The sequence below is a fragment of the Verrucomicrobium sp. BvORR106 genome (genome assembly GCF_000739655.1).
Classification (GTDB): Bacteria; Verrucomicrobiota; Verrucomicrobiia; order Verrucomicrobiales; family Verrucomicrobiaceae; genus Verrucomicrobium.
In genome coordinates this window covers 1-56,814 of sequence record NZ_BATR01000033.1, presented here as the reverse complement: position 1 = coordinate 56,814, position 56,814 = coordinate 1, and the positions used below count along the sequence as shown (strand labels likewise).

General features: G+C 61.9%; 36 protein-coding genes. 16 read left to right on the top strand and 20 right to left on the bottom strand.

Annotated elements, in window-relative coordinates:
• Nucleotides 1-385 precede the first annotated feature (385 nt).
• Nucleotides 386-1,555 (top strand): metallophosphoesterase, encoded by a 1,170-nt coding sequence (locus BV106_RS05825; RefSeq protein ID WP_265595375.1) that lies wholly within the window; start codon nt 386-388, stop codon nt 1,553-1,555.
• 1 nt (nt 1,556) lies between these two features.
• On the opposite strand, the gene BV106_RS05820 is transcribed toward BV106_RS05825, so the two are convergent.
• Nucleotides 1,557-2,432, bottom strand: coding sequence for a helix-turn-helix domain-containing protein (locus BV106_RS05820; protein ID WP_038161866.1), 876 nt, complete (start codon nt 2,430-2,432; stop codon nt 1,557-1,559).
• Nucleotides 2,433-2,534: 102 nt separating this feature from the next.
• Here BV106_RS05820 and BV106_RS05815 point away from each other — a divergent pair, with 102 nt between their 5' ends.
• The gene (locus BV106_RS05815) at nt 2,535-3,776 is read left to right on the top strand and encodes a Gfo/Idh/MocA family oxidoreductase (protein ID WP_038161863.1); all 1,242 of its coding nucleotides are present in this window, start codon (nt 2,535-2,537) and stop codon (nt 3,774-3,776) included.
• Between the two features lie 87 nt (nt 3,777-3,863).
• Here the strand turns inward: BV106_RS05815 and BV106_RS05810 are convergent, their stop codons facing one another.
• From BV106_RS05810 to BV106_RS05800, 3 genes are read right to left on the bottom strand one after another with little or no spacing between them, the layout of a single operon-like run.
• Complete coding sequence (locus tag BV106_RS05810; RefSeq protein WP_038161861.1) at nt 3,864-5,321, bottom strand: Gfo/Idh/MocA family oxidoreductase; 1,458 nt, start codon at nt 5,319-5,321, stop codon at nt 3,864-3,866.
• Nucleotides 5,322-5,378: 57 nt separating this feature from the next.
• Nucleotides 5,379-6,494 carry an alanine dehydrogenase gene (gene ald, locus BV106_RS05805; RefSeq protein WP_038161858.1) on the bottom strand — a complete coding sequence of 372 codons (1,116 nt, stop codon included), beginning with the start codon at nt 6,492-6,494 and terminating at the stop codon, nt 5,379-5,381.
• Between the two features lie 4 nt (nt 6,495-6,498).
• On the bottom strand, nt 6,499-7,503 hold the full coding sequence (locus tag BV106_RS05800; protein WP_051945197.1) for a 2-hydroxyacid dehydrogenase: 1,005 nt from the start codon (nt 7,501-7,503) through the stop codon (nt 6,499-6,501).
• 148 nt (nt 7,504-7,651) lie between these two features.
• Here BV106_RS05800 and fdhD point away from each other — a divergent pair, with 148 nt between their 5' ends.
• The 3 genes from fdhD to ggt are packed head-to-tail and all read left to right on the top strand — an operon-like array spanning nt 7,652 to nt 11,394.
• On the top strand, nt 7,652-8,467 hold the full coding sequence (gene fdhD, locus BV106_RS05795; protein ID WP_038161891.1) for a formate dehydrogenase accessory sulfurtransferase FdhD: 816 nt from the start codon (nt 7,652-7,654) through the stop codon (nt 8,465-8,467).
• 18 nt (nt 8,468-8,485) lie between these two features.
• Complete coding sequence (locus tag BV106_RS05790; protein ID WP_081891537.1) at nt 8,486-9,610, top strand: cysteine desulfurase family protein; 1,125 nt, start codon at nt 8,486-8,488, stop codon at nt 9,608-9,610.
• A 56-nt stretch (nt 9,611-9,666) separates the two neighbouring features.
• Entirely contained in the window at nt 9,667-11,394 is a 1,728-nt protein-coding gene (gene ggt / locus BV106_RS05785) for a gamma-glutamyltransferase (protein ID WP_038161888.1), read from the top strand.
• 520 nt (nt 11,395-11,914) lie between these two features.
• Here the strand turns inward: ggt and BV106_RS05780 are convergent.
• From BV106_RS05780 to tgt, 4 genes are all read right to left on the bottom strand, one after another.
• Complete coding sequence (locus BV106_RS05780) at nt 11,915-13,042, bottom strand: serine/threonine-protein kinase (RefSeq protein WP_038161853.1); 1,128 nt, start codon at nt 13,040-13,042, stop codon at nt 11,915-11,917.
• Nucleotides 13,043-13,237: 195 nt separating this feature from the next.
• Entirely contained in the window at nt 13,238-15,574 is a 2,337-nt protein-coding gene (locus BV106_RS05775) for a protein translocase subunit SecDF (RefSeq protein ID WP_051945194.1), read from the bottom strand.
• Nucleotides 15,575-15,667: 93 nt separating this feature from the next.
• A complete protein-coding gene (gene yajC, locus BV106_RS05765; protein ID WP_038161846.1) occupies nt 15,668-16,012 on the bottom strand; it encodes a preprotein translocase subunit YajC in 345 nt (114 codons plus the stop codon).
• Entirely contained in the window at nt 16,009-17,139 is a 1,131-nt protein-coding gene (tgt, locus tag BV106_RS05760; RefSeq protein ID WP_038161844.1) for a tRNA guanosine(34) transglycosylase Tgt, read from the bottom strand. The genes yajC and tgt overlap by 4 nt, the downstream gene beginning before the upstream one ends.
• Nucleotides 17,140-17,314: 175 nt before the next feature.
• Between tgt and BV106_RS05755 the strand changes: the two genes are divergently transcribed.
• Both BV106_RS05755 and BV106_RS05745 read left to right on the top strand, forming a co-directional pair.
• The gene (locus BV106_RS05755) at nt 17,315-18,847 is read left to right on the top strand and encodes a sulfatase (protein ID WP_081891540.1); all 1,533 of its coding nucleotides are present in this window, start codon (nt 17,315-17,317) and stop codon (nt 18,845-18,847) included.
• 672 nt (nt 18,848-19,519) lie between these two features.
• Entirely contained in the window at nt 19,520-20,311 is a 792-nt protein-coding gene (locus tag BV106_RS05745) for a hypothetical protein (protein ID WP_038161840.1), read from the top strand.
• A 23-nt stretch (nt 20,312-20,334) separates the two neighbouring features.
• Here BV106_RS05745 and BV106_RS05740 read toward each other — a convergent pair whose 3' ends face one another.
• Together BV106_RS05740 and BV106_RS05735 are read right to left on the bottom strand one after the other, a co-directional pair.
• Complete coding sequence (locus tag BV106_RS05740) at nt 20,335-21,642, bottom strand: DUF1501 domain-containing protein (RefSeq protein ID WP_038161832.1); 1,308 nt, start codon at nt 21,640-21,642, stop codon at nt 20,335-20,337.
• 12 nt (nt 21,643-21,654) lie between these two features.
• The gene (locus BV106_RS05735; RefSeq protein WP_265595374.1) at nt 21,655-24,048 is read right to left on the bottom strand and encodes a DUF1592 domain-containing protein; all 2,394 of its coding nucleotides are present in this window, start codon (nt 24,046-24,048) and stop codon (nt 21,655-21,657) included.
• Nucleotides 24,049-24,421: 373 nt separating this feature from the next.
• Here BV106_RS05735 and BV106_RS35090 point away from each other — a divergent pair, with 373 nt between their 5' ends.
• The 5 genes from BV106_RS35090 to BV106_RS05710 all read left to right on the top strand — a co-directional run bounded on the left by BV106_RS35090 (nt 24,422) and on the right by BV106_RS05710 (nt 36,734).
• Nucleotides 24,422-26,839 (top strand): alpha/beta fold hydrolase, encoded by a 2,418-nt coding sequence (locus tag BV106_RS35090; protein WP_265595373.1) that lies wholly within the window; start codon nt 24,422-24,424, stop codon nt 26,837-26,839.
• A gap of 194 nt (nt 26,840-27,033) precedes the next feature.
• Nucleotides 27,034-28,389, top strand: coding sequence for a DUF3142 domain-containing protein (locus tag BV106_RS05725; RefSeq protein WP_265595372.1), 1,356 nt, complete (start codon nt 27,034-27,036; stop codon nt 28,387-28,389).
• Nucleotides 28,362-31,952: a hypothetical protein gene (locus tag BV106_RS05720; RefSeq protein WP_038161826.1), complete on the top strand. Its 3,591-nt coding sequence runs from the start codon at nt 28,362-28,364 to the stop codon at nt 31,950-31,952. Before BV106_RS05725 ends, BV106_RS05720 begins: the two co-directional genes overlap by 28 nt.
• Nucleotides 31,953-33,078: 1,126 nt before the next feature.
• Nucleotides 33,079-34,791 (top strand): hypothetical protein, encoded by a 1,713-nt coding sequence (locus tag BV106_RS05715; protein ID WP_265595371.1) that lies wholly within the window; start codon nt 33,079-33,081, stop codon nt 34,789-34,791.
• Between the two features lie 38 nt (nt 34,792-34,829).
• Nucleotides 34,830-36,734 (top strand): hypothetical protein, encoded by a 1,905-nt coding sequence (locus BV106_RS05710; RefSeq protein ID WP_265595370.1) that lies wholly within the window; start codon nt 34,830-34,832, stop codon nt 36,732-36,734.
• 424 nt (nt 36,735-37,158) lie between these two features.
• Here BV106_RS05710 and BV106_RS05705 read toward each other — a convergent pair whose 3' ends face one another.
• Together BV106_RS05705 and BV106_RS05700 are read right to left on the bottom strand one after the other, a co-directional pair.
• A complete protein-coding gene (locus tag BV106_RS05705) occupies nt 37,159-39,522 on the bottom strand; it encodes a hypothetical protein (protein ID WP_038161819.1) in 2,364 nt (787 codons plus the stop codon).
• A gap of 54 nt (nt 39,523-39,576) precedes the next feature.
• Complete coding sequence (locus tag BV106_RS05700; RefSeq protein ID WP_051945185.1) at nt 39,577-40,863, bottom strand: adenylate/guanylate cyclase domain-containing protein; 1,287 nt, start codon at nt 40,861-40,863, stop codon at nt 39,577-39,579.
• A 112-nt stretch (nt 40,864-40,975) separates the two neighbouring features.
• Here BV106_RS05700 and BV106_RS05695 point away from each other — a divergent pair, with 112 nt between their 5' ends.
• Nucleotides 40,976-41,659: a DNA-3-methyladenine glycosylase gene (locus BV106_RS05695; protein ID WP_051945182.1), complete on the top strand. Its 684-nt coding sequence runs from the start codon at nt 40,976-40,978 to the stop codon at nt 41,657-41,659.
• A 29-nt stretch (nt 41,660-41,688) separates the two neighbouring features.
• Here BV106_RS05695 and BV106_RS05690 read toward each other — a convergent pair whose 3' ends face one another.
• Nucleotides 41,689-41,898, bottom strand: coding sequence for a hypothetical protein (locus BV106_RS05690; protein WP_038161816.1), 210 nt, complete (start codon nt 41,896-41,898; stop codon nt 41,689-41,691).
• A gap of 224 nt (nt 41,899-42,122) precedes the next feature.
• Nucleotides 42,123-42,245: a hypothetical protein gene (locus BV106_RS05685; protein WP_265595369.1), complete on the bottom strand. Its 123-nt coding sequence runs from the start codon at nt 42,243-42,245 to the stop codon at nt 42,123-42,125.
• 257 nt (nt 42,246-42,502) lie between these two features.
• On the opposite strand from BV106_RS05685, the gene BV106_RS05680 reads away from it, so the two are divergent.
• Nucleotides 42,503-44,734, top strand: coding sequence for an excinuclease ABC subunit UvrB (locus BV106_RS05680; protein WP_265595368.1), 2,232 nt, complete (start codon nt 42,503-42,505; stop codon nt 44,732-44,734).
• A gap of 262 nt (nt 44,735-44,996) precedes the next feature.
• On the opposite strand, the gene BV106_RS05675 is transcribed toward BV106_RS05680, so the two are convergent.
• The 5 genes from BV106_RS05675 to BV106_RS05655 all read right to left on the bottom strand — a co-directional run bounded on the left by BV106_RS05675 (nt 44,997) and on the right by BV106_RS05655 (nt 53,829).
• Nucleotides 44,997-45,983, bottom strand: a complete 987-nt coding sequence (locus tag BV106_RS05675) for a hypothetical protein (protein WP_038161809.1) — start codon at nt 45,981-45,983, stop codon at nt 44,997-44,999.
• A gap of 159 nt (nt 45,984-46,142) precedes the next feature.
• Nucleotides 46,143-48,122, bottom strand: coding sequence for a transketolase (gene tkt / locus BV106_RS05670; RefSeq protein ID WP_038161806.1), 1,980 nt, complete (start codon nt 48,120-48,122; stop codon nt 46,143-46,145).
• A 118-nt stretch (nt 48,123-48,240) separates the two neighbouring features.
• Nucleotides 48,241-50,349, bottom strand: coding sequence for an HAD-IIB family hydrolase (locus tag BV106_RS05665; RefSeq protein WP_051945179.1), 2,109 nt, complete (start codon nt 50,347-50,349; stop codon nt 48,241-48,243).
• 15 nt (nt 50,350-50,364) lie between these two features.
• Nucleotides 50,365-51,735, bottom strand: a complete 1,371-nt coding sequence (locus BV106_RS05660) for a glycosyltransferase (RefSeq protein WP_051945203.1) — start codon at nt 51,733-51,735, stop codon at nt 50,365-50,367.
• A 573-nt stretch (nt 51,736-52,308) separates the two neighbouring features.
• Nucleotides 52,309-53,829 (bottom strand): FAD-dependent oxidoreductase, encoded by a 1,521-nt coding sequence (locus BV106_RS05655; protein ID WP_265595367.1) that lies wholly within the window; start codon nt 53,827-53,829, stop codon nt 52,309-52,311.
• A 149-nt stretch (nt 53,830-53,978) separates the two neighbouring features.
• Here BV106_RS05655 and BV106_RS05650 point away from each other — a divergent pair, with 149 nt between their 5' ends.
• Nucleotides 53,979-54,380, top strand: a complete 402-nt coding sequence (locus BV106_RS05650) for a BlaI/MecI/CopY family transcriptional regulator (RefSeq protein ID WP_038161800.1) — start codon at nt 53,979-53,981, stop codon at nt 54,378-54,380.
• Nucleotides 54,381-54,424: 44 nt separating this feature from the next.
• Nucleotides 54,425-55,777, top strand: a complete 1,353-nt coding sequence (locus BV106_RS05645; protein ID WP_038161798.1) for a M56 family metallopeptidase — start codon at nt 54,425-54,427, stop codon at nt 55,775-55,777.
• A gap of 19 nt (nt 55,778-55,796) precedes the next feature.
• Here BV106_RS05645 and BV106_RS05640 read toward each other — a convergent pair.
• The coding region (locus BV106_RS05640; RefSeq protein ID WP_051945176.1) for a hypothetical protein at nt 55,797-56,814 on the bottom strand (1,018 nt) is incomplete at its 5' end.

Sequence of the window (56,814 nt, the reverse complement as noted above, 5' to 3'; positions counted from 1 at the left end):
TTCTTTTTGGTTTCGCCACGGAATCCCCATTGCTTTAACAATGGCATGGAGACGAAGAATTGAGGCGCGCTCAACCAGCCCTAGTGCCATGCGGAAGAGGCTGGTGATTTTATTAAGGCTGATGAAGCATTAGCGAATTCAGAGGCCAAAAAAGAAGAGCCGCAAATCTCCAAAAAACTCTTAGGGAGATGCGCAACAGCCTCAAAAGGAAGTCCTTCAGGGGTATTTGAAAGGGCGAAACGCGGTCAGAAAGTGGCAAAACGATGTCCGGCGCGTCGCTCCGCTCCCCAAAAAACCCACCAAGACTCACCATCGCCCCAAAAATGAGTTCGAATCCGGGCTAAACCACCCTCTTCAAAGTCGTAACGGTCGGATGGTACACCGCTTGTTTCGCATTCTTTCCGGGTTCCTCCCCTTTGCCACCCTTCTAGCCGCCGTGTTCACGGGAAGCGCCCACGCTCAGGTGGAGAGGATCTGGCTGACTCACCAGTCTCACACTCCAAATGCGCTGGTCGTGAACTGGGAGACCGCGTCACCTGCGGAATCGGTGGTTCGCTTTCGGGCAGCAGACGGTGCTCCCCAGGAGGAAGTGCGTCTTCCAGGGACACGCACACTGCATCACGTGGAGATCCCCGTTACAAACGCCAACACACTCTACTCCTACACCGTGGGAACGGGGACCCACACCAGCCCCGAGGCATGGTTCCACAGCCTCCCGGACCAGGGTGAGCTCCGCGTGGCCATCGTGGGAGACTGGGGCTATGCGCCGGGGCGGGATCTGTCCGCACTAAAGAACGACAAGGTGCACCTCCTACTGACCGCTGGGGACAATGTCCCGAGCCTGCACGAGGCCGCCACACCCGGACTGAAGGCCTTCAGCGCGCTCATTGACCAGCAACCTGAGCTGTTCCGCAGCACGCCCTTCCTTCCCATCCTGGGCAACCATGATCGTGAAGTCCGACCCCGCGGTCCGAAGCCGCCCGCCGAGCCCGTCTATGACGTGGAAGCCACGGCCTACCGCGAATTCTTCGCCCTGCCAGGGGAGGAATGGCGCTGGCATTTCGACATCCCGGCCTTCGATGTGCGCTTTGTCGCCCTGGACCTGAACCACATCTCCGACTTCGGCACCACCTGGCAGACCTGCCATGCCTGGGATGAAAGCTCTGACCAGTTCCAATGGTACAAGAAGCTCATGGCCGAGACCACCAACGGCTTCGTCTTCACCCTCAACAACGAGCGCCAGTCTTCGCTCGCAGGCAAGACCAAGGGCCTGTGGCATGAACAGTTCCGCAAAGGCAGCGCGCTGGTCACGGGTTTTGGTTATTTCGCCGAACGCGCCGAGCTGGAAGGGGGCCTGCCATATTTCAATACCTGCCTCAAGGGCGACGGCTCACCGTACAAGGATGCCAAGTCCGCCTTCTTCGCCAGCCAGGACAACTACCTGCTGCTGACTTTCACCGCTGGCTCGGACAAGATGAAGGTGCAGTTCAAGAATCTGAAGGGCGAGGTGCTGGACACCCGAGAGATCGCGAAGCGGGGGACGGTGAAGCAATGAGCTACAACGCAGACTGCAATCGCTGATGCGGTTGCCGCCGCACATCGGACGGCGGACAGCCGTAGCGGCGTCGGAAGACACGGGAGAAATAGAACGGGCACACAAAGCCGCAATCCTGGGCGATCTCAGCCACCGCACGGGGTGAGTGCATGAGCTGCTGCACGGCAAGTTGCAGCCGGCGTTCGTTGAGCCACTCCATGGGGCGGCGCCCGGTCTCACGTTTGAAGAGACGGCCAAAGTACACGGCCCCCATGCCGGCAGCAGCCGCCCAGTCGGCCAGAGTAATTTCCTCTGCCAGATGCTCTGTGGCCCACCGTTGCGCATGGAGGATGGCATCCAGCCCGCGCCGGCCTCCGGGAGTGACCGCGCCCTTTTGAAGCGGGGCGTGCAGATGGCGCATCAGATACGCCACCCACTGGAGTACCGCGCCATGCAGGGCAAATCCCTGCCCCACGGTAGTGCCGCCCAGCACCGCCAGCACTTTTTCAAACTCCGAGACGAACTCCGTATGCGAATGCCAGGAGCAGCGCCGCGGGAAGGCCCGCTGCAGGAGGACGTTGGGTTCACCTCCCTGGGAGATGGCGAGACTTGCGCTGAGGCTCACATGCGGAGCCCGAGGATCGTGGCCGAACTCAAACTCATCGCCCCCCTTGATGATGACGAAGTCACCCGTAGCCAGTTCCAGTCGCGTCCCATTGATCTCTGCCCAGCACGAGGAACTCTCCACAAAGAAAAAACTCATCATCTGCGGGGCGAGGCGGCTGCGCTCCACCGCCCACTCGGGGTACCCGGCATAGCGGCCAAACCAGTGCATTTGCAGTCCAAAGTGCCCGTCGGCCAGCAGAGGCCAGTCGTGGTGATAGGGCAGAACGTTCATGGTTGAAAAAATGCAGGAAATCACCAGGGGCCGTCCATTCCCAAAAGGGCGACGTCACGCTCACATAACGGCAGCAAAACCACTCTTGATTCCATCCCAAGCATGAAATCCTCCACCTCCACCGACCGCCCCAGTCGCCGCCAGTTCCTCGCCACCATCGCCGCAGGGGCTGCCGCGGGCATCGTCCCCATAGGCAACGCCGCTGCCACCCCCGGTAAGAAGGTCCGCCTTGGCATCGCAGGCGGGCGTTTCGGCGCGACCTTCCACTGGCATGAACATCCCCAATGCGAAGTCGCCGCCGTTACGGACCTGATTCCCGAGCGCCGTGCCCATCTGGTCAAAACCTACCGCTGCGACAAGAGCTACGCCTCCCTGGAGGAGATGGTGAAGGATCCCAATCTGGATGCCATCGCCGTCTTCACCGACGGCCCCAAGCACTACGAGCATGCCGTGCTCGCACTGAAGCACGGCAAGCACGTGATCTCCGCCGTGCCAGCCGTGATGGCCGCCACCGTGGCCGAGGCTCTGGATCAGGCACACAGCCTGGAGGAAACCGCCCGGAAGAGCGGCCTGACCTACATGATGGCCGAAACGAGCTACTACCAGGACTTCACCATCAGTGCCCGTAAGTTCTACGAGGACGGCACCCTGGGCAGCATGGTTTCTTGTGAGTCCGAGTACCTGCACCCAGGACTGCGGGTCCTCTATGGCTCCGCCGATAAGCCCACCTGGCGCTATGGCGTGCCGCCGATGTTCTACCCCACCCACTGTACCGCCCACCTGGTGAGCGTCACGAAGGAGCGGCTGGTGGAGGTGACGTGCTCAGGGTGGGGGAACGATCACCCTGTGTGCAAGAAGAACGCCTTCGGCAACAACCCGTACTGGAACGAGACCGCCCACTTCCGCAGCGACCGGGGCACGCCCTTCCCGGTGCGCATCTGGTGGGAAGGACCCGTATGGGGCCGGGAGAGCGCCAACTGGTACGGCAGCAAGATGAGCTTCGCAGCCAATCCGGGGCAGGGCCATGCCATCTGGCAGCCAGGCAAGGAGCAGGGCCACGATGACGCCGGCTTCCCGCTGGTCGCTGCCAAGCTGACTCCCTATGAGCAGCCAGACTGGTGGAAGACCGACCTGCTCCCAGAACCGCTGCGCCACAACAGCGGACACCACGGCTCCCACACCTTCCTGACGCACGAGTTCATTGATGCGCTGGCGAACACAAGACGGCCCACCGTGGACCTCTACGAAGCGCTCGCCTACACCGTGCCCGGCATCATCGCCCACCAATCGGCGTTGAAGGGCGGGGAATCGCTGAAGATCCCGCAATTCACCCGGCCAGCGTAAACGACGTCCATCAAAGAGCAGGCCTGCGCTCCCCAAGTTCCGGGGAAGCGCAGGCCCAAGTCTTTTCTTCCGACTATTCCAACTGCCTTACGCGGGATAAGCCTTCACCACGTAGGGTGCGCGGTACTCACGCGTGAGCAGCTTGCTGGCGGCTTCGTTGCCCGTCGCGGTTTCGGCAGCGGGATCGAACTTCAGCACCGGCCCCAGCGTGAGCGGGGTGGCATTGAGATCCACGGCGTTCGCCTGGAGGTGCTGGAGCATGCGATCAAGCGTCTCCGTCGCGCCCGGGATCGGGGCAAGGGTCTGCTTGATTTCCTCGACACCCTTCTTCTCACCAAGCTGGTAGGAGATGTTGCCCGTGTGGCAGATCGCGGCGCTCAGATGACCGTCCAGCAGTGGAGCGTTCAACTCTGTGGGCTTCCGGCTGCGCACGGCCTTGATGAAGTTTTCGTAGTGGTTGTCCGCACCTTCCCACTTTTTCACTTCCTTGCCCTCTTTGTCATAGGCAATGGCGCTGTAGTAGTCAGGCACCAGCACATGGCCGTTTTCGCAGTGGATGATGACGCCTACGCCAGCCCCCATGAACTTGTCCATGCCTTCGCCCGCGTCCTTGGCGGTGGGCAGCCCCCGTACTTCAAAGATCAGCGGGGCCTTCTCATAACCCTGGTACACGATCTGCGTGTTGGGGGTCTGGCCGTCATCTTCATAGCCAAGACGCCCCCCGACACTCCAAGCGGTGGGGGCAATGGCCGTCTCACCCAGGAACCAGCGAGCAATGTCCATCTGGTGCACGCCCTGATTGCCCAGATCGCCGTTTCCATAGGGCCACTGCCAGTGCCAGTCATAGTCCAGGCGCGGACGACGGATGTCTGCAATGGGGGCCGGCCCGAACCACAGGTCACGGTCCACCTCCGCCGGCACGGGCAGAGGCGTCTTGCGCACCTTCATGGCGGGGCGGCTCTTGTAGCAGAGACCCCGGGCGAGGGTGATCTTGCCCAGATTGCCCGCCTGCACCCAGGCGACAGCCTCACGGATGGCAAAGCTGCTCCGGCTCTGGGTGCCCCCCTGGACAATGCGATTGAGCTTCTTCTCCGCATTCACGATCTGGCGGCCTTCCCACACGTTGTGAGACACGGGCTTCTCCACAAAGACATCCTTGCCTGCCTCCATGGCCCACTGCGCCCCCAGGGCATGCCAGTGGTTCGGCGTGGCCAGGCTCACGGCATCAATGTCTTTGTCAGCCAGCAGTTTCCGGTAGTCCTGATAGGTCTTCACCGTCAGACCTTCCTTTTTCAGGCGCTCGGCTTCATCGGCCAGGTACTTGGAATTCACATCACAGATCGCGGCGAGGCGCACGCCCGGGATTTTCTTGTAGCTCGCCAGATGATCTCCACCACGGCCCTTGAGACCCACCACGGCCACATTGATGGCGTCATTGGCCTTGCCGCCGCAGGAGGTGAGGCGGCTGCTGATGAAAAAGGCCCCGCCGGCAAAAGTAGCTTGGGACAGGAACCGGCGGCGGGATGAGGAAGGCGAGGGAGGCATGTGAAAGAGAGGAGGGGAACGAACCTAGATAAAACAGTTAAATGTCGAAAGAGTGGACTATCGTGACGCAAAGATCGTGTCCGCATCCAGATGCGGCAGCCCGTGGGCGTCGGCGACAGCGGCATGGGTGACATGTCCATTATAGACGTTAAGGCCATCAAGAAGATTGGCATCCCGTTGGAATGCGCCGGGCACCCCATGGTCTGCCAGCAGTTCAATGTAGCGGTAGGTCACGTTGGTCAGGGCCTGGGTCGCCGTGCGAGCATAGGCCGCAGGCATGTTGGCCACGCAATAGTGGGTGACCTCCTCCTCCACATAGGTGGGCTGGTCATGCGTGGTGGCGCGGGAGGTCTCGCAGCAGCCCCCCTGGTCGATGGCGATGTCCACCAACACACTGCCGGGCTTCATGACCTGGAGCATCTGGCGGGTGATGAGCTTGGGGGCCTTGGCTCCAGGCACCAGCACCGCTCCGATGAGCAAGTCCACGCTGGGCAGCATTTCCAGAATATGGGCGTGGTTGGAGTAGAGGGTGTGGGCGGTGTGGAGGGTGATGTCGAGGAAGCGCATGCGTTCCACATCCACCTCCAGGATGGTCACATCTGCGCCCAGGCCCGTGGCCATGCGGGCGGCATTGACCCCGGCCGTGCCCCCCCCAATGACGACCACCTTGCCCGGAAGGACGCCGGGGACGCCGCCGAGCAGCACGCCTTTGCCCCCGTGATGTTTGGCCAGAAAGTAGGCACCCACCACCACGCTCATGCGCCCGGCGATCTCGCTCATGGGCTCCAGCAGGGGGAGGCGGCGGTTCACCTCCACCGTTTCATACGCGATGCCAGTGCATTGGGAGGCCAGGAGCGCCTCCGTGAGCGGCTTGCTGGCGGCCAGATGCAGGTAGGTGAAAAGGATCTGCCCGGGCCGCAGCAGAGGGTACTCCTGAGGCAGGGGCTCCTTCACCTTCACGATCATGTCCGCCTGGGCAAAGACGGCCTCGTGGGTGCTCAGGATCTCCGCCCCGGCGTTGGCATATTCTTCATCCGGGAAGCCGGATCCCGCACCTGCCTGGGTCTCCACCACCACCCGGTGCCCCCGCTTGACCAGTTGGTAGGCAGCGGAGGGCAGCAGCGCCACACGATTCTCCTGAGCCTTGATCTCTTTGGGAACGCCGATGATCATGCAGCTACTTTGCGGCGACTGCGGGCGGAGGCGAGGAAAAAAGCGTGACGGATTCCAACCGGCGTTGCGTGGTGGTCCGCAGATCGGGGATGACGTTCAGGAGCGGCTGCCCCTGGAAATGGGCAATGAGATTGTCGTGGACTATCCTCGCCATCTCCTCACGATTCTCCTCCGTCCGGCTGCCGACATGGGGAAGCAACACCACCTGGGGCAGGCGAGTCAGTTCATCTGGGACCAGCGGCTCCCGCTCATACACGTCCAGGCCCGCGGCCCGGATGGTGCCTGTCTCCAGGGCATGGACCAAGGCGGACTCCTCTACCACCGAACCCCGTGTGATGTTGATGAGCGTCCCGTCCGGCCCCAACATCTCCAGCACGGAGCCATCCACCAGATGCCGGGTGGCGGAACCGCCAGGGCAGGCGATGATAAGGAAGTCGCTCCAGAAAGCCAGATCGTGCAGCGTCCTGAAGAACGGGTAGCTCACCGTAAGATTGGGCCGCCGTCCCGCATAGCCCACCCGCATGCCGAGCGCCTCCAGGCGACGGGCGATAGCCTGACCGACCCGGCCCAGCCCAAAGATGCCGGCACGTTTGCCGCCTGGCTTGAAGCCCAGAGGAAACGCCATGGCCGGCCAGCCGCCGTCATGCAGAAAGCGATTGGCCTCCAGCAGGCGGCGGGAAGTCATCAGCACCAACGCCAGGGCCACATCGGCCATGTCCTCTGTCAGCACATCCGGTGTGTGCGTGACGCGGATCCCGCGGGCCCGGCAGTAATCCACCGGCACGCCCTCGTAGCCGGTGCCAAAGACGGAGATGATTTCCAGATTCGGCAGGATGTCCAAAAGGCCTTCCCGGTACAGGGCATTACCCGACCCCACCAGGCCACGGATGGAGGTTTCCTCGCCATCGTTGAGACTGGTGTGGCAGACAAACCGCTCCGCCAGGGCATGCGACAGCCTGCCCGGGAGAGGAGCCAGGCAGAGAAGATGAGGACCCTTCGGCGCAGGCATGATCGCAAATTGAGGAAGGGAAACCCGGAAAGCAAGAAGGGTTGCAAGATTGCGATTTACTTTCGTATGGAGGCAATCCGAGGGGAAGGAATCCCCGTTGCATTTGAAGACGTTCCGTTTTGGTTGGTGGTTACCCTTGAAGCCCTCCATGAACCTGCCCGCCTCACTCTCTGTCCCCGTGACCCGCCTTTTTCGCGGGCAGCCGGATGAGCTGTTGCAGGACGAAGTGGCCGCAGAAGAACCGCTAGAACTGAGGGTGGAAGGGAAAAGCATCGCGGTCGTCATGCGGACCCCGGGCCACGATGAAGAGCTGGCAGCAGGATTCCTCCTCACCGAGGGAGTCATCACCAGCCCGAAGGACCTGTTTGAGATCTCCGTCTGCCCCAGCCGCTCGGAAGGCTACGGCGGGGTGGTGGATGTCCTGCTGGCCAAGGGGGAGGTGGACTGGTCCAAGCTCACGCGGCACGTGTTTGCGAGCAGCAGCTGCGGCGTTTGTGGCAAGGCCACTATTGAGTCCGTGTTTCAGTCCTTCGCCCCCCGGGAGTGGAAATGGACGGTGCCGCGCGAATTGCTCTGGAGCCTTCCCGATCAACTGAGGGCCGCGCAGCTCACCTTTGAAAAAACGGGAGGGCTGCATGCCAGCGCCATCTTCGACCTCGAGGGTCAGCTCGTGGTGGCACGGGAGGACGTGGGTCGCCATTCCGCCCTGGACAAAGCGCTCGGGTTTGCCCTCCGGCAGGACCGGCTGCCTCTGGACCGCCACGTGTTGCTAGTTAGCGGCCGGGTTTCCTTTGAGCTCATGCAGAAGGCACTCGCCGGGGGCATCGGGATGGTGGCCGCCGTGTCCGCCCCCAGCAGCCTGGCGGTGGACTTTGCCCGGGAGTCCGGCCAGACGCTGGTCGGCTTCCTGCGTGGTGGGCGGATGAATGTCTATGCCGGGGCAGAACGCCTGGGCGGGGATTGAGGAAATCAGTATTATTTCATGATGCGCGGCTACTTTGACCACAATGCAACCACGCCCCTGCATCCTGCAGCGCGGGCGGCCTGGCTGGAGGCCACTGACCGCTGCTGGCAGAACCCTTCGTCCCTCTATCGCGAAGCGGCCGCGGTGAAACACCACCTGGAAGGGGCGCGGGAACGGCTCGCGGATCTGCTGGGCTGCGACCCGGGCCGCGTCATTTTCACTTCCGGCGCGACGGAATCCAACAACGCCCTGGTGCGGTGGCTGGCCCAGAAGTCAGGGCCGGAGGCGAAGGTAGTTTCATCGAGCACGGAACACCCCAGCCTGGCCGAGCCGCTGGAGCATGAGTTCCGCGGCCGCCTCCTCAAGGTGCCGGCGCATGCCGACACCTCCCTGAACCTGGAGGCAGCCGACCGGCTGATCCAGCCGGAAAACACCGCCCTGGTGACCGTGATGGCGGCCAACAATGAGAGTGGCACCTTGAATCCGTGGCGGAATCTCACCGCCCTCTGCCGGGCAAGACAGGTGCCCTACCACTGCGATGCCAGCCAGTGGATCGGCAAGTTGCCTCTGACGGGCCTCGGCGAATGCGATTACCTCACCGGTAGCGCCCACAAGTTCGGTGGCCCCAAGGGAATCGGCTTCCTGCTGGTTCGAGATGAAAACGAACTCCTCCATCTTGCCCGGGGCGGCCCCCAGGAGGAGGGTCGCCGGGCCGGGACGGAAAACTATCCGGCCATCGAAGCCATGGTGACCGCGCTGGAGGCGGTGGAAGAGACACTGGCTTCCGTCGTGCCCCAGCAGAGTGCCTGGCGCGATGCCTTTGAAACAACCCTGTGCTCGCTGATTCCGGGGACGCGGATTGTGGGACAGGAGGTGTCCCGCCTCTGGAACACCAGCCTGTTTGTTCTGCCCGCTCATGATCACCGGAAATGGCTCGGCCGCCTGAGTCAGGCCGGGTTCGCGGTGTCAACTGGGTCCGCCTGCAGCGCCGGGGACAAGGGCGCCTCATCCGTCATGCAGGCCATTCACGCCCCAGTAGAGGAGTGGCGTCGGGTGCTGAGGATCAGCGGCGGCTGGGAGACGACCGCGGAGGAATGGCAGGCCCTGGCGGAGGCGCTCGGCAAGGTAGGCGCCGGGCTCTGAGTTAAGACGGAAAATCTAGATGCGCCGCACCCGCTCAAACTGGTACGATGCGGGCCATGCAACGGCGTCGTCCTTTCTTGTGCTCCATCACGGCAGCGGGCGCGCTGCTGTCGTCGGTTTTCCTCTGTGAACCATCTCACGCCGCCGAGTGGAAGCAGGCAGCCGTAGCATCGGTGCACCCTCTGGCCACGGCGGCAGGCGTGAAAGCCCTTGAACAAGGCGGCAACGCCGTGGATGCGGCGATCGCCACCGCCCTCACACTCGGCGTGGTGGATGGGCACAACTCCGGGCTGGGCGGAGGTTGTTTCATCTTGATCCGTGCCGCAGACGGAAGCGTGACCGCCATCGATGCCCGCGAGACAGCACCCGCGCTGGCCAGCCGGGACATGTACCTCAAGCCGGGCACCACTGAGCCCCGTGAAGTGGATGCAGAGGCCAGCAAGACCGGGCCGCTGGCCGTAGCCACCCCGGGAGCCCTGGCGGGATATGCCCTGGCGCTGGAACGGTTTGGCAAGCTCAAACTGGCCGACATCGCGCTGCCCGCTGCCAAGCTCGCTGAAGAAGGATTTGCCCTCGATGCCGTGTACGCCCGCAAGCTAGCCGCCACGAAGAAGGAGCTGGCCTTGTTTCCTGCGACCAAAGCCCTCTTCTTCAAAGACGACGGCAGCGTACTGAAGGAAGGGGACATCCTCAAGCAGCCCGATCTGGCCGCCACCCTGCGCGCCATCGCTGCCGGAGGGAGCCGGGCCTTCTATGAAGGCGACTTCGCCAACCGGGTGGGGGACTGGATGGCAGCCAACGGTGGCGTCCTACGGAAAGGCGATCTTTGCGCCTACACGCCCAAGCTCCGCGAACCGCTCCGCACCACGTATCGCGGCCATGAGATCATCGGCTTCCCACCGCCCAGCAGCGGCGGCGTGCATGTGGCCCAGATTCTGAATGTGCTCGAGTCCTTCGACCTCCCTGCCCTGTCTCCAACTGACCGCGTCCACACCACGGCCGAGGCCATGAAGGCGGCGTTTGCTGACCGCGCCTACTGGCTGGGAGATCCTGATTTTGTTCCGGTGCCGCGAGGTCTGTTGGACAAAGCATACGCCAAGACTCTGGCCAACCGCATCCAACCCGGTGGCCCAGCCGTGGCGGTGCCAGGACATGGGACACCACCCCGCGCTGACACGGACGTGTTTGGCGACCTGCTCAAGCACACCACCCACCTGTCCACCGCGGACGCCGCGGGCAACTGGGTGGCGCTGACGCAGACAGTGAACACCACCTTTGGCAGCAAGGTCATTGTGCCGGGCACGGGCGTGATCTTGAACAACGAGATGGACGACTTCGCCGCAGCCCCCGGTGCGCCCAATGCCTTCAAGCTCGTGGGTTCAGATGCCAACGCCGTAGCGCCCCGCAAACGACCGCTCAGCAGCATGAGCCCCACCATCGTGGTGAAGGACGGCAAGCCCTTCCTCAGCGTGGGGGCCGCCGGCGGGCCCACCATCATCAGCCAGACTCTGCAGAATCTGGTGAATGTGCTGGATCTCAAGCTGACCCTGCAAAACGCCATCGCCGCTCCACGGATTCACCACCAATGGTCACCCGACGAGCTGCGCATGGAACCCGCCTTCGGCCCCGAGATCCTGGAAGCCATGAAACAACGCGGCCACACCGTCAAAGAAGCCGGCAGCGTCGGCATCGGCGTCAGTCAAGGGGTACGATGGGATGAAGCAAAGGGCGAGTTCGAGCCCGTGCATGATCCGCGGGTGCCCGGAGCGGTGGGAGGGAGGTGAGGGTGCTGCTCTTGAGACACAAGATTCAAAGACTTAAGACCTGAGGTGCGGGGTGGGCCGCGGGCGGGTACAGAAAGCGGGGGTTCCCAGCCCCGCTCAGTCGCGCTTCTGGTGACATGACCTGCCTGCCAATGGGTGGAGCGGCCGTTGCTGCGACCCCTCCGGGGTCGGGGAATTCTTTGACAATACCGGAGGTATCAGTCGCTCCGCTCCTTCAACCATCCGGCTAATAGCTGGGTTGCCTCCGGCATCCGAACCCCGGCGGTGACAGTCAGAATCAAGTGTTGCCTGTAGATCCTATCCCGTCGCCCGATGCTACAGAGGGGAGCCTCCAGGTTCAAAACATGGGTAACACATCAGGTTCAGCACATGGCGCGACAACGGTGGCGATCCAAATCCTTCCTGCGGTATTCCCCAACCAGCGCAGCGTCTCAACCAACCGCGAAGCGGTGTCTCAACAGCCCGCTTGCGGGCATCTCAACCAGCGTAGCGTCTCAACGGGCCGCTTGCGGCCCGCGCCCTACCGCCACATCGCCTTCCAGAACTTGGCGAGTTCCGTCGGCCATTCTGCGCCCCATTTGCTCTCAGCCCACCAGACAAAGGCGACGGCGGCACCGGCGAGGATACAGACGAAAAAGAACACACCCGCCAGTCGGTCTGGTGAGAAGAACCGCGGGGAACCACCTGTCGCGAGGTGGGTGGTGGGCGTGGCAATGAGCCGGGCCGTGGGGGCATTCGCATCCACAGGCGGGCCGGGCGCAGGGCCAGCCGGCTTCGGGGGCACGAGCCGCGGTGCCACGGGGCGGGGTGCCGACGCCTGAGCACGTCGGTTGAGCACCTCGGTAGCCTGAGACACCCAGCCGGGCCGATCCCGGGCGTCGAGTTTCAAGAGCCAACCCAACCACTGGGCAAAGGCAGGATCCACATCGGCGCGGAACGAGGTGATGGAGGCCGCATCAAACTGCTGCCAGGAGGCCAGCAGGGCCTCGCGCGTCTTGCCCTCCACCGGTTGTTTCCCCGTGAGGAGATACCAGATCGTCGCTCCTAGAGAGAAGAGATCACCAGAAACCGTCGCTGGGCCGCCCATAAGCCGCTCGGGAGCCATGAACTGCAGGGTCTCCACGGGTGGATTCGCCCGGCACTCGGAAAGGCCCCAGTCCAGCACCAACAAACTCAGCCCTGCCGTACCCTGGTCAGTGATGATCAGATTGCTGGGCTTCAAATCGCCATGGGGCATGCCCGACTTTTCCCCGACCATGATGGCGTCACAGAGCTGGCGGGCCACCTCGCGAGCTTCATCGGCATCGGCTAAAAGTCGCTGGGACGGGAAGGCATTGCCCGCCCAACCGGCCTGATAGGCGTACACGAGCACACAGCCTTCAGGATCATCGTAAGCATCCAGCAGGGTGGCGATGTGCGGATGCCGGATCTGCTTCAACACCGGAGCGCGCTCCAGCACCCAGGCTGGGTCCATGGGGTTCGACGTTTCTCCCGACAGCAGCTTGAAAAGCACCTGCTGCCCTGTGGCCGTCTCAATGGCGCGATACACAATCCCCGCGGTGCCAATCGCCACGCGTTCCTGCACGACGTAGGCTTCCGTCGTGGGCTGCTCGGGCAGGGCATTCTGAGCCAGGGATTCGGGCATCATGCCGGCTTGGGAGGGGATTGATGGACCAATCGGACGCTAACCCGCTTCACGGGAGACGCAAGGGGCGGGAGCTTCTCACTTTCAAGTTTTCCTGATGTCGTTTTTAGCCTGCGTTTCATGATACCGCCAAAGAAAAAACCGCATCCACCCGGAGGCAGATGCGGTTTTGAAGCGGTATCTTACGAAAACCTCGCGTTACGCTGCGGCACCAGGAGCCTTCACGGAGGAATCCGAGGCATGGCGCTGCAGACCACGACCGGTGACCCGGCCGTACCAGAGCACCAGGGAGGAGGCGATGTAGATGGAGGAGTAGGTACCCACCACGACGCCGATGATGATCGGCAGAGCGAACTCCTTCATGGACGGGCCGCCGAAGAAGTACAACACGATCATGGACATGAGTACCGTCAAGCTGGTGAGCAAGGTACGGCTCAAGGTGGCGGAGATGGCCTCATTCATGATGTCGCGGATGCTGCCACGATGGGTGCGGAGCATTTCCCGGATACGGTCGAACACGATGATGGTGTCGTTGATCGAGTAACCCGCCACCGTGAGGATGGCACCGATGTGAATGACCGAGAGCTGCTGGCCAAAGAGCACCGAGAGACCGATGGCGATGACGCAGTCATGGAAGAGGGCCACGATGGCCGCCACAGCGAAGGCGAACTCATAGAAGACCACCAGGTAGATGAAGATGGCCAGCATGGCCAGGCCGTAGGCGATGGAGGAACGGATGGCCAGTTCCTTGCCGACGATGGAACCCACACGATCCGTCTGCCCGCCGGAGAGCTCACCCTTGTACTTGGACTCCAAAAGTTCTTTCACCTTGGTCCCGTCGTCATACTCGCTGCGAACCGTGATGAGGTTGGCCGTGGCGTTGGAGCTGGCCTGGACGAAGGCACCCTGGATGCTGGATTCCTTGAGGAATTTCTCGACGCCTTCGGTTGCCACTGTTTTGCCAGCAGTCACTTCAAAGCGGGTGATCGCACCACCACGGAAGTCGATGCCGATGGCGTCCTTGCCCTTGATCGGGAAGACCAGGAGGGACACGGCTGCGAGGCCGAAGGAACCAATCACAAACGGCTTGGACCACTTCAACATGTCGAACGTGCGGTTCGGGATGATGTGGGTGACGGTGATCTTCTTCAGAAGGTTTGCGTCAATGAACCAGTTGAAGCACACGCGGGTGACGATGAGGGCACCCAGCATGGTGCCGACGATGCCGACCGTGAGCGTGACCGCGAAACCCTTCACCAAACCGGTGGCGAGGTAGAAGAGAATGACGGCGGAGAACAAGGTGGTGATGTTGGCGTCGAAAATAGCGGAGAAGGCTTTTTCAAACGCGGCCTCAAGGGCGGCAGTGAGCGTCTTCCCGGCCGCCATTTCTTCACGCAGACGTTCGTAGATCAGCACGTTCGCATCCACCGCCATACCGATGGTGAGCACGATACCGGCAATACCCGGCATGGTGAGGGTGAAGTTGAACAAGGCCATGGAGCCGAACACCAGGAGCATGCAGACCACCAAACCGATCAGGGCGATGAGGCCCGCGAAGCGGTAGTAGATGAGCATGAACAGCGCGACGAGGATGGTGGAGACCCAGCCGGTCTGGATACCTTGCTGGATGGTCTGCTCACCGAAGGCGGCGGAGACGTTGCTCTCCTCAATGATCGTCATGGGGTTCTTGAGGGGGTTCTCAAGACCGGAGGCCAGTTCCTGGGCTTCTTCCTGCGTGAACTTGCCGGAGATCTCCGCATTGCCGCCGGTGATCGCCGAACGAAGTGTGGGAGCGGAGAGCACTTCACCGTCCACGATGATGGCGAGGTTCTCCCCGATGTGGGCGCTGGTCAGGTCAGCAAAGATCTTGCTTCCAGCGGAGTCCAGCTTGAGGTGGATGACCCAGCCTTCCGGGTTAAGCGCGGGCCAAGCCTGCACGACGTGCTCGCCTTCCAGGTCAGCGCGGCTCTTCACCAGGTAGCTGGCGACTTCACGCTTACCTTCCTTGTCTTTTTTACCGGGAAGCTCGGTGTAGCCGATGACCGGCTGGCCGGTGGCCTTCATCTGGGCCAGGGCGGAGTCGCCTTGGGGATGGACGAGGCGGAACTCCAGGTGAGCCACCTTCTGGATGGTCTCACGAATGTTGTCCACTTCATCAGGATGCACGCCGGGCATCTGAATGAGGATGCGGTCCGTGCCCTGGGGGGCGGTCAGAAGATCCTTGCCGCCATCCGGGTTGAGACGCTTTTCCAAGATGCCGATGGCCTGCTGGACAGCTGCCGGGGACAGGGGGACTGGCTGGCCTTTGTCATCGATGGACGGCTGGAGCTGCACCGTGAAGGAGCTGCCGCCGCCAAGGTCGATGCCTTTTTTGATTCCCAGTCCCGCGAACGCCCAGATGCAGAAGGCACTGACCCCGATGGTCAGCACCGTACCGATGATCTTTTTGGTCCGGTGAATGGTCGTGCCCAGATAGTAAAACAGCAGGAAGAGCAGGACGGCGCCCCAGATGAAGGTGATTTGCGGTGTATTCATGGCACTGACTTTGAGGATGCGGGATGAAAAACAAAAGGCGCCGCCCGGCGGGCCATAGGGCCTGAAGGCGGCGTCATGAGACGGTGCAAAAACTTATTTCTTATCGTCAACCACCGTGGCTTCTTCGGCCTTGGCTTTTTTGTAGGCGATGGCGGTGCGGTCAAATTCGACTTTTCCTTCGGCGAACTTCACCACCACGGTCTTCTCCTTGACGGTAGCGACCACGCCGTGGGCCCCGCCGATGGTGACCACTTCGTCCCCGGCTGAGAGGGCCTTCTGAAGGGTCTCCTGCTCCTTCTGCTTTTTGCGCTGGGGGCGGATGAGGATGAAGTACATCATCACCATCATGAGCACCATCATGATGATCGTGCTCTGTCCCCCACCTGTTTGACCTGCGGGAGCTGCTTGGGCGATGACGATGATGCTTGAAAAACTCATGATTCCTTGTGGGGTTGGTATTTGGCGGTAAACTCTTTCCGAAACTCGTTGAAGTAACCCTCCTCGATGGCGGTTCGGGCACGCGACATGAGGGACAGGTAGAAATGCAGATTGTGGAGGGAAATCAACCGCAATCCCAGGATTTCCCCGGCCTTGATCAGGTGACGGATGTAGGCGCGGGTAAATCCGCGGCAAAGTGGGTGGGTGTCCTCGCTGATGGGACGGAAATCCCGGGCAAAAGTGTTGTTTTTGAGGTTGAGAGTCCCCTCGTCCGTAAAAGCCGTGCTGTGGCGGGCGAGCCGGGTGGGCAGCACGCAGTCGAACATGTCGATCCCACGAGCGACCATCTCAATCATCTGGGGCGGGGTACCCAGCCCCATGGCGTAGCGGGGCTTGTCCATGGGCAGGTGGGGGATGCTGTGCTCCACGGCCGCCATCATTTCAGGCTCGGGCTCGCCCACACTGACCCCGCCGACGGCGTAGCCATCGAAGCCGATGCCGACCAGTTCCCGGGCGGACTTGGCCCGCAGTTCGGGGTAGCTGGAACCCTGGACGATGCCGAAGTGCAGCTGGGGCTTCCCATTGGTCATGGGCTGGTTCTTGTCCACCCACTCACGGCACCGCTTGGCCCAACGCAGGGTGAGGTCCAGACTCTTGGCCGCGTACGCCGCATCACAGGGGTGAGGCGGGCATTCGTCAAAAAGCATGGCGATGTCTGAGCCAAGGATGGACTGGATCTCCATCGCGCTTTCCGGGCCAAGCATCATCGGCGAACCATCCACATGGTTCTGAAAGTGAACGCCTTCCTCCTTGATCTTGCGCAGCTTCCCCAGAGAGAAAACCTGGAAACCGCCGGAGTCCGTGAGGATGGGCTTGTTCCAGTTGGCAAAGGCGTGCAAGCCTCCCGCCTCGCGCATGACTTCCATGCCGGGTCGCACGGCAAGGTGGTAGGTATTGCCCAGAATGATCTGGGCTCCAATGGCTTCCAACTCCACGGGATGGACCGTCTTCACCGAACCCTGGGTGCCCACGGGCATGAAGATGGGCGTTTCGATCACCCCATGAGGAGTGACCAGCCGACCGCGACGGGCGAGGCTGTGGGGATCGGTACCAAGGAGGGTAAACATCGGCTGGAATAAAGAAGCAGAAGCGGGCGCACAGGCTGGCAAGGTCCGGCCTCGGCGCAACCGGGAAAAACGACACCCAAAGTTGGATGTCGGCCATGGGTAGGGGGCCACCGGACGATTCGTGATGAAAAAGGCGGCCGAAGCCAGCGTTCCCACTGCCCGCAACCTCGTCATCATGATCCGTTTCCCTTTCCTCCTGGTCACCCTGGGCCTGCTCTCGGCTGGGAGCCTCCTCGACGGTGCAGCCCCCGCCGTATCCGCCAAGCCCAACATCGTGTTCTTCCTAGTAGATGATCTGGGGCAGCGTGATCTGGCCTGCTACGGCAGCACTTTCTACGAGACGCCGAACCTGGACCGACTGGCCAAGGAGGGGGCGCTCTTCACCGACGCCTATTCCACCTGCCCGGTGTGCTCGCCCAGCCGGGCCAGCATCCTGACGGGCAAGTACCCCCAGCGCACCGGCATCACGGACTACATCGGCGCGCCCATGAAGCCGGAGCAATGGAAGCGCAACACCAAGCTGTTGCCTGCCCCCTACGGCGACCGGCTGGCGCTGGAAGAAGTGACGATGGCGGAGGCCCTGAAGACCGCAGGCTACGCGACCTTCTTCGCCGGGAAGTGGCACTTGGGCCCCGAGGGCTGGTTCCCGGAGGACCAGGGATTTGACGTCAACCAGGGCGGGATCGGCCGTGGCGGCCCCTACGGCGGGAACAAGTACTTCTCGCCCTATGGCAACCCCCGTCTGGCGGACGGCCCTCCCGGGGAACATCTCCCGGACCGGCTCGCCACGGAGACCGTGAAGTTCATCGAGCAGCACAAAGAGAAGCCCTTCTTTGCCTACTTCTCCTTTTATGATGTGCACACTCCGCTGATGGCGCGTCCGGATCTGGAATCGAAGTACAAGGCCAAAAAGGCTAAGCTGGGGCTGAAAGCCGAGTGGGGGCAGGAGGACACCCGTCAAGTGCGGCAGGTGCAGGAACACGCCGTCTATGCGGCCATGGTGGAAGCCATGGACCAGGCGGTGGGCAAGGTGCTGGCCAGGCTGGACGAACTGGGCCTGAAGGAAAAGACGATCGTGGTCTTCACCTCCGACAACGGCGGCCTCTCCACGAGCGAGGGGTCTCCGACATCCAACCTTCCATGGCGCGGTGGGAAAGGCTGGATGTACGAGGGCGGCATCCGCGAGGCGTTGCTGGTGCGCTGGCCCGGGGTGGTTCAGCCGGGCAGCGTGATTCATGAACCCGTGATCGGGACCGACTTCTACCCCACCCTGTTGGCGGCAGGCGGAGCATCCCTTCCCCAGGGGTATCCCGGCGATGGCGTGGATCTCAAGCCTGTGTTGAAACAGGAACCCAAGACCGCGGAGGGCAAACCGCGCACCCTGTACTGGCACTATCCGCACTATGGCAACCAGGGCGGCGCTCCCGGCACCGCCGTGCGCCAGGGGGATTGGAAGCTGATCCACTGGTTCGAGGAAGATTCGTATGAACTGTACAACCTGAAGACCGATCCCGAAGAGAAGACCAATGTGGCAGCGGCGCAGCCCGAGGTGGTGAAGACACTGAAAGCGGAGATGGAGCGTCTGGTGAAAGATACGGGATCCCTGCTGCCGACAGCCAACCCGGCGTATGACGCGGCGAAGCCAAGTGGTCGTGCGGCCGGGGGCGGGGGTGGTGGGAAGAAGAAGGAGAAGGCCAAGGAGGAGTGAGGGGCCCGGTTCATAGTGGCTTCCCAAGGAGCGGCGGTTTGTGCTTGCACAACCGCCGGAGGAAAAGCACCCTCAATCCAGCAGTCAGCGATGAGAGCGCATGAAGCGGCCTGCCATGGAACCTGGGATGCGAAAGGCCGTCAGACCGCTACAACTCCTTCGGAGTAGAATTTCCAAAATCTTGTACCCGACGTAGGCTCGCTTGAAGCTCGCCAACATCGGGCTTGTAGCCTTATCCTCTTCGAGGAAAAACTTCGACTGAGTGCCTGGAAGGCGTCGGTTCCTTGGCGGCCACTTGGACGTGCCCGTCTCAGTTCGAAGTTGATCCCAGAATGGGATCTCTAACACAGCCCAACGTTGGACGAGCCCTAAGCGAGTCAACGTTGGGTACCTCCGCAGAGGACGATCAGGTGGGAAGGCCGACAGCATCCGCTTTCTCCCCACCGCCATCAACACCTCCACCTCAGGCGGATGCGATTTCATGTGCCGCCTGACGTTCGCGGCAAGATGCCGCGAACAGCACGCAGGGATGCGTGCGCTCCCCGAGCTTCCCAGGCACAGGCACCGGAACGGTTCTTCTACGCTGTCCTCTTCGCCAGGCGCACTTCGAAACAAAAAGTTGTGTTGCTCACCGACCCGACCTCCAGCTACGATCCCCGAATCTTATCGGCCATGATCACTCCTTTTCCTGATCGTCCGCTCCGGGTCCGGAGCTCCTTTGCCACCAAGAAAATCCTGGGAGGCATCGGTCTGATTTTGCTGGGGCTGGGATTCCTGGTGCTCTTTGTCTTTGTCGAAAAAGAGTCCATCACGGATGTTCTGGAGGATCACAAGATCTGGAAGACGGGCATTCCGGCCACCTTCACCGAAGTGCATGGCAGCGAGCGGACCAAGAACTTTGTGTTCCACGAATATTCCCTGGTGGTTCGGTATGGTGACAAGGAGATGCAACCCCATAGTGCCGATGTGAAGTTCGACACATTCCTGACCAGCGTGGACCAGGAACAGCGGCAGGAGGCGCGGTATCTGGAGAGCGATCCCAAGAAGGTGGCGCTTTCATGGGCGATCGAGGCCAGCACCGGTCGCTGGTTGGCCATCGGGTTCCTGGGTGTGATGGGGATTGTTATCGGAGGATTCTCGACCTGGGGTGGCATCGGCATGCTCCGCCAGCTGACGCTGGCCAAGCGCTGCGGCGAGCGGTCCGAAGTAGTGACGCTGGAGATCACGAATGTGACGCCCAACGTCGCGAATGGGAAACAGGTGGGACTCATCTACAACTACCGGGGCACGGATAGCGATGGTAAACTCCACGAAGGCAAGGCGGTCTTCACCATGAAGGAGGAGCCGCTCTTTGCGGACGAGGAGCGCAAGCATCTCGTGGGTCTGCACAGCCCGGCCGTGCCAGGGAAGATCCTGGTGCCGCGGAGCGACCTCCATCCCTTCGTCTCGCCCGTGCGCCTCTGATACAAGTCAGCAGCGGACCAGCCTCACCCCCAGAGGCCCTGGAGCCGCTCTGTGGCGGGCACGGTATAAGGAAACTGCGCGCTCAGGCGGTGGTCGGTGATGCCGGCCAGTTCCCGCAGTGCCCCATGGATGTGCTCGGGGCGGAGGCGGACGCCCTTTTCGGCATTCGTGGCCAGGGTGGCGGGATCCACCGGCACGCAAAACTGCTTCTCGTCCGTGGCGCCGATCACGCGGTTCCCCTGGATGCCCTTGCCCATGAACATGACGGAGCCGATGGACCAGTGGTCCTTGCCGTTGCCCTTGTTGTACTGGGGTGTGCGCCCCATCTCACTCTGGATCACCACCACCAGCCGGTCCCGGATCTTGAGCGCCTCCGCCCGGCGCATGAGGTGGGCGATGCCGGCCAGGAACTCCGGGATGAGTTTCATCTGGTCCTTGTCGTTGTTTGCGTGGCTGTCGAACTGGCCGATGGTCAAGTTCGCGGAAACGCACACGCCCGCCTTGAAGGAGGCGAGGGCGATCTCCACCTGCTGGGCGAGACGGGCCTTGGGGATCTCCGCCGGGATGTATGGAGTCACCCGCTGAAGGGCCTTGGAATTGATCTGGGCGGCGTAGAGCATGCTCTCGGCCCGCTCCACCCGCGGCAGCACCTGACGGGAGAGCCGGGCATCGGTCTGCGCCTTGAGCGTGCGCTCGATGCGGTCCAGCACAAAGTCATCGTGATAGGGCGACCGCTGCTGGCCCTCCACGCTGTCCGCATTCGCCACCCGCTGGAGGGAGGGCAGGTAGGGGATGCGCGACATGGGCACGAGGTTCCCGGTGTTGGAGTAGTTGCCAAACGTGAGGTAGGCGAGGGGACACTGCGGTCCCCGACAGGCGGCGACCAGCGCGGCGAAGGTGGGGTAGGCCAGACTGTCGAGATGCCCGGTGGCCATGTAGCGGGCACAAGGGGAGTGGTTGTTCACCGAATAGTCCAGGCCGTTCACCACCAGGAGCTCGCTGCCGAACTCGGCAAAGAAGTCCTCATTGCTCATGCCCGCCCCGGCCTCCATGTGGGCGGCGTTGGGAGCAAACTTCAACTGGCCGCGGGTCTGGATGTCGCCGTTCCCATAGAGACGGTTGATGCCGTCGGTGCCTTTGGGATCCATGAGATAGGTCGTGTCCCAGCCGCCGGAGGCGTTGAAGACCACGTAGTACGGCCCTTCAAAGGCATCCGGGTTGGCGGAGGCACTGCGGGCTTCCTCTGCGGCGAATCCCAACCCGGGAATCGCCACGGGTGCCGCCACGCCCAAACCGGCCAGACCACACAGTTTTAGGAAATCACGTCTCATGATGCTGGGTGGCTATTCGTAGAGGAAGTCCCGCTCCCGGAGCAGGCAGGTGACGACGGCGCGCCAGGCGCGCATGATGTAGCGGGGGTCCTTGATGCGGCCCTCGCCCTCCACGCGGCAGGCGTAGATGTCCAGCGGCTCAAACCCCTGGCGCTCCTGGGCATCGCTGATGACTCCGGCAAAGAGATCATAGATCCGGCCCACCTCCGGGGAGTCCGGAGCATCATTCCGTCCGAGGATGAGGTGGTGCAGATGCGCAATGGCCTCCCGGATCCGGAGGTCGGCCTCCGGGGAGGAGCCGGGTGCGACATCTGGATCGATCTTAGGAAACAACCTCCGCTCCGCCGGCGGCCTGGAAAAGTCCTTCGGCACGTTCCGGCAGGCCACATCATTCGCCATGGCCCGCTGGATGGCCCCCATGGCCCCGCTGGGATCCGTAGCGCGCTCCGTGACCTCCTTGGAATCGATGCCGCCGTAGAGAAGGGCGAATTGAGGATCCTGAAGGCGCCCCCAGCCGCGGCCGAAGATGGCGGTGACCTTGCGCTCCAGCTGCTCCGGAGTCAGCAGACGCACCAGCCCCACATCCCCAAGCTCCTCTGCCCGCTCCGGGTTCGTCGCCAGATCCTGGGCCGCCAGCCCGTCGGCACGGTAGAAAGGGGACACCGCCCAGCCCTGGAGGATGGCCTTGAAGTTGTAGCCCGACTGCACAAACGCCGCAGCAATGCGGGCCACCTCACGATGCTGGGCCTGCTGCGCGTGCAGCTTCGCCCGGTAGTGCGGCTCGGCGGGATCTTTGGGTGGCAGCAGCGTCTTGCGCCCTGTCAACACATAGAACCCATGCTCCACCATGGTGCTGGCAAAGCGCGGATCGCGGGCGGTGTGCTCCCCCAGCCACTGGAGGGCCCGCCAGCGTTGATCAGCGGGCAGGTCCTCCCCTTCAAACCCGGGACCAAAAACGTCCTTGAACCAGCCCTCCTTCCGCGGACCAAACACGCCTTCGAGGCTGTAGTAATCCTGAAACACCCCCGCCACCGGATCCAGGGTGCGATGGCACACCACGCACTCCGAGGCCTGCATGACGGGCACCTCAAACTTGGCCGTGACTGCAGCGGCGTCTTTCACCCGTGCCGCCAGCTCCATCACATCCACCCCCAGGAAGTGCTGGTAGTACATGCGGGCTCGCAGACAGTTGCGGTTCGTCTCCGTGGTGGGGTAGCGCCGCAGGTACTGGAAGAGGCTCATCATCCCGGCATGCGGATAGAAGCCGGTGGGAGACTCCTGATGGTCCCTCCCCGTGCGGTTCTTCAGGGACGGCAGGCGAACGGGCACATACTCAAAGGGATCCTCCGTATTCTTAAACCGGCCCTTCAGCTCCTCAAAGAGTCCGTAGCCCCGCGCAGTGTAGGGCGAGATCATGATGTAGTCCGCCGTCACGAGCTCCGTGAAGGGCCGGTTCTCCCGCACGATGTGCTTCACGAGCTCCATCGGTTCACGGAGCAACGCCTCCCGGTAGTCATCGGCCAGCTTGTACCGCGCTTTCTGGCGGGCCTTCTCGTCGGTGATGCTGCTGAGGTCGTGCTTCTGCGTCCAGTGACGGGTGGTGCTGAAGTGCTCGTAGGAGAGGGCGCTTTCTGCACCTTCTCCATAACCCCGGGTGAGGAAGATGTCGTTGAACGCCTCTGCCAACCGGTCGTAGAAGGCCTCCTCCTTCATCACAGTCTCCAGCACCGGAGCGAGAGCCTTGAGCCCGCCCTGACCGATCTGGCTTTCCTCATCCCTCGTGGGCAGCCGGCCGGCCAGAGAAAGGGTGAGCCTCCGCAAGAGATTCCCATCCTCCATCATCGCCACGCCTTCAAAGAAATCTCCCTGTGGCTCGATGGCCATGGCAGGCCCCGGGGTGGTGGCTGGCAAAGTTCCAGATGCCACCTGCTGGACAAACTGTTCCAGGGTACGGAAGCCCGGTGAGCCAGGCTTGAGCACATCCTCACCTCCATGATCCAGGCCTCCCGCGGCCTTCACCAGCATGAGAAAGCCTTCCTTCTCCCGCACGCCCGCCATCTTCTGGAAGGCCGTCTGGTTGTGCTGCCGGGACTCGTCTTGGTGCGGGCTGGAATCCTTGGCTGGATCGCGCAGGACAAACTTGCTGTCCTCGGCATCGCCACCCGGCTTGTGACACTTGAGGCAGGAGCGCGCGCCCACTTGCAGCCAGACTTCTTCAAAGGGATCAACCGGACGTGCCGCAACGGCGCAAGGCTGGCCCTGCGATGCCTCCTTGATCAACGGTGGTGCGACCTCCGCCGCCGCGATGCGACTGCCAGAAGGACCACAGACGAGAGAAAGAAAGCCCAGCCCAGCCAGCAGGATCGACCTGGGCAGAGGGGGTGAGAACGGCAGCGGGAAGTCCATATGACAAGGACAAGTCCAGGCAAAAAGCGGCAAAGCTGGACATACGTTGCAAGTTCAGCCGTCATTGCATCCCGACACCGCCTTCAGGGGAGTATCCCGGTTTTGCCCACAGATTGCAGCTTGAGGTTTCCCGGATTTTTGCTTTGTGAGCAGTGTTCACTCACCCCCTGAGAGAATCCTTTTTCCCGTGTGGATGAATGGAGGTGCCCGGCACCCCTCACCCGCGCCAAAACCCGCCCCCCTAGATGAACTACCTCGTCCACAAGCACGGACAGCAGCTTGGCCCCTTCTCCGAAGCCACCCCCTTCCTCGTCCGGCGGAGATCCCTTTGCGCCAGCCGGTGGCCTCGCCCGCACCCGCGCCTTTTCGCGCCTTGCCAGACGGAGCCAGCAAGCCTGCGTTGAAGCGCCAGCGCCCGCTGTGGCCCTGGTTGCTGGGGGCCGGGATCCTCGGCGGATTTGGTCTCCTCTTCACAGTGGGCTTCATGGTGCTACAGAGGGTGAACAAGAATGTCACCGCTTCCCACCGTGCGGAAAAACCGCTCTTCGAGGACCGGGCGGGACATCGTACGATCTGGAAGAAGTCATCGTATGAGGCATCCGGACCCGCCGAAGAGCCGCCCAAGGGAGTGTTCGAGAAAGTCCACTACCCTTCCGAGGTGGGCTCACTGGTGGCGTATGTGACCCCGGATCCCAAGGATGGGAAGAAGCACCCGGCCATCGTGTGGGCGCATGGAGGCTTCGGCGGCATCGGCAGCTACTTCTGGGAGGAGGCCTCCAAGTACGATGACCAGTCAGCCCGCGCCTTCCGCGAGGCGGGCATCGTGCTCATGACGCCGTCCTGGCGGGGTGAGAACGATAATCCCGGAAGGTTCGAGCTGTTCTACGGCGAGGTGAACGACCTCCTGGCAGCAGTGAAACATGTGAAGACCCTGCCCTATGTGGACCCCAACCGGGTGTACATCGGCGGGCATAGCACGGGCGGCACGCTCACGCTCCTGGCCAGCACCGCCTCAGACCAGTTCCGCGCCGCCTTTTCATTTGGTGGCATGTCGGATGGACGGGAGGTGCTGTATGCTGGCGAAGGGTTCGGCAACACACCTTATAACTCGCTGAAGGAACGCGAAAGCCTGCTGCGCAGCCCCATCCGGTACACCCGGTTTATCAAGCGCCCCACGTTCTACTTCGAGGGGGAAGACAACCCCACCTTCATAGAAAGCGCCAAAAAAATGGCGGACCGCGCCGTCACCACGGAGGTGCCGTTTCAAGCCTACACCCTGCCTGGCACCCACTTTGACCTTCTGCGACCGGTCACGGGTCTGCTCGCCAGGAAGATCCTGGCTGACACAGGCGAAACCTGCAACCTGACCTTCACCGATGCCGAGCTGCGCAAGACGTACGACGAAGTATTCCCCCACACTCTGGGCAGGGTGCTGACGGCCTGGCTCACCGATGGCGGTGACCTCACCAAAGCGCTGGAAGGCCTGGACGAGGAGGATGCGGAGCCTCGCACCACGAGCGATGTCAACCTGCTGAAGCGGACCGTGGACAAACTGCGCGACGCAGCGCCGGGTCCCGCCATCACGGCGCAGATGACGGCCCTCACTGAGGTCTGTGACAGCGTGACGGACTCCGAAACTTATGATTTGATCGTCGAGGATGTGCTGCCTGCCGTGCAGAAATGGGCCAAAAAAAGGATCGCAGAACCTGCCTCCTTCACCGTCGCTGCCAGCGATCAACCGGGTGAGGACGCCCAGTTCCTTCAAGTGCTGCAGTACCTGATGGAGAATGGCGAGACTGACGACACCCGGCCGCTCCTCGTCCTGGCCGCCCGCCAGGGGGTGGGTCCGGAGGACTACGCCTGGGCTTCGCTGTTCCGCACATTCTCCACGGAGCCAAAGCAGATGACCCTGCTGGTGAAGGAACTCAAAGGGGCCCTGCCCCCAGGATTCGCTGGCGTGTCGCTGCTTGACTCCGCGAACCAGGCCCGGCTGAAGGAAAAGTGGAAAGACCGCCACCCGTATGACTCCGAGGCAGGCGTGGCCCGGCTCCAGGCCTGGTTTGAAAGTCGTGACCCCGAAACCTCCAGCTATGCCCACAGCGCCGCCGTCGGCCTGGCCTTTCTCTCGCCGCCTTTCCGCGCGCGGCTGCTGCCCGTAGCGCTGGCTCACCCGAGCGAGGAAGTGCGCATGGAAGCTGCCTGGTCGGATCTGAAGCACGAGGGCGCCACAGGACTGGAAGTGCTAAAGAAGGCCTGCCTGGACGTCAACCGATCCAGCACAGCCCGGCGCTATCTTGAAGAGCTTCATCATGCTGCCGACGTCCCGGCTGCCGCCAAGGAACCTGACTTCGCCGCAAAGGCCACGATGTCCGAATGGCTGCAGCACCCCAATGAACTCGGGGCACCACCACTCAGCCTGGACATCCATGACAAGGCAGAACTCTTCTGGCCCCCCCTGAAGAAAAAGGTGCCCCTGTGGCTGATCAAATACACGCATCGCGCCGAGAGCGATGAAGAAGGTGCGGCCAAGGAAATCGAGACCAACTATGGCATGGTGGGGTCGATGACGTGGTCTTTCTTTGCCGAAGAAAACGCGAGCCCCACAGCGGGCTACCTCTACGTCAGACACTGCGCCCTGGAGCTGCAACGTCAGGCCGATGATGAAGAGGAAGATGACGATGAGGACGGCGCTGCGGCAAAAACCCAGAAAAAGAAACTGAGCCGCGAGGAGTGGGCGGTCGAGGCCAGGAAGCAATTGGAGCAGGGCAACCCCGGCCGTAGTTTCGAGTGAAGTGATGCCCTTGAACCACCCCGAACGGCGGCCGCCTTCGCGGTGGAAAATATTTTTCCAAACCCATTCAACATTCTTCGCGGCGGATGTTCAATGAACTCCACTGACTCATTGGTCTTGCCCGCGTCATGGGGAGCATCCGGTCCATTTTTTCCGGGACGATTGTCGTCTGGTTAACCCTCGCTAGTGCCCTCGTGTGCACCGGTGCCGGGCCGGTGGATGCTGGGCAGACGCCCCCGCCTCCTGCCTGGTGGGTCTGGAATCGCCCTATACCGCTAAACGCGGAAGAGGCTGCGGGGCTGCGGAAGCACGGGGTACGGGAGCTGCAATGGAACCTGGGCACTCTGGCACGCAAGGGCACCCAATGGACGGGGGCAGACAAGCTGTACCTCCCGTCGCCGGTGGAAGGGCTGACGATCACGCCGGTGGTCCGACTCCATCATGCCGCCACCACGATGTCAGAACCCACGGCCGATGAAGCGCTGGCCGAGCTGCTGGCCAGGCTCTGCGGGCGTCTCCGCTGTGAGACCTTGCAGCTGGACTATGACTGCCCGGACCGCCTGCTGCCTCGCTACGCGGAGGCCTTGAAAAAAGTACGCCAGCACATCGCCCCGGTGCGGCTCAGCGTCACGGCCCTGGCAGGCTGGCCCCGGGTGGCAGGGTTCAAGGAATGGTGCGCCCAGGCCGATGAAGTCCTGCCCATGTTCTACGATCTGGAGTCTGACGCGAACGCAGAACGGCGGGCACCGCTGCTCTCAGAGGCCACGGTGCGGGATCAGATCCCCCTCTGGGCGGGCTGCCCCACACCCTGGCGGGCCGGGTTGCCCAACTTCACCCGGGTGACGGTGCTGGACGCGCAGGACAAAGCCCTGGGCCATGTGGACACCTGGCGCTGGGAGACGTTGATCTATGATCCCGCATGGGAAGTGCGACAGCCTACCTCACAAGGCATGACGGAACTGCGCGCCCGATCAGCCACCACCGTGGGGAGAACTCCAGTTGTCGAGGGAGGAGGACTGCTGGTGCGATGGCCGGATGCAGAGTTGCTGCGAGCCGCCAGCCAGGCGGCGTGCGCCGCAGGTGCGGAGGGTGTGATCCTTTTCAAACTGCCTCAGGCGGATTCCCCCAGCGGATGGAGTGTCCCCACCGTGCTGGGGGCGCTGAGTCTCGATCAGGAGGAGGAGAAAGACCTGCTTCCCAAGATCGAAGACTTTCGTCTGCTGCAAAAGGATTCCCGGTTCGTGCTGATTCATGAAGGAGGCATTGATCTACCACCCCGCTTCGCCTCACCTTCCAGTACGGATGCCGGGTGGACACTCGAGTTGGATCTGGCACCGGCAGCGTTCGTTGAATTGGCAGCCGGGGAATTTTCCGGGCGCGACACCGCCAATGAGAAGCAGACAGGGCAAGTGACACTCCGGCTTCCCCACCTGCGCAGCGGCAGCAGCCTCAGTTCTGGTTATTTTCAGTATCTCAAACCGTCGGCGGTCTTGCGCTGGCGCATCCCTCAGCTCTCCTCTGTATGGCAACCCGCCGCTCCCTCTCTGTAGCCCTGCTTGCCGCAGGCACGTGTCTGACCACCCCGAGTGAGGTCAACTCCTGTGGGCCGATGTATTATGCCGCCGCTCCGATGCTCTCGGCGTTTCCTGAACGACATCCAGTGAAAACCATGCTGGATCTCTTTGCCGATTCACAGAAGGCTAGCGTGGTACCTGAGAAGGAGCCGGTAGGGTGGCTCGTGGGACGCTTGCTCTCTGCAAAGCGTGAGGATCGAATCCAGATTATAGATAGCGCCATCGCGGCCAATCGCATGACGGGAGTCTATGAGTCCCGCATGGCCAACCTGCTATGGGACCTGCGGGATTTACGATCTGCCTGGGAAGGTGACTTCAACGCGGAAGCGAAGGCCTACGTGGACTGGAGAGTGTATCAATACGAAAAGGAAAAACGCGGTCTCCCACCCAGCATCGCCGCAGAACATCGCAAGGTGGAGGACGGCTGGTGGATGTCGCCCAAGGAAAAGGCAGACGAAGTAGCCAGGCTGGCGCAGGAACAAGCCGCCATCAAAGCAGGGATTGAAGAAGGGGAACGCGCCATCGCCCAGGCATCGCCTGCGCTGGCTCCCCACTGGATGGTGGCGCGAGGAGGAGCCGCCTTCCGTCGCGGTGCTCTGGAGGAAGCGGCGGGATGGTTCGACAAGGTAGTGCAGAATCACGCTGGACATCCCCGCCGGGAGACTGCGCTCTATATGGTGGCCCGTATCAAGATTGAGGAGGCCCGGCGTATCTCCAGGAAACAACTCGAGGCGGAGAAGGATCGCCCTGAGGAGAGTCAGGACCTGTTCCAGGCACTCGAATCGGCAGAGCATGCTCTGGATGAATACTCCAAGGAATATGCTGCGGGCCGCTATCTCGCCGAGGTAGCGGGGTGGCGGGGGGCCATCCACTCTCTCGCTGGTCGGCATTGGGAAGCACTGGGTGCCTATGTGACGCAGCTTGATCACGCAGATCAACCGGAAGTAAGAAGCTCCGCCGGAAGGGAGATCGAACGCTGCCTCAAAGAGCTGCTCGCTACCGACCGGACCAAGGACAACTCCAACAACATGCAGGACGTCTTGAATCTGCTCGCTGTCCGTCCAGAGGCAACCCTTCGGGTGATGGGCTTTTTCCTGGATGGCCCGGCTGACTTTGGATACGAAGCAAGATATTGGGATGAAGATTACCTGAACCAGGAAAAGCTGGACCGGATTAAGACCATGCTAGGTCGGTCGCGCCACGCTGCGATGCTGCAACGACTGGCGGCCACGGCCCTTGATCACGAGGGCGCATTCAAGGCGGCATCATGGCACCCCAGGTTCGTCGCCCTCATGGCATGGGCCGCCACGGAGGGGGGCCAGCATGCCCAGGCCCTGCGGATCTGTGAGCGTCAGCCTGAAGCACTGGTCAGCAGTGACGATCTGCAATACTGCCGTGCAGTCACCCTACAGCGCCTCGGAGATGATGCGAGGGCCGCTGAAGCGTTCCAGGCAATGAGGGAACGCTTCCCCAAGAGCCGGCTGACCGACGGTTTGGCTCTGCGACAGGCCCAAAGCCTGCATCGTCTCGGCAAGGACGGAGAAGCGATAGTTATCTTAAACTCGGCCATCGCCGCCGTTGAGATTGTGCAGCGGGAGCCCCGCCCTGTGGGCGCAGCAAGTCCCTCGCCCCTGAACTCCCATCAGGAGTTAAGCCAGTATCTAGGAGTGCTGGAGCAGTTCTGTCCTTTGCCCCAGTTGGAGGTCGCGCTGCGGTCACTCCAATTGCCCGCGGCGACGAGTCCCCGGTTGCATCAGTTGGTCGTAGCCCGACTGCTGGCAGTGGAGGACTGGCGCTCACTGCGCCGGGTGCTGGGCACCCCTCCGGCAGGCCCAGACCCTGACGAGGAAGCGGAGCGAAACCATCTGGAGGACGCCCTGAGCTATTGGGAATGGGGTCAGCCTTCGCTCATGCATTTTTACGCCCGCAAAGACCTGCATGCAGGACTGGCGCGCGCGTTAATGTTATTACATGAACCTAGCAAGACTGCTCTGACACCCGCTCAGAAAGCCCTGTGGCACTGGAGCATCGCCTCCGTCTGGCAGGCCGTCCGGGGGCAGCTCACCCTGTCAGCCGTCTATTCAAGTCCTGGCGATTATATGGCAAGCGATCATCGCCAGATGGAACTGCGCCTTCGGACCAACGCTCTCGCTCTCGGCTATCGGTTGGAGACAGTGGACCGAGCGTTGGAAGCTCGCGATGAGCTGCGCCATACCTTTCAACATTGCCTGAAAGCTGCCGATCTGGCCCCTGGCTCTGCCCTGGCCGCCCGGGCCTTGCACAAGGCACTGGAGTGTCTGCGTCGCATGGCGGAAGTATCGCCCTACGCGCAAGCACGGGCTTTTGAAGGCGACTGGGGAGGACTTTCCCGTCAACTGTATGACCGCCTACTCAAGGAATGCCCCGACTCCCCTGAGGCTGGCCAGCTCGCCGCCTGGTGGAACTTTGCTGCCCCACCAGAATTGCACGGATGGATGCCGGGCAACGGCTATCCCGCCGGCGAGGACTACGAGATCCGGGAAATCCTGGTACCCGATGCCACGACGAAGCCGCGGCGAGAATGGAACCAGCAACTCTGGCAACGGGAGTCCGAACGCCGACGCCAGTTCGATGTCTTGCGTGGACGCCTCCAGAAGCTCGGCAGCGTGTTCGACAGCCAGGGGCTTGAGGCCGCGAGAACCGAATCCAAGGCGATCCGTCAGGCGTTGATTCCTCTTGCCGATGCTCTGGACTGGACCACGTCGATCAACGCCCTTGATGCCGCCGATTTGGTATTGAACCAGCCCGCACCGGAAGCAGAGGCAGTGAAACGTCATTTCCTTCATTCCAGTGTTGCACGGGCATCGGAGCAAACTCCCGCCCCTGCATCCGGGTCACCTGCCGTCGCCCATGACACAGACGGATTGGATGACCTAAGCGCGTATCGTGCCGCCGCTGCCGCGATGGAGGAAGATCGGGGGATGCCAGATCAGTGGAGTTTACAGGAGACTCGGTGGCAGAGCTACCTGCATGCCTATCCCCAATCCCTGAAACGCGAAGCGGCTCAATTCCAACTGGCGCGCGCCATCACGCGGCAGCACCGGGGCTGGACCCATGTTAGCAACCGTACCTGGCCTGAGGCCCCATTTGTAGGCACCTATGTCCGGCTGGTGGTGCAGAGAGAGAAACCCTTCGATGCGAGGCGAGCCAATGCCGCTCTCGATGCCTACACCAAGGCCTATCCAGAGGGCCGTTATCTGGCAGACGTGAGTCTGTTTAGAGCCGGGGTGGCGGTGGATGCTGGAGACTATCCCGAGGCCCTGCGCCTGCTCTGCGCCGCCTTGGGGGATGAGAACCACAAGGAACTGCACCTCGATGCTGCGCTGGCTCTCGCGCAGTGCTTTGAAAAGTTGCACGATCCAGAAAAACGCCGCCCTCTGGCCCAGGCCATCGCAGCGGATCCTCTTGCCTGGGATCGATTCACGGTCTTCACACGCAGCGCCAGCTGCGGTCAGCGGTTGCGGGTGTATGAGGACTGGGTGGCGAGTTTGAAGAAGTGAGAATGGGATGATGACCGGGAACCACCAGAGCCTTTGAAGATCATCCATTTTTTGATCCACTTTCCACTTGGCACTCCCAGACTCACGCCAGTGTCTTGGAGCGCCAGCGGCTCGACGATGCTTTCGCCGGCTGGTGGCGGGTGGGTTGCGCCTTGAACCTTGGTTCGGTTGTTTGGTGTGCGCGTGGCGTGGGCTTCGCTCGTGCGTTGTCGTCCTTCGCGCTTTGCCACGGTTAGAAAACGGTGTCGAGCCACCGTACTCCAAGACGCTTCGCGACGGAGGGAGTGGTGAGGGTGCTCGGCTGATGTGGAAGGCTGTACGTTCCCAGATGGGCGCAGAGCAGGAGCGAGTCTCCAAGCCCACATTCCGAAGTCAATTTCAGTCGGCCCTCTCAAAGCTCGCAGCAGCGTCTTGGAGTGCTGGCGACTCGACGCCGCTTTCGCCTGCCGACAGGACAACCTCTCCCTCCCTACTCCTTCGCCAGCCGGTAAAGGAGGCGGGGTCTCCGACCCCGCTCAGTCGAACGGCGACTGAGGTGGCACACGTTTTGAGTGGCAAGTAGCTGCTGGGTTTTGGGCAGATCCATCCCTCCGCTCACCCGCGGGGCTGGACCCCCCGCCTCCTTTATCCACGCTGCTCCAGTGTCCGGGTTCTAGGTCAACACAAGGGGTGCCAAAGCGGTGTCGAGCCACACGCACTCCGAAGACGCTTCGCGATGCTGGCAGCGCTGGAGCAGATACAGTCACCAGTAGCGGGTCACTCTTCCACCTTGCGTAATCCACGTTCCTCTGCGCTAAATCGAGGTTCTCATTTCCCCCCAACGATCCCGATGAAAAGGACGTCCTCCCCCAGACTCCCCGGTGCCCTGCTCTGCCTCATTGCTGCGGGGCTCCTCTCAACAGCTCACGGTGAAGAGCCTGCGGGATGGGTCACTAAATCTTTTACCTGGCTGAGCAGGGATCTTGTGGAAGAAGGAACCGATGGAAAAGCTCCGCCCCTGCCTATCGCAGCGCTGCCAAAAGACAGCGCAACGAAAGAAGATTGGGCTCGTTCAGTCAGAGCATCTACTGCCACCATCACACGATCGCTGACGAAATACCTCGGGCCGTTCCCAGAGGGCACGGTCATGCTCTATGATCCGGCCTCCGAGACTCTGGCCATCCGCACCACCTCTCAAAAAATGGAGATGTTGAACGCGTTGGCAGGCCACTTAAAGCAGCAGCACCCCTGGCAACCCGTCTTCAATGTGCATGTGGTGGAGGCAGAAGTGAGCTTCGTGCGCGAGATCTTGCGAGAGACCGCAGCCACCCCTTTTCACGACGCCGCTTGGGCGAAGCTGGAGACCCTTGTGGAGAAGAAGGAGGCAAACATTCTCGGGCAGTTGCGCTTGCCGACACGGTCGGGGCAGCGCGTCACGGCCACGTCAGGGACGGAGATCACCGTCCCGTCATCAGCAATTCTGAATGCGAATAACGAGGCGAGAATCGTGCCCAAGGATGAAGTAATCGGACTGCAGATGGATGTTGAACCCGTCCTTGCTCCAGACGGAAGCTTTATGGACGTCAACTATGCCCTTTCATGGCACATCAACGCTCCTAAGCGACGCATGGAACGGGTGTCCTTCGCCGACTCATCCCCCGGCTTCGGCTTACCGATGATGGACACCCGAGTTGCATCAACTAACACTTCCATCTCGATCGTTCCAGGGCATCCAAGATTGATAGGCGTCTGGGAGGGCGCGCCAGAGCGTCCAGGAAGATGTCAATGCGCTTTCTTAAACAGTGAGAAGATGCCGGGGCATTCCCGCCTCAACGACGCCCTGTCCCAGCTGCTGAGCGAGCACGCTAGTCCGCCGCCACCCGGCGCGCCCACCGGATCTTATCGCATGCCGGACGACATCAAACTGGCCATCCACCGGGTACCGAAAAGTTTCCTGCAACTTGACGCTCAAGGAGTGGATCCCTTTGCCAGCTCCAGCAACAGATCGGCTGAGGCGAAAGCCGCTCAGCATCCCGACGCTTTTGCTGCACAACGCATTCTGACGGCACAAGGCATCCAATTCCCACCTGGCTCCTTTGCCTTTTATCACCCAAGCACCTCGTTCTTGATTGTCGCCAACCGCCAGCCCAACCTGGATATGGTCGAGGCCTTTGTAAGTGGGCACAGTTGCCGCTATTTCATAACTCTCAATTTCGACCTCACGATTGTCGAGGGCGAAGCCTCCGTGATGAGAGAGTTCGCCAGGGAAGCCGGTCAGAGCGCGGATCATTCCACCATCTGGAAGAAGATGGCCGCACTACCTTCGGTGAAGTGGCTCGAATCCGCCCGGCTGGAAACGAGGAGCGGACAGCGGGCGAGCTTCGAGGCAGGCATGATCAGGCAAAGCGTGACATCACTCAAATCTGGCGCTTCAAAGCCCTCTGAGAAACAAGGTCCATCTGCACCTCTCACCCAGGAGAAGCCCGGGAAGGACGCCTCTACCGCAAGTGAGGATGGACGCACCTTGGAGTACACGTCGCTCCCGACCGGCCTGCGTTGGAAGGTCGATCCCGTCATGGGCCCTGCCGGGGACACTTCGGAGGTCAACGTCGCGTTCACCTATCACTATGCCCCGTCGACAACCGTTCAGGAAGCTGCCGTCCCAGTCCTTCCGGTGCCGCACCTGCAACATCACGCGGCAAGGATCGAATTGTCCACTTTTATGGCGCATGGCACCACCCGCTGGCTGGCGACCTGGAAACCTACGGGCAGCCCTGAACATGAGGGAAGGGACGTTTTGCAAGCTGCATTTCTTACCTTGAACCTCCTGGGTTTAGAGCCCTACCCCGAAGCACCATGAGACTGTCCGCCTTCATCAAGTCTAGCGCCAGCTTCCTGTTGTTGATCTCCGCCTTGGAGGCATCAGGTGCCAAGCCGCCGGTTGAAGACCCCTGGGTAACAGAAACGGTGCGAGGGCAGTTTCGCCCACCCGGCGAGCAAGTTTCCGGTCCAGCTGCAGACCCATTTGCCCCGGAGTATATCCCGCCTCCCTCTCCGCCGCGGCTGCCTGTAACGACGGATTCCTCGGAAAAATGGGAGGAATCCATCAAGAAATGCACCCAATGGAATGCTGCAGCCCTTGAGGAATTAGGTGTCACACTTCCTCCGGGCACGTTGTTTCTTTGGGACGCCAGCACCTCATCGCTCGCTATCCATACTCAAAGCAGCGTCATGCCGCAGATCAGAAAGCTGGCCAGACGTTCTCTAACGAGTGCACCTGAAACTATCTCCGTTCATGCCACCGTGCTGGAGGGAAGACAGAATGCGTTGCTGCCGATCCTTGAGGAAACCTACACCTCTTCAGACCACAGGGCCGTGTCCAACCGCCTGAAGGGGTTGGTGGCCGAAGGCAAAGTTCGGGCCGTGAATGAATTTCAACTGGAGACCCGGGCTGGTCAACGGGTAACGGCAAAGAGCGGAGCGGGGACTCAGGAAACGCTTTCGGGCCAGTGGAACGCCACAAGATTACAGCAACACATCACAGAAGAATATCTCTCCGGATTCGATCTTGAGCTGGAGGCAAGCGAGGGCACGATTCCGGAGCAGATGGAGGTGTCCTTTGTTCTGAAGCAGGCCAACACACTACCCACCCGGCGTCGAGAAAAGCTGGCGGGCTCCGGTGACAAGACGATCGAGGTGCCACTGGCGGACCAGCACAACAGTCATTTGGAATGCACAACCCAACTGGTCCCCGGCACCCCTCGAATTGTGGCAGCGTGGACTCCCCAGTATGAAGGGCGGCCCGCGAACCAGGACTCAATTCACCTCCTCATGGTAGAGGCAAATCTTCTACCTGTGCTCGCACCTGAAACTCCTCGATTGAAAGAGATACTTGCCCAGCACGCGGAACGGCTCAAGAGCCGGGCAGTTAAAACCGCGGCGGTTTCTGTCGAAAAGTCCGCCGCCAATCCCCTGCCACCAGGAATGGAATCCCGGTCCATCAAGGTACCCGCCGCGTTTCTGGCTGAGCACCCCGAAGATCTGATCAAGAAAGCAGAAATCCCCTTACCAGAGGGATCCGAGTGTGTCTTTCACAGTGCATCCCGCACCCTTCAAGTCGTGAATACTCCAGAGAATTTGGATGCCATCCAGGCTCTGGCGGACTTGCCGAGATTCCGAGGCCGTCCCGTGCTCCGGCACACCGTGCACATCCTCCACGGCGATGGCCCTACACTGCGCCAGTGGTCAAAGGAAATGACGAACACAGCGGACCCGGCTTCCAAATGGCAGGAGATCCTGAAGCTGGCCTCAGCACACCCCGAACAGGTGAAGCTGCTGGAGCTGGTGCGCACGGAAACTCAATCGGAGAAGCGGATTTCTGTCTTCAACGCCACCGAGCACATGCTGATTGCCCCTCCTGGAAAACCAAGCGACAAGGAGGCTGAGGAGGATACCGTAAAAGAGATTCAGGAGCCTGCACCATCATTCGAGATTCAGTACTGCCATGTAGGGCTGGTGGTTCAAGCAGACAGCATCGCCAATGCCGACGGGCGGATTATCGAATGCAACCTCGCACTGGAATACGACTACGCTCCACCAACATTGGTGCCTGAAGGGCCGTCCGCGAATCAGGAGCAGTATCATCGTGCGAAAGTTGCTACGCCGCTGGTCATGCAGAGTGGCGTTCCTCAAATCGTTGGTGAATGGGTGCCCCTGCACCTTCCGGAAAGCGCGGGCAAGGACCTGCTCCAGATCGCGGTGTTGCGCGTAGATCCGATATGGATTCCTGAATCTGAGGAGTGATCTTTTGAAGCACGGCTGTCTCCCGCTTTTGCCTGCCGACGAGACCCCCTCTCCATCCTCATACCTCCGCCAGCCGGCAAAGGAGGCGGGGTCTCCGGCCCCGCTCAGTCGGACGGCGACTGAGGTGGCGCACGTGTTGAGCGGCAAGTAGCCGTGGGGTTTCGGGCAGATCCACCCCTCCGCTCACCCGCGGGGCTGGAACCCCCGCCTCCTTTATCCTCGCTGCTCCAGTGTCCGGGCTCTAGGTCATCACAAGAGGTGCCAAAGCGGTGTCGAGCCACACGCACTACGAAGACGCTTCGCGAGGCTGGCAGCGCTGGAGCCATTGGCGGGTTGTCATCCGTGGGACGCCCCACGTTGCCCGAAGCTCTTTGTGCCTTGGTGTGAGGATGGAAGTTTCTTGGCCCGAGCAGCCCGCGTCCCATCAATCCTTGATCACCACACCATGTGCCTGCCAGAGTGTGAGATTGGCATCATCCGCACCGCGTTTGGCCAGCTCCTTCAGCACTTGGGCGGGCAGGTCGGGATTGCCCGACAGGGCCCGGTCTGCGGCTCCTTCTGGGAGCTTGAGAAGGTATTGGCGCAGTTCTTCCGCCTCAGGCGAGTCTAAGGCGAGCCGGGGGTTTTTGGCCACTTCTTCCAGCGAGTACTTGTCGCCCTCCAGCGAGCGGGCGTGTTTCAACAAGGCCTTGACCGGAGTCTGAGCGTGCATACGGGCGCAGGATTTCAGGTAATCACTTTCGGTTTCCAGAAAAGCAGCCAGTACGGGACCTATGTCACTCCCAGGTTTGGCGGCGGCTTGTTTCCATTTCTCAAAACCGGGTGCGAGTTCCACGTCGGCGCTGTCGATCACGGCACGTTCGAGGATGACATCCAGAGGCATGTTGCGGCGCGGCTCCATGCGCCAGAGACGCGGATAGACCTTGGCGATGATGCGCACGGCCTCCTCCGGAAGGCGGGGATGCTCAAGGAGATCGTGAACGTTGCTGGAATGCTCAAGATACTTCTCGGAGCTGGTGTTCCAGGAATCCGCCGGTGCCGCCGCCAGTCGACGGGCTTCCTGAACCAACACGGCAGGAGCAACAGAAAGGTTATCCAGCGCAAAGCGCCGCACATATTCGTCCGCATCCTTGCTCAAGAGCTCCAGCGTGGCAGCATCCCGGGAGGCCATGGCCAGGGCGCGCCGCACATCTGCCGAAGGGTCCTTTGCGAACTGGGGCTGCTGTTCCTGCAAGTACGGGAACAGTTCACCACGAGGTGCCTTGCCCAGAGCGGCCACGCGGACGGCGGGACGCTCATCTGCGAGGTCTTTCTTCCAATCGCCCGCGTTCATGGCGACGCTTGGATCCGATGAAACAACCTCATCACCTTCATGCTGCACAGCCCAGGCGACCAGCTCCTCCTCCTTCGCATTGCGAAGCTCCTTCACCCAGGCGGCGGTGACCGGAAGGTAACGCACGGCCCGGAGGCGCACGCGTTTCTCCGGGTCGTGCAACAGGCGGCGGCGCTGATCATCCGTCAGAGCGGGATGGGAGGCACAGGCCCGGCGGACACTGGTTTCAGGATCCGCCACCAGCCCTTCCAGGAGGGCTGCGGCATGACGGCTCGCCGCCACCTGCTGGCGGACGCTCGCCTCCTGATCGGCCGCCAGGGCGGCGGCCTCCTTTGCCGGCAGTTCGGGATGATGAACCACCACACGACGCACCTCGTGGGCGGGATCGGCGGCCAGACGCACCACCCACTCCTGCGGCAGGCGCGAATGTCCCGCCGCAGCGGTCCTTTCGCTTACGTCTTTGGCCGCGGCATGATCTGCCACCACGCCTGCATCCGTCGTGGGATCCAGCCGCCAGTCCTGGTGCTTCAGGACCGGGGTGATGAAAGGGGACCTGCCGGTGTCACAGACCGCGGCTATTTCCTCGATTCCCGCGGGCAGGCTTCCAGTGATCTTGAGCTTCTTGGCGGCGGCAGTCTCCAGGGGAGTTCCCTCTTCGTCGAGCCACTGGACCTTGCCTTTCTGCATCTCCCGGCGGTACTGGTCGCCCTCTTCATCCTGCCAGCGCACGAGGGATTCGTGCAGGACCTTCTCTGCCGTTCCCTTGCCGGTGGCGGAGTCCGCGTTGTAAAGGTACTCCACCTTCGGATCATCGGGGTGCATGGTGGAGCGGTCCGTGATGATGTAGGCCCGGCTCTCAAAGACGGGTCCCCAAACTTCGAAGGACCAGTCGTTATAGTCCGCATGCACGAGGCCGCTGCAGCGCAGTGAACCCAGCACCACCAGCAACTGGCGGCTGAGGATGTGATGCGCCAGCACGTCTCCGGTCACCACCAGGCTGGAGGAGTCATCCAGATCACTGAGCACGCCCCGGACTATCAGGTTGCCCCGAACCACCAGGTTGAGGTTGTTCCTGAAACCACTGTCCACGATGAGATCCCCCTCGTGCACGTACCAGTCCCCCTCAAAGCTGTCTGCCAGATGCGATGCATCCCCGCGGCCCCCGGGGAACGTCTTGAGCAGGGCCTGCCGGGCCTCAGGAGGGAACGGCTGGAAACGCGCGGCGAGATCACGGGTCTGGACGGGAGCAGGCATGGAGATGCTGGGGGAGGCGGCGGTCGCTTCCGCGGCGGGCTGAGCTGCCGCTGAGTGGGGATGCAGCAGGGCATCCACCACCAACACCCCCACGGCACACGCGCACGCCCGGGCCAGAACGGTCTTGAGGACGGGACGAAACACCGGGCCAGGGTGGAGCACCCCGTGGTCGGGCTTGTAGGTGGGAAGCGGACAGAACATGGTTTACCCCCTTTATGTCAAAACCCGCCGAAGTTGTGACAGGCGGACTGGTGCCTAAACCGGGGCAAACACCCGGACGCTGGCATGGCGGCCCTTCACGGTCGTCTCAGTGATCTCCTTGAACTTCAGCTCCGTACCGGCGCGATCCCGGGTATCGCTGGAGAGCAGGATATCTTCGTCATGCTTCTTGGTGAGCTGCTCAATGCGGGCAGCCAGGTTCACGGTGTCGCCGATGGCGGTGTACTCCCGCCGGTGCGGGGCCCCGATGCTGCCGATCACGGCCATGCCGGTGTGCAAGCCCACACCCATGCGCAGCTGCGGTTCTCCTTTGGCGGCACGGCGGAGGTTGATCTCCACCAGCGCAGTTTTCATGGCCAGGGCGCAGCGCACGGCCCGCTCGGCATGGTTGGGGGTGGTCAGGGGTGCCCCAAAGTAGGCCATCATCCCATCGCCGATGTACTTGTCGAGCGTGCCCCCGTGCTCAAAGACAAGGTGCACCATGTGCTCGAAGTACTGATTGAGCAGCTTCACGATCTCTTGGGTATCCAGCCGCTCGGACAAGGTGGTGAAGTCCCGCAGATCACTGAAAAGCACGGTGACCTCACACCACTGGCCGTCGCTGAGGCCTGAAGTGCCTTTTTCGATCTCGATGGCCACTTGGGGAGAGAAGTAGCGGCCCAGCCGCTCCCGCCGCACCTGCTCCTGATAGAGCGCCTCGATGGCGGCCAGACGGTTGCGCCGGGCAAAGTCACACATGGCGGCGGCAACAAGAATGACCACCGCGCCTCCGATGGTTCCGAAAAGGCTCTCTCCCGCCGCACGATGCAGGACGAACTGGAGGACGGTGGCCAGCACGCCAGCCAGATAGATCTGCCAGCGTTCCAAGGAGCTGGCCGCCAGCATGATGAGAGAGACAAAGATGCCGATGGTGAAATTCCCCGCGATACGCGGATCCGCCGGCATGGTGGCGATGAGGTTCCACTGGCAGAAGAACACCATGGGCATGTCCAGGAAGGGCACCGCCAGGCTGCCCAGCCTGCCAATGCGGGGCGAGAGGATGGTGCCCACCAGCAGCACCAGGACAATGGCCCAATAGGCCAGCAGAATGGAGAACGTGGAGGCGCGCCCCTCCACCAGCCACTCGATGCCATGAAGCCAGAGCTCCAGCGCCAGGAAGCCCGTCACCGCCACGAGGCGGTACCAGTGAAACGAGCGCGCGTTCTTGAGTTGCTCCTGGCGGAGCACCCGCAGATATGCCCCTCCCTCAATCGGCCCTACGCCGGTATCGGTGGCAGCGCTGCTGGGCTCAGCCGCTCGCATCGTGCTCAGTTCGTCAGCCATGGTAGGGTGTTGCAGTGCCGGTTCCCATCGTTTTCATTCCGTAGTGGCCGCCCCCGTGGACGATGACACCCCAGAATCGTCGCTACCGGCGATTCTTCCATCAAACAAAAGCATGATGCTGAAGCAAGACTTCTTCCAGAGGGATGTGCTGACGGTCGCCCGTGACCTCATCGGCGTGGAGCTCGTGTGGCATGGATGCAGTGGCGTCATTGTGGAGACGGAAGCGTATGCGGAGGCCGGTGATGCCGCCAGTCATACCGCCACCCGACCCAGTGCCCGTGAGTTCATCCGCCTGATGTCGCCGGGTACAGCCTACGTGTACTTCAACTACGGCATGTACTGGCTCTTCAATCTGCTGGTGAAGGGGGGCCCGCAGAACGGAATGATCCTGATCCGGGCCCTGGAGCCCCGCACCGGCATCCCACTGATGCAGCAGCGCCGTGGCCGCGAGAACTTGCGCGACTTGTGCTCAGGCCCAGGCAAGCTGGCCATGGCCATGGGCATCACGGGAGAGGCCCATGGCACGCCCTTGGTCGGCCCGCACCAGCCAGCGGGGGTGGGCCTGCGCCGTCCCGCTGTGCCACTGGCCCCAGGGCAGGTGGTGGCCGAGGACATCCGGGTCGGCATCAGCCAGGCGGTGGACTTCCAATGGCGCTTTGTAGCGGCAGGGCATGCCCATCTCAGCGTGCCGCACGGGCGGGTGAAGGTGCCTGACATGCGCCAGCCCCACGGCAAGACGAGCCCAGGCCGGAAAAAGAAACCGCCGTCCCGGAAACGAACCCGGAACGGCGGATGAAGAGACAACGTGAAGCGTTGTCGGAAGAATTACTTCTTCTTGGCAGGCTTGGCCGCTTCGGCGGAGCAACAGGCGTCAGCCTTCTTGCCCTTGGCCTTGTCCTTGCTGTCGCAGCACTCTTTCTGGGCAGCAGGAGACTTCTTGGAATCACAGCAGGCGCCGTGATCTTTTTTCAGGGAGGCGCAGGAGGCGAGGCTCAGCGTGGCGACAGCGGCGGCAAGGGAAAGAATACGGATCATGATGACGTGGTTGTTGGATGAACGGTTGGTTGGTTGGGTTGGCGTTTTTATTTAGTCCTGGGTCTCAGGCGGGGTTTTTAACAAAGCTGTTAAGATCCCTCTCATGAGACGTTTCAGGTACCGCCCTTATTCCAGCGTCTGGACACATTTTGTCCAGAACCTTGAAACAAAAAGGCGCGCTGGGTTGCCCCTGCGCGCCTGATCAAAGTGCAATACAAGCTGGATTACTTGCCGCTGTGCACGCCCGTGTCCACAGGAGCGGGAGCAGGAGCTTGCTTCTTGGAAGCGCAGGAAGCCAGGGTCAGAGCGGCGGTAGCCAGCACGAGGGCGACGAGAGTGGATTTCATAATGATATTGTTGGGGTCGATGGTGGTACTGTTTTTGCGGTGATAGCTTTCACCACGCACCGCGCGGCGATATAACGTGAACTATTGCTTTTGCCAACTAGAAAGCAAGATCGCTGTGGGGACAGGAGGTCGCAGCTTCCATGGGGGCAACATCAACCCTTCGCGATTGCCGGGCGGCACGGTTGTCTTTTTCGCGGCAGAGAAGTGTTACTTTTCGCAGGATTTGCATCCTGCCTCCAGCTGTGATAGGTGTTCAGGTGAGCAGCCCGTTTCAACTCAACTCGCACTACTCGCCCGAAGGTGACCAGGGCCAGGCCATCGCCAAGCTGGTGAAATCCGTCCGCGCTGGCAACCGGCACCAGACCCTGCTGGGCGTGACCGGATCGGGCAAGACCTTCACGATGGCGAACATCATCGCGCAGATCGGCAAACCGGCATTGATCATGTCGCACAACAAGACGCTGGCGGCGCAGCTGTACTCGGAGTTCAAGAACTTCTTCCCCAACAACGCCGTCGAGTACTTCGTCAGCTACTTCGACTACTATCAGCCCGAGGCTTACATCGCGCGCTCAGACACCTACATTGAGAAGGACTCCAGCATCAATGAGGAGATCGAGCGCATGCGCCTCTCCACGATGGGGGCCCTGCTCACGCGGAAGGACGTCATTGTCGTGGCCAGCGTGTCCTGCATCTACGGCTTGGGCTCGCCCGAGGACTATGAAGGCATGATGCTGCCCGTGAAGGTGGGCGATGTGATCACTCGCGAGACCTTCCTCACCCGTCTGGTGGACATGCTCTATGAGCGCAATGACATCGCCTTCAGCCGCGGCAAGTTTCGGGCACGTGGCGATGTCATCGAAGTCTTTCCCGCCTACCTGGAAGACGAGGCCATGCGTGTGGAGTTCTTCGGGGATGAGATCGACCGCATAAGCGTCTTCAATCCGCTCACCGGCACCGCCACGGGCCAGCTGCCGGGTTATACCTTTTACCCGGCCAAGCAGTTCGTCACCCCGGCGGACAAGCTGCGGCGCGCCATCAAGGCCATCCGCGAGGAGCTGGAGGCGCGCATCGCGGAGTTCGAGCAGCAGGGCAAGCTGCTCGAGGCGCAGCGCCTGCGCATGCGCACGGAGTACGACATTGAGATGATGCAGGAGATGGGCTTCTGCCAGGGCATCGAGAACTACAGCCGCCACCTGGCCTCCCGCGAACCCGGCAGCACCCCGGGCACACTGCTGGACTTCTTCCGCAATGATTTCATGCTCTTCCTGGATGAAAGCCACGTCACCGTGCCGCAGATCGGCGGCATGTACGAGGGCGACCGCTCCCGCAAGACGGTGCTGGTGGAGCACGGCTTCCGCCTGCCCAGTGCCATGGACAACCGGCCGCTGAAGTTCCCGGAGTTCATGAAGAAGATGCAACAGATCGTGTACGTGAGCGCCACGCCCGCCACGTTCGAGATCGAAAACAGCATCGTGGGCAACACCGGATACATCCCGCACAAGCGCGAGCGCATCGGCGAGGACGAGGGCGTGCCTGCGATGGTTCCGGGTTCGAGGGCAAAACCCATCGCCCGCATCTCCGGCAGTGCTGAGTCGCTGGAGAAATTCGACGTCAACGCGAAGGGCCGTCATCTCATCGTGGAGCAGATCATCCGCCCCACCGGACTGCTGGATCCCATCGTCACCATGCGCCCGCTCAAGGGTCAGATCGATGAGACCATCGAGCTCTGCCGCCAGCGCATCGAGAAGAAGGAGCGCGTCCTGGTGACCACCCTGACCAAGCGTACCGCCGAGGACCTCACCGACTACCTGCGCAACCTGGACCTGAAGGTTCGATACCTGCACAGCGAGATCGACGCCATCGAGCGCGTGGAGATCCTCCGCGCCCTGCGCGCCGGGGAGTTCGACATCCTGGTGGGCATCAACCTCCTGCGGGAGGGCCTGGACCTTCCCGAGGTGAGCCTCGTGTGCATCCTGGATGCGGACAAGGAAGGCTTCCTGCGCAGCGAGACCTCCCTGCTGCAGACGGCCGGTCGCGCCGCCCGCCACGTGAACGGGGAGGTGGTGCTCTTTGCCGACCAGATCACGCAGAGCATCCAGGCCCTCATCAACATCAGCGCCTACCGCCGCGAAAGGCAGGAAGATCACAACGAGAAGCACGGCATCACCCCGCAGACCGTGCAACGCGCCGTGCAGGAAAGCCTGCACACCTACCAGGCCGCCCGGGATGTGGAAGAAAGCGTGGTGCGCGATGAAGCCGGCGGCTATGCCGTGACGGAGGTGATTCGTGAACTGGAGTCGGAGATGGCGGAGGCGGCGGTGAAGATGGAGTACGAACGCGCCGCCCTGCTGCGTGACCAGATCCGCGAGCTCAAGAAGCAGGCGGGCATTGAAGACACCGGCATGATGCCCGCGCAGAAGAAGGTGAAGTATGGGGTGAAGAAGGGCAAGGGAGGGTCAAGGGAGAAGGGGAAAAGGGGGAGCCGGTAAGTCAGTGGGCAGTGCGTCGGTACGTCAAGGTGTTGGGGGTGCAGAGGCGTAGACTGGCGTACATTGGTCTGCGGATGTTTGATGGGGGGCGGAGACGTCAGGTTCGAGGAAGCTTATTGCCTTACAGGTAGGCTTGGGAAATGCGGCCCTGACCGCATAAATGCGGAACTCCAACCCTCTCCGTTCCCGATGGCGGGGTTGGAGTACCAACTTCAGTCGGCGGCAGCTCTCATCCGGCTTTGATAAAACAACCTGCGCTGATCTACTTTTGCCCAAAAGCGTGCCTGGCCCATGCGATCTTTTGGGCATCCTTCTGATTGGTGACGTGAGCCAGCAGTTTCTGTTTCAGCTTCGCGGGCAGCACGGCCAGCCTTGTGGTCGGCCAGCCAACCAGGTATCTGGCCGCGCCTTCGAGCTGGGCTGTTGTGAAATCGTCCCGCTGTCCAACGGTCACGAAATCCGCGTCGCCGTACTCCTCCAGCATCAACCTGGGGGCTGACGCGTAGTTGGAGTTCGAGGGCCAGCGGTCGTCCTGAGCATACCAGGCAAAGAGAGCCAGAATACGGTCCTCTGCCTTGGGAAACTGCTTTGCCAGAAGTACCTGCAGCTTCTTCAGATCTCTCTTCTCGCCTTCCGCTTGCCAGGCCGTCCAAACTGGCCGGATTGACTCTGGCATGGCGGACAGCCACCGGGCTTCTCTGTCTGAGTAATACTTCTCCTCCTTCGCCAACACTTCATAGCTACTATCCGAAAGAGGCACGCGGCCCGCTTTGAGCAGCGCGTTGAAGTACTCGGGTGAAGCCGTCAGCCCAACGGAGGAAAGCCGCTCCTGGTCACGATAGACGTCGACCCTTACACACTCGAAGCAGATCACGAGATCATAATGATGCTCCCTCGTGGTGACGCGAAGGGCGTGTCTGGGCGAAAAGCAGAAGGCCAGACGATCAAAACCCTCGGCAACCCCTTTTTTTACCAATCGAAACGCCGTCGCGGTTTGCTCCCAGGTCAGTGTGGTGTCACCCAGGACCCGTTCGTTGTGCAAACGCTCATGCTGCGGCAGCATCTCTCCCGCAGGTTCTAGGGAATACAGTTTCGCCGTCTTCGCCGCCTCGAAAGCCGCCACTACCTCGGCGGGAAGCGAATCCGGGATCTTGATGTCTTGCGCATTTGCCGGGCACGAAAACACGAGCCCCAGACAGAGCCATCCGCTGAGCTGAAGGCAATGCCTCACGATAGCTGACACATTCATAGGGCGGAGGGGTCGGGAGATGGAGATGCGCTTGCGCTCATCTCATCAGTTTTTCTCCATGAAATCAAGCGTCGCAGCGGGATCCAACCTTCCCCCAACAAAAAACCGGGCAACCCTTTCGGATTGCCCGGTTCTCAAATGATCTGCGGTCTGCTCAGCTTACTGCGCAGCGGCCACAACGCTGTCGGCGGTGATGCCGAGTTCCTTCATGACGACATTGCCAGGGGCGCTGAGGCCGAAGCGGTCGATGGCGATGATCTTGCCTTCGGTGCCGACGTACTTCCACCAGAGGGCGGAAACACCGGCCTCGATGGCGACGCGCTTGGTGACTGCGGGAGGCAGCACTTCATCGCGGTAGGCCTGGGTCTGGCGGTCGAAGCGCTCGAAGCAGGGAAGGCTGACGACGCGGACGCCTTCGCCAAGCTGCTTGGCGGCATCCACGGCATGCTGCACTTCGGAGCCGGTGGCGAGGAGGATGGTCTTGAGCGCGCCGGTTTCCTTCACGAGCACATAGCCACCCTTGAGGGTGCCTTCGCGACGGACGGAGGCAGGGGTGCCGCCCTGGTTGGGCAGGTCCTGACGGGAGAGGGCCAGAAGCGTCGGGCCATCGTTGCGGCTGTAGGCAGCGGCAAAAGCAGCGGCGCACTCTTCGCTGTCGCCCGGGCGGATGACATCGAGGTTCGGGATCACGCGCAGACCGCTGACGGTTTCCACCGGCTGGTGGGTCGGGCCGTCTTCACCCACTCCCACGGAGTCATGTGTGAAGATATAAGCCACAGGGAGCTTGGACAGGGAGGCCAGACGGATGCTGGGGCGGCAGTAGTCGGCGAACACCAAGAAGGTGGCACCGCTGATGCGGAAGAGGCCGTCATAAGCCACGCCGTTGCAGATGGCGCCCATGGCGTGCTCACGAATGCCGAACCAGATGTTCCGGCCGGTCGGGTTCGCGGCGGAGTAATCGCCACCGTCCTTGATGTAATTCTTGGTGGAACCGAAGAGGTCGGCGCTGCCGGTGATGACATTCGGAACGGCCTTGGCGATGTGGTTCAAGATCTCACCACCGCTGTTGCGGGTGGCGGCCTTGCTCTCAGCGGGATACTCGGGGATGAGCTTCAGCAACTCCTCAGCGGAATGCTCGTAGTTCACGCTGTTGTCCAGCTCGCCCTTAAGCGCCGGGTTGGCGGCCGCCCAGGCGTCAAAGGTCTTGGTCCACTCGGCGTGTGCGGCACCACGCTGGGCCTTGAGGTCGGCGAAGTAAGCCTTCACCTCGTCGCTCACGAAGAAGTGCTGGTCGGCAGGAAGGCCGAGAGCCAGACGGGCGGCGTCGATGAACTTGGCGCCGCCTTCACCGTGGGCCTTGGCCGTGCCGGCCACTTCCGGGATGCCCTTGCCGATGAGGGTCTTGGCAATGATGATCTTGGGCTTGCCGTTGTTCGTGGCCTTGGCCGTCTCCACGGCGCTCTTGATGGCGTCGAGATCGTGACCGTCGATGGTCACGGCGTCCCAGCCGAGGGCTTCGAAAAGCTTCTGGGTGTCTTCGCTCTGGGTCACCTTCGCCATGGCGTCGAGCGTGACGTCGTTGGAGTCGAAAATGAGGATCAGGTTGTCCAGGCCGTTGTGGGCGGCGAAGGCCACCGCTTCACGGGCCACGCCTTCCTGAAGGCAGCCGTCGCCGGCGAGAGCGATGATGTGGTTGTCAAAAATGGTGTGCTCCGCGGTGTTGTACTTCGCGGCGGCCATCTTGCCGCTCAGCGCGAAACCGACGGCGTTGCCCACGCCCTGGCCGAGGGGGCCGGTGGTGCACTCCACGCCCACGGTCTCAAAGGACTCTGGGTGACCCGGGGTGTGGCTGCGCAGCGCGCGGAACTTGCTCAACTCCTCAACGGAAAGGTCATAGCCGGAAAGGGCCAGCCAGGAATAGATGAACATGGAGCCGTGACCGGCGGAGAGGATGAAGCGGTCGCGGTTGAGCCACTTGGGGCTGGCAGGATCGCACTGCAGGGTCTCGCCGAAAAGCACGGCTCCTACTTCCGCGGCGCCAAGAGGCAGACCCAGGTGACCGGAGTTGCACTTGTGGACGGCGTCCATGGCAAGGCCACGGGCTTCATTGGCGGCTTTCGAGAGGATGGCTTTGTTCATCGTGTTTTCTGCGGAGCAATAAATTCTGCAAAGGCGCGCTACATAGCTTTCACGGGGCGGGATGCAAGGGCGAATGCAGGGCCGGGACGGCCGCTCCGGCGGACTTGTGAACAATCGGTCAAAAATGTGACTGAATTTCCAGTTCCTCGCAGGCGAGCAGGAATTCGCTAGCCGACCAGGCCTGCTTGATCTTGCCCATGGGGTTGCCCGTGCGGGCGTGCGCCCACTCGTTGAACTCCCAATCCCCCAGCACGCCGCGCTGGTTCAGCCGGGCGAGTTTGAGCAGCTCCTGCCGCGCCAGGACGCGCAACCCGAGCCGGTTCACAAAGCGCACCCAAGCCGCGCCGATGTACGGCCAGATGCCGCCGTTGTGATAATGCCCGGGGAGGTTGAGCAGGTTCACCGTGTAGTACGGTCGCCAGTCGGGATCGCCCGGCTGGACCACCGGGTACAGATTGGCCACAGGGAAGGGGTCATTCACCCCCACCCCCCACATGAAGCGAAAGGCGTGGCGGGCCCGGTCCAGATCCATGACGTTGAAGAGGAACGCGAGGATGTTGCCGTAAACGTCACAGCGCCAGTTGAAGGCAAACGGGGTGACCTGGGCCAGCAGGTAGCTGGTGTCGCCCAGGCTGTACTGCATGTCCGCGAAGCTGCGCGGCGAGGCCTCAGGCACCGGGGCGGTGCTGGGCCAGAACCGCTGCATGATCACGGCCTTGATCGTCTGGGAACGGCGCACGTAGTCGCCAGCGCGACCAGAGACGCCCAGCATCTCCAGCAGGCGGCCAAAGGCGATGTTCGCCCGGTACCAGAGCACCTCGTCCAGCAGCACGTTGTACGAGCGACCGAAGAGATCCGTCCAGTCGCCTGCTTCCGGGATCTCCAGGAGTCCGTCGTTGTTCGAGTCATGCGCCGCCAGCCAGTCCATGGCTTTCTGCAGGGTGCCGACCCACTTGCGCGCAAACGGGAGATCCTTGCTGGTGCGGACATGCTCATACGCGGCGATGACGACCCACAGGCCGCTGTCGATGGCACAGATGCCGCCCACACCAGAGTAGTCAGGCAGTCCGGTGTCGATGTTGACGTTGGCCGGGATCTGACCATTGGGCGAGACATTGGAGAGCAGGGTCTCCAGAGTGCGCACCCGGCACTCCGCCACCTCGGCGTCCTCCAGGCTCATGCAGCCGATCACGGTGATGGCCCCGTCCCGGCCCCAGACGCTGCGGTAGTTCGCATCCGTGCCGCGCACTTCATTCTCCGCCAGCGAGCAGGCGGAAAAGCCCATGGGGGTGATGTTCTTCTTGAGTGCCTCCACGGCCTTCTGGTAGGCCGTCTTCAAGAACTCCACCTCCTCCGGCTTCAGTTCATCGGTGGGGGCCTGCTGGAGCAGTTGCTGGATCTCTGGAGTGAATCGCGTGTGGCTGGGATCCTCCGGGGTGGGAGCCGGAAGGACCTGGATGAGGCCGAAGTGCTTCATGCCCAGCAGCACGCCATCTGCGCAAATGGCATGGGCCATGTACGGCCGGGTGGTCAGCACGGCCTCCAGCAGCTCGGGCTGGGCGTTTTCCACCACAATGCCGCGCACGTCTTCCAGGTGGAACATGGCGGCGTCATTTCCTGTATCCCCGGCCACCAGGGTCTCGGCCGTGGAGATGCCCAGGTGATTGAGCAACCAGTCCAGGGAGTTGCCCTTGTCCGCCAGCATGGGCAACACGTCGAGGTCCCGATCACTGGAGTACACCACCGTGGCCTGGAGCCCGGCCGTCTCCAGCGCGGCACGCAGGCCGTCGATGACCTCGGCGGAGGCATGGTGGAGGTACCAGCTTGATTTAAAAGGGGACTGGAAGTGCGCTGGCTGCGGCACGGCATGGGTGGTCTGCGTGACCACCTCCACCGCCTTCGCCCGGTTCCACCCGCCGCTCATGATTTCCGAGAACTCCTGCACCACCTCCTGCGTCTCGCGGCGGTAGATGAGGGTGCCGACCCCGCAGATGAGGTAGTCGGGCGGCGGCAGGTCCGTGCGGCGGAGCTGGCGCAGACTGTCCGCCAGCATGCGCCCCGTGTTGTACACCAGCACGGGGCGGGTGTCTTCCGGCAGAGCCAGCCAGGCCCGCTGAAAATTCAGGGTGGCGTCGGGCTTGCCCAGCAGGGTGCCGTCGAGATCGAAACAGGCGAGCCGGATGGGCAGGACGGGACTGGCAGGGGAGGTTTCAGTAGCGTCAGGCATGCAGAAGGTTCAAGGTCAAACAAACGAAGGCGTGGTGCCCGCCGGCACGAAGGAAGGGTGGGGGTCCAGAAGGGATTCCGGTGAAAGGCGGTCCTCCAGCTCACGCAGCACCTGCTGGGCGATGCCCGTCCACGTGAAGAGGCTGCGAGCCCGCTGGCTGCCCAGGCGGCCCAGACGCTCCCGCAGGCGGTCGTACTTCGTGGCCTGAAGCAGGGCGATGCCGAACTCCTCCTTGTCCAGGGTGTCGGCATAGATGGCATGCACGCCAAAGTCCAACGCGCGATAGAGCCCGCCATGGGTGGTGACCACGGTGGGTGTGCCGCAGGCCAGGGCCTCCACCGCCGTCATGCCAAACGGTTCATAGCGGCTGGAGAGCGCAAACACGTCCGCCGCACGGTAGCGGTCGGCCAGCTCCTCATCGGACACGGAATCAGAAAGCACAATGCGGTCCCGGTAGGGGCTCTGCGAAATAAGCCCGCGCATCTCCTCCAGCAGCGGACTGTTTCCGGGGTCTGAGGAAACTTGCCCAACCGCGAGATGCAGCCAGACATCGTCCTTGCGGGCGGCCGCCACTTCAAAGGCCGGGATAAGGAGATCAAAGCCCTTGTTCCGCGCCAGGCGGCCCAGCGAGAAGATGACCTTCCCCTGGTAACCGAAGGACTCACGTAGCGCCTGACGGCTCGCGATGCTCACCGGGAAGAAGCGGGTGTCGTCGTACCCTGGTGGGATCATGCGAATGACGTCCGCAGGCAGGTTGTAGTCAGAGCGCAGGAGGTCGAACTGCTGCGGAGAGGTGGCCACGACCAGATCACAGGCCCGGTAGAGCGCCTGCTCCTCGCGAATGCGCACGGGGAAGTTGTATTTCTTGTCGAGATCGGCCACCTCCTCTGGAGCATCGGCCTTCATCTGGCTGCGCTTCCACGCGCCCAGTGAGTGAGGCGTGTGCACATGCGGAATGCCGAGCGCCTCTGCCATTCTTTGTGAAGCCACGCCGGCGTCCCAGTAGTGGCTGTTGATGAACTGATAAGAGTAATCATGCCGGTCAATGTAGCGCAGCGCATGCTCCACCCACTCTGGCAGCTTGTTCACCAGCGTTTCTTTGGGAATGAAATCTTTCCCTCCGCAGGGCATCCGCAGAATGGTCACATTCTCATCTACCACCTCACGTTCAGGCTGTTCCTCGAACCTGCGCGTCCAGATATCCACCTTGAAACCCAGTTGGGCCAGCTTGCGGGAGAGCTCCAGCACATACACCACCTGACCTCCAGTATCGGGTGCGCCCAGCGGCGGATTGGCAGCGACATAACCGTGGGTGGAAACCATGGCGATCCTCGGGCGAAGCCTCCGGCGCCGGGCGGACGGGGTCTTGGGGGTAAGTGTTTCCATTTCCATGCTCATGGGGTACGGCCACCCCGTCCCCCGCACCATAGGCAAGGGCTTTAGAACCGCCTAAACGATCCTATCTCTTGTAGCCAAGCAAGCAGGGGGCGCGCTGGCACAGAGGATCGGATACGGTGGGACGGGTGGATGTATCCGAGCTGGATTTCTCCAGCACTGCAAGCCCCTAAGATTTCCCATTCAAATCAACGCGTCCAACGCAATTGTGATTTCCTATAACCCTTTGCCAACTGGCGGATCCCGCTTCAAGGACGCCTTGCCACTCTGCTTTCCTCAACACTCCATTTGTCCGACACAGGGCTCCCGAAAGCGGCGATTCTCGCCGCACTCCCAAAATCCCGACAAGTCGGGATCAGGTGTTGACGGTCTTCAGGCAAAAGAGGTGCCATACAGCTTGCCACATCATCGTTCCCGGCAGGATGCCAGGAACAGCACGCAAGATGCGTGCGCTCCCCAAGCTTCTCATCACGTCCAACCCCTGAGCGCGCAGCGCTTTTGGGACTGCGGTGAGAATCACCGCTTTGGCACCCCTTGTGATATCCTATAACCCTTAGCCCCCCATCAGAGCCCACAATCCTCCAGTCGTGCGATGTCGCAGCATGACTGCACTACACCTCCTTCTGCAACCCCTCCAGCACCGCCTTGACTTCGCTCCAGGCCACCTCGTGCGGAGGACGCTTGGTTCTGGCCGCCACTGCCGCCGTGGCACCGGCGGCTTCGCCCATGGCCACCGAGTTCCCCGTGGACGCGATAGCTCGCGTGGGCGGTGAAATCCCCGCTGATGCAGCGTCCCGCCATGAGGAGTCCGTCCACATCCTTCGCAATCAGGGCGCGCAAAGGGATGTCGTAGGGGTGAAACTTGAAGTCTGCATGGATGATGGCCTTTTTGTCATTGGCTTCCTTGTCATGGGCGTGGATGTCCACACCGAACGTGGCCCGCGTCACGGCATCCTCATGCCGCACACCCGTGGCCAGGTCATCTCGATTCACGGTATAACGTCCATGAATCCTGCGCCCATCGCGCACGCCGATCTGCTCCGGCGTGGCCACGATCTGCATGCCCTCCCAGGGCCCACCGAGCTTCCGCAGGCCCCGCACCACATTGAATACTTCCGCGCGGGCCCGGATGGTCGCCTCCGTGATGGCAGGCGCGTCAAAAGCCTTGATGCCATATTCATGGTTGATCATCACCATCACGAGGTTGTCCCGCACCTGGAACAACGTGGGCATGCCGTAGGAGGGTTTGAACCCGGCCCGGATGATCTCATTCTTGAAGCCCTCTGTGGCCTGGTGGTGCCAGTCCCACATGCCCTTGCGGTTCTCCGGCGTGACTTGGTAGAAGGAAATATAGTTCTTGAGCGCCTCCGCATCCTTCACCACGGCCAGGGTGTTCAGCGTCATGGGCTGGCAGGGACATTCCGCACCGCCTTGGCCGATGTCCCAGCCACAGCGGGCCATGGCACCGAGGTCGCCATCTCCCGTGGCATCGATGAAGACCGGGGCGCGCCAGGCCTGGCGGCCGGACTTCGACTCGGTGATTACCGTGGTGAGCTTGCGACCATCGCGATAAGCAGCGGCGAGGCGGGTGTGCAGGTGGATCTTCACGCCTGCCTCCACGCACATCTCTTCCAGCAGGACCTTCATCTCTTCCGGCTCATACACAAACTGGTCCGGCAGCTTGCTGCGACGCGCATCCCGCTCGTCCAGACGGCGGATGATCTCCTTGGCGATGCCGGGTTTGTTGAAGTCGAAGATGTAGGTCAGCAGCCCCGCCGTCCACACCCCGCCCAGGCAACCGTGAATCTCGATGAGGCGGGTCTTCGCCCCCGCCCGCGCCGCGGCCAATGCAGCAGCGATCCCGGCAGGCCCAGCCCCGCAGACGATGACATCCACATCCTCACCCAGTGGCAGATCCTGAGCAGGCTCCGCAAAGACGCCCACCTTCGGCTGCGCCACCTCTGGGGTGGACGCCGCTCCGAGCCAGGGAGCCGAGGCCAGCGTAGCCGCCCCGGTCAGAGCGGAGCGCAGAAAGGTGCGGCGGCCATTTTCAGGGTGGTGAGGGGAAGAGGTGGATTCGGACATGGCAAAAGCAGTGAGAAGGGCGAACGTTTGTTTGTTCTCTAGAGTCCCCGATGCCGCCATGTTGGACAAATCGGTGCGATCGAGCACGCTGCTAAATTTTTAGCATTTAGCACTCGACAGCTGCACCTGACGAGTGCTAAAAAATTAGCATGAAGCGGAAATTGCATGAACTCAGCCGACGCGAGCGGCAAATCATGGAACTCATATTGGTCAAAGGCTCCGCCTCTGCAGCCGAAGTGGAGGCAGGGATTCCCGATGCACCAAGCTACTCCGCCATCCGCGCCCTGCTGCGCATTCTAGAGGAGAAGGGCCATCTCAAGCATCGGGAGGAAGGGGGGCGTTATGTGTACGAACCGATCGAGGCCCCGCAGACGGCAAGTAGGTCGGCCCTCCAACAAGTGGTGAAGACATTCTTCGGCGGCTCGTTGGCCGATGCGGTTGCCGCGTTCGTCGATGACAAGGACGGCGACCTCTCCAGCGATGAGTTAAAACGGCTGGAGGACATCATCAAAAAAGCCGGGAAGCCGGGCTCTGAGCCCCGGGCGTCTTGAGATCAACATCCTTTCACATCGGACTCACATTCCAAAACAGCGCCATGAATGCCATCACCCTCCTCATGATTGACCTTGGGCTGCGCAGCAGTGCCATTCTGATTGTCGTCTTTGCTTTGCTCGCTGTCTTTCGCCGTGCCTCCGCAGGCGCTCGCAGTGCCGCATGGCGCGTGGGATTCCTGCTGCTGTCCCTGCTGCCCCTGACTTATTACTTCGAACCCCCGTGGCGTCTGACCGTGGCTGAAATGGCTCCGCCTCCGTCTCGAGAGCGGTCGATCTTCAACGCACCGGCGGAGCTGGACCCGGCGAACAGCATCTATGGCGGGCGTTCCATGATGGAGTCCCTGGAAGAAACCAGCCCGGGAGTCACGTGGATCGTCATCTGGATGGCCGGTGCCGGGGTCTTGCTGATGCGCCGTTTCATCTCCGGCCGGCAGTTGAGGAAGCTGGCGGGGCAAACCATGCATCTCACGCCGAAGTCACGGCAAGGACGCTTGTGCAAGCACCTGGCCACCTCACTGGGCATCTCACGTCGTGTCCGCCTGCGCCAGGGTCCCACCCTGGCCGTGCCCGTCACCTGGGGCATTCGCAGACCCGTGATTGCGCTGCCGACGGCCTCGTCCGACTGGGATGAGGTTCAGCTTGAGGCCGCCCTGCTGCACGAACTGGGGCACATCCGAAACCGCGATGCCTCTTCCCGTCTCCTCGCCACAGCGGTGCAAGCACTCTACTGGCCCAATCCTCTGGTATGGATCGCCGCCAGGGCCTGGCGGACCGCCCAGGAACAGGCCTGTGATGATCACGTCCTCCTCAAAGGCACGCCGGCCGACACTTATGCCCACCAACTGGTGGAAGCCGCACGCAGTCTGGCCGTGGCACGTCAGCGCCTGGGCACGGCGCTGGCCATGGCACTCCCTTCCACTCTGGAGCAACGCATCACTGCCATCCTAAATCCCCGGGTGAACCACCAGCCCGTGAGCCGCGGCACCTGGTTCAAGATCTCCACAGCGGGAGTTCTGTGCCTGACGCTCCTGACCATGGTGCAGATTCGCGGACTTGCGGCACCCGCGGAAGACTCCAGCAAAGGCAATCCCACAGAAATACAAGATCTGGCTGAACGCACGGTGCTCCCCGAGCTGAAACTCCGCATGGCCTCCCTGGAGGAAGCGGTCGCCGCCATACGCCTCAAGATCGTTGAGGCATCACCGGAGAAGAGGCCTCTCAAGATAACGGTGAGGCACCTGTCCGTGCACGACAGGCAAGCCAAGATGTCGGTCGATTTCATACAAATCCCCCTGCATGAAGCACTGAACTACATCGCCCAACTGGCAGGGGTAAAATTCAGCTACGTGGACAACGAGGTGCTGATTGAAGGGAACGAACCTGCCAGCGATTGACGGCATTCTCGCCCGCGGTTCATGGTGACAACTCATCCACCGGGAACGAGTTGAACAGCACACACCAGTTCCACAGGGGATACGGTTGTCCGGCACGCGTCCCATACTCCCGATCCCCGAAGGCATAGACCGCCTTCTCGGGATCGGAATCCCGCAGGTTGCCGTAGGAAAACGCGCGGTAGGCCACCAGCGTCTGCCCTTCCTGAAAAGGCACCTGGTTGCGAAGTTCGCGATTCTCAATCCGGATCACGATCTTCCCATCCTCCTCCCGCAGATCCCGGATGGGTGCCCGGGTGGCGGCAGCAGCCGGGGCCTGGTTCGCGATGTAACAAGTGCCTTCGTCCAACTTCAAAGAGATCGATGAGCCCTCCCGTGCCACCACCAGCTCCGCGATGGCAGGCTGCCCTTCCACGACCGGCATCAACCGCACGGCCGTGATGCGGCCGACCGCTCCAAGATAGGGGACACCGTAGCTGATCTTGATCTGGTCGCCCGGAGGCAACGGAACCGCCAACTTGAGCCGGACTTGCGCAGCGGATGACAATTGCACGGCCTCAAGTGCGATGACCGCCCCTGATTGGTTGCGAAGCTGGAAGCCAGCCAGTGAGCCATACGTGCCCGGTTTTCCAGCAGTCGATTGCTGGCGCGGCAGAAACGCCTCCTCCAGCACCAGAGGCGGACGCGGCACGATGAAGTCCACCAACACGGAGGAGCGTCCCGCCTCCAGTACGGCCCGCCAGGGGCGCAGCGGCTGCCAGTCTTCCTTCTCAATCAAGACACGGCGCACCACCTTGGCCACCTGCTCGCCGTACCAGCGCTCTCCGTCTGCCGCGAGGTGGATGCCCTCCCCATGACGCCCCGCATAGCGGCTGTTGATGGCACTGGGCACCATGTAATGCGGCCCCACCATGTACAGGTGCGGATCCAGGTCGGCGGCCATCAACTGGGCCTGCCCAGCGGCCCCCAGCGTCTGATAGGTAAACGAGAGGGATCTCCCCGGCCTGACCGGTGATGGCGCGGAGATCGTCCGACCATTG

Coding starts and splice junctions, on each gene's coding strand:
- BV106_RS05820 (WP_038161866.1), bottom strand. CDS start 2,432: ATGAACGTTCTGCCCTATCACCACGACTGGCCTCTGCTGGCCGACGGG.
- BV106_RS05815 (WP_038161863.1), top strand. CDS start 2,535: ATGAAATCCTCCACCTCCACCGACCGCCCCAGTCGCCGCCAGTTCCTC.
- BV106_RS05810 (WP_038161861.1), bottom strand. CDS start 5,321: ATGCCTCCCTCGCCTTCCTCATCCCGCCGCCGGTTCCTGTCCCAAGCT.
- ald (WP_038161858.1), bottom strand. CDS start 6,494: ATGATCATCGGCGTTCCCAAAGAGATCAAGGCTCAGGAGAATCGTGTG.
- BV106_RS05800 (WP_051945197.1), bottom strand. CDS start 7,503: ATGCCTGCGCCGAAGGGTCCTCATCTTCTCTGCCTGGCTCCTCTCCCG.
- fdhD (WP_038161891.1), top strand. CDS start 7,652: ATGAACCTGCCCGCCTCACTCTCTGTCCCCGTGACCCGCCTTTTTCGC.
- BV106_RS05790 (WP_081891537.1), top strand. CDS start 8,486: ATGATGCGCGGCTACTTTGACCACAATGCAACCACGCCCCTGCATCCT.
- ggt (WP_038161888.1), top strand. CDS start 9,667: ATGCAACGGCGTCGTCCTTTCTTGTGCTCCATCACGGCAGCGGGCGCG.
- BV106_RS05780 (WP_038161853.1), bottom strand. CDS start 13,042: ATGATGCCCGAATCCCTGGCTCAGAATGCCCTGCCCGAGCAGCCCACG.
- BV106_RS05775 (WP_051945194.1), bottom strand. CDS start 15,574: ATGAATACACCGCAAATCACCTTCATCTGGGGCGCCGTCCTGCTCTTC.
- yajC (WP_038161846.1), bottom strand. CDS start 16,012: ATGAGTTTTTCAAGCATCATCGTCATCGCCCAAGCAGCTCCCGCAGGT.
- tgt (WP_038161844.1), bottom strand. CDS start 17,139: ATGTTTACCCTCCTTGGTACCGATCCCCACAGCCTCGCCCGTCGCGGT.
- BV106_RS05755 (WP_081891540.1), top strand. CDS start 17,315: ATGATCCGTTTCCCTTTCCTCCTGGTCACCCTGGGCCTGCTCTCGGCT.
- BV106_RS05745 (WP_038161840.1), top strand. CDS start 19,520: ATGATCACTCCTTTTCCTGATCGTCCGCTCCGGGTCCGGAGCTCCTTT.
- BV106_RS05740 (WP_038161832.1), bottom strand. CDS start 21,642: ATGAGACGTGATTTCCTAAAACTGTGTGGTCTGGCCGGTTTGGGCGTG.
- BV106_RS05735 (WP_265595374.1), bottom strand. CDS start 24,048: ATGGACTTCCCGCTGCCGTTCTCACCCCCTCTGCCCAGGTCGATCCTG.
- BV106_RS05720 (WP_038161826.1), top strand. CDS start 28,362: ATGGCAACCCGCCGCTCCCTCTCTGTAGCCCTGCTTGCCGCAGGCACG.
- BV106_RS05715 (WP_265595371.1), top strand. CDS start 33,079: ATGCTCTATGATCCGGCCTCCGAGACTCTGGCCATCCGCACCACCTCT.
- BV106_RS05705 (WP_038161819.1), bottom strand. CDS start 39,522: ATGTTCTGTCCGCTTCCCACCTACAAGCCCGACCACGGGGTGCTCCAC.
- BV106_RS05700 (WP_051945185.1), bottom strand. CDS start 40,863: ATGGCTGACGAACTGAGCACGATGCGAGCGGCTGAGCCCAGCAGCGCT.
- BV106_RS05695 (WP_051945182.1), top strand. CDS start 40,976: ATGATGCTGAAGCAAGACTTCTTCCAGAGGGATGTGCTGACGGTCGCC.
- BV106_RS05690 (WP_038161816.1), bottom strand. CDS start 41,898: ATGATCCGTATTCTTTCCCTTGCCGCCGCTGTCGCCACGCTGAGCCTC.
- BV106_RS05685 (WP_265595369.1), bottom strand. CDS start 42,245: ATGAAATCCACTCTCGTCGCCCTCGTGCTGGCTACCGCCGCTCTGACC.
- BV106_RS05675 (WP_038161809.1), bottom strand. CDS start 45,983: ATGAATGTGTCAGCTATCGTGAGGCATTGCCTTCAGCTCAGCGGATGG.
- tkt (WP_038161806.1), bottom strand. CDS start 48,122: ATGAACAAAGCCATCCTCTCGAAAGCCGCCAATGAAGCCCGTGGCCTT.
- BV106_RS05665 (WP_051945179.1), bottom strand. CDS start 50,349: ATGCCTGACGCTACTGAAACCTCCCCTGCCAGTCCCGTCCTGCCCATC.
- BV106_RS05660 (WP_051945203.1), bottom strand. CDS start 51,735: ATGGAAACACTTACCCCCAAGACCCCGTCCGCCCGGCGCCGGAGGCTT.
- BV106_RS05655 (WP_265595367.1), bottom strand. CDS start 53,829: ATGTCCGAATCCACCTCTTCCCCTCACCACCCTGAAAATGGCCGCCGC.
- BV106_RS05650 (WP_038161800.1), top strand. CDS start 53,979: ATGAAGCGGAAATTGCATGAACTCAGCCGACGCGAGCGGCAAATCATG.
- BV106_RS05645 (WP_038161798.1), top strand. CDS start 54,425: ATGAATGCCATCACCCTCCTCATGATTGACCTTGGGCTGCGCAGCAGT.